Below are 54,557 nucleotides of genomic sequence, written 5' to 3' on the forward strand. Positions count from 1 at the left end.
GGCGGTGTCCTTGTCGTGCAGCCACTCCCACATCCGCTCCGCGCAACCGCAGCACGCCCGACAGCAGTTCGCGGCCGCGCCGAAGGCGCCAGAAGGGCTGTCGCCGCCGGAGGCGGTGTCCTTGTCGTGCAGCCGGTCTTACGTCCGCTCCGCGCAACCGCAGCACGCCTGACAGCAGTTCGCGGCCGCGCCAGGAGGGCTTCGCCGGCGGAGGTGGTGGGCTTTGGGGGCCGGAGGGGGGTCGGTTCTGTGGAGGCGGGGTTAGGCGGGGGCGCCTAGGGTGGCTAGGGCGGTGGCTACTCGGCCGTGGGCGGCTTCGAGGGCGGCTCGGGCTTCGGGGAGGGGGGAGCCGGTGAGGAGGTGGACGAGGGCCGGCTTGAGTTCGCCGTCGGCCTTGGCGAGGGCGGTTTCGCAGGCTTCCTGGTCGGCGCCGGTGGCTTCACCGAGGATGCGGAGCATGCGGCCGCGGAGCTTCTTGTTGGTGGCGACCAGGTCGACCATGAGGTTGGACCAGGTGCGGCCGAGTTTGATCATCAGCGTGGTCGAGAAGGCGTTCAGGATCATCTTCTGCGCCGTGCCGGCCTTGAGCCGGGTGGAGCCGGCGATCACTTCCGGCCCGGTGTCCGCGGCGATCAGGATGTCGGCGAGCGGCGCCAGCGGGGCGGACGGGTTGGAGGTCACCAGGACGGTGGTCGCCCCGGCCGCGCGGGCGGCCTTCAGCGCGCCGGCGACGTACGGCGTACTCCCGGAAGCCGCGAGGCCGATGACGAGGTCCTTACCGGTGACGGTGGCCGCGTCAGCGGCGCCGCCTTCCTCGGAGTCCTCGACGTTCTCGACCGCGCGGAGCAGCGCCTCCATGCCGCCGGCGTGGTGGGCGACCACCAGGCCCTCCGGCGCGTGGAACGTGGGCATCAGCTCAGCCGCGTCCAGCACGGCCAGGCGGCCCGACGTACCGGCGCCGAAATAGTGGACCCGGCCGCCGCCGCGGACCACCTCGACGGCACAGTCCACGGCGCGGGCAAGTTGGGGGATGGCGGCGCCGACGGCACCGGCGACCCGGGCGTCCTCGGCGTTGACCATTCGGAGGATCTCGGTCGTGCCCGCCGCATCGATCGCGAGCGTCCTGGGGTTGCGCTGCTCCGTCGGCGTGGTCACACCCCGATGTTAGTTTCCTACTGAAGAAAATTCAATTCTGTTGATCGTTGACAGCACCGGCTGCCGTCAGACCAACGGAGTCAGTCGGAGCCCTTCAGCCGGTGTCCGCGCACCGACGTGGCGGTTTCCTCCAGCGCCTTCCGGGCGTCCGGCAGGACCTTCTGGGCCACCCCGATGAACAGGCAGTCGATCACGGTCAGTTGCGCGATGCGGCTGGACATGGCGCCGGAGCGGTACGTCGTCTCGCGGGCGGCCGTGGTGAGCACCAGGTCCGCCGTCCGGGCCAGTGGGGAGCGCGGGAAGTTCGTCACCGCGACCGTGGTGGCGCCGTGCTTGGCCGCCTCCTCGAGTGCCTCGACGACCTCGACCGTCGTACCGGTGTGCGAGATGCCGATCGCCACGTCGCCGTCGCCGAGCAGCGCCGCACTCGGCAGCGCCACGTGGACGTCCGACCAGGCGAAAGCGACCCGGCGGATCCGGTGCAGCTTCTGCTGCAGGTCGAGCGCCACGAAGGCGCTCGCCCCGAAGCCGTACAGGTCCACCCGCGGTGCGTTGACGACGGCGTCGACCACCCGGGCCAGGGTGTCGACGTCGACCTGCTGGGCGGTCTCGCGCACCGCCCGCTCGTCGGCGAACGCGACCTTGCCGACCACGTCCGCCAGCGAGTCACCGGGTTCGATGTCACCGCCGACCTCGGGCCGGACGCTCTCCTGCGCCGACTGGGCCGCCAGTTGCAGGCGGAGCTGCGGGTAGCCGGGTACGCCGATCTGCTTGCAGAACCGGATGACCGTGGTCTCCGAGGTGGACGCCACCTCGGCCAGTTCCGAGATCGTCATCGCCGCCACTCCGCCCGGGTCCGCGAGGACCGCGTTCGCCACCCGCTGCTCGGCCGGGGCCAGCGCGGGCATCACCGCGCGGACCCGGACCAGCAGCGGCCCCGTGGGTTCTGGAGAGGAAACAGAGTTCATGACAGCACGGTACGGCGACTATGCACGAAGTGGGGTCACCGACGCGAAAGTCTCCAACCCGTTGCGGTAAATGATTCAGGCGATCGTTCTCCGTCGAGAAGAAGACCACTCTCACTCGTGATCTTCACACCGTCGACGTACACCCCGCGGCCCTGGTACAGCGCGTCGGACGTGTAACGCCATCTGATCGTCTGGTCACCGGCCGCGAGATCGGCGAACACCTGGTGCCAGTGCCGGTCGCCGGAACCGCTGATCGTCCCGTCGGTCTCGATCACGGATCCACGATCCAGCACGGTGAACGGCACCTTCGTCCAGGTCGTCCCGTCCGTGGAGGTCTCCAGGAACAACCGGTCGGTGTCCTCGGTGTCCACGAACAGGTCGAAGGTCAGCTTCGCACCTTCGGCCGGTACGGCGACCCGCGTGGCCAGGGTGGTGGTCGCGCCGTCCGTCGTACCGGAGAACCAGGCGTCCTTGCCGTGCCGCGGACCGACGCCGAGGGCGAGTGCGAGCCCTTGCGCGACAGCACGCCGGGCCGGGTTGTTGCTGCCCCAGTTGCGGCTCGGGTGGACCCGGTTGGTCAGCAGGATCGCGAACGACCGTGAGTCGAAGTCGATGACGAGCGACGTACCGGTGTACCCGGTGTGGCCGGCCGTCCGTGGGCCGGACAGGCCGTTCATGTACCAGCGCTGGTTCAACTCGAAGCCGAGGCCGTGGTCGTTGCCCGGGAAGGCCTGGTTGAAGTTGGTGATCATCGCGGTGACCGAGGACTCCTTCAGGACCCGGGCACCGCGGTAGCTGCCGCCGTTCAGGAAGGTCTGGGCCAGCACCGCCAGGTCGTCCGCGGTGCTGAACACCCCGGCGTGGCCGGCGACACCGTCGAGCGACCAGGCGTTCTCGTCGTGCACCGAGCCCCACACCATCCCGCGGGGCGGAGAGGCCTGGTACTCCGTGGCCGCGATCCGGGACTTCTTGCGGGCGTCCGGGTTGTAGCCGGTGTCCCGCATCTGCAGCGGCTTGGTGATGCCGTCGGCAACCAGTTTGTCCAGCGTCTTGCCGGTGACCCGGTGCGCGACCTCGCCCAGCGCGATCAGGTTCAGGTCGGAGTACAGGTACCTCGTCCCGGCCGGGCTGGTCGGCTTCGCGGTCAGCGCCATGCGCATCCGCGAGGCCGGGTCCGGCTGCGCGCTCCACAGCGGCAGCCAGGCGGGCAGCCCGGTGGTGTGGGTGAGCGCCTGCCGCACGGTGATGGCCTGCTTGCCGTTCTCCGCGAACTCCGGCACATAGGTCGCGATCGGGCTGTCCAGGCCGACCTTGCCCTTCTCGACCTGCTGCATCACCACGATCGAGGTGAACAGCTTGGACACCGACGCCAGGTCGAAGATCGTGTCGGTGCGCATCGGGATCTGCTGGTCGGCGGGCAATTCTTCAGGGCCGGCGCCGACTGAAGACACTGTGTACTTGACTGCCATCCCGGTGGCGGCCTTGGTGACGATCTCGCCGTCGTGGCCGAGCAGCGTGACCGCGCCGGCGTACAGCGGTTTCGCCGTACCGTTCGGGCGGGTCCAGGCGTCCACCTGGGCCAGCGCGGCGTCGATGGGGGCCGGGTCGAGGCCGGCTTTGGCCGGAGTGGATTCACTCAAGAGAGTCGTTTTCGGTGCGTAGCCGTCGTACGGGCGGTCGAACCGGCCTGATCTGTTGCCATTGGCAACTGCCGGGGTGGTCAGGGCGAGCATCACGGTGGAGACTACCGCGATTCCGACGACTCGTCTCACCGGTGCGCTCCCTTGTACAGCAGGTACTGCGCCCGCCGCGCGGTCCACGCGTCGGTCTCGGGCTGCCAGGCCGCGACGATCTCCTCGGCGCTCGCGCCCGCGGTCAGCATGGTGCGGAACCGGTCGGACCCGGTCAGCAGGTCGATCCAGCGGCCGGGCGGGTTCTCGGCCCGCCAGGCGAACTGCGGGTACAGCCTGCGCGCCTCCACGATCATGTGCGTCGCAACGAGGATCGCCTCGAGCTTGTGCGGGTCGATGATGTGCACCTGGACGCCGCCGCAGAGCACGTTGGCGTTCTTGGAGATGAACGGCGTGAAGTACGCCTCCCGGAACTCCACGCCCGGGATGTCCTTGGCCTGCAGCGCCTCGGCCCACCGGTAGTCGATGTACGGCGCGCCGATCAGCTCGAACGGCCGCGTCGTACCGCGTCCCTCGGAGAAGTTGGTCGCCTCGAACAGGCACGTGCCCGGGTAGAGCAGCGCGGTGTCCGGGGTCGGCATGTTCGGGCTCGGCATCACCCAGGTCAGGCCGGTGTCGGCGTACAGCTGGTCGCGCTTCCAGTTCTTCACCTCGATGACCTGGAGCTCCTCGACCCGGGCGCCGTTCGCGTCGAGCGGCAGGTACTCCGCGTTGAACAGCCGGGCCAGCTCGCCGACGGTCATCCCGTGCTGCTGGATGATCTCCTCCTTGCCCACACCCGAGGTGTAACCGGGCCTGAGCATCGGGCCGCGGGCGTAGCCGCCGACCGGGTTCGGGCGGTCCAGTACGACGAACTTCGCGCCGGTGCGGGCGGCCGCGATCATCGCCTCGTACATGGTCCAGATGTAGGTGTAGAACCGGGCCCCGACGTCCTGGATGTCGAAGACGACCGTCTCGACACCGGACTTGGTGTACAGCGAGGCGAGCTTGGTCGCGTTCGCACCGTAGGCGTCGTAGACCATGATCCCGGTGCGCGGGTCGATGTGGTCCTGCTCGGACCCGCCGGCCTGCGCCGAACCGCGGAAGCCGTGTTCGGGGCCGAACACCGCGACCACGTTGACCTTCCCGGACGCGTGCATCGCGTCGACGATGTGGGTGAGGTCGGGCAGGATGCCGGTCGGGTTGCTGATCACACCGACCTTCTGGCCGGCCAGCGCCTGCCAGTCGTCGGCGGCCAGCACTTCCGCGCCCGTCATCGTCTTGCGGTGCGTGACGCCGTGCGCGGCTTGTACGTCGATCAGCGGTGCGGCGGCGAGCGCACCGGCTCCCGCGAGCAGACTGCGGCGCTTCATCAGACTTCTCCTTCAGGCAGGGCGTTACGGGCGGAACAACAGGTCGGCCACCACGGGGCGATGGTCACTGGCCGCTTGCTCGTCGGGAACGGAGGCTCGCCGGACGCGGAACCCCGCGCCGACGGTGACGAAGTCGATCCGTTTGACCGGACCGATCGCCGGATAGGTGTTCGGGTCGCCGGCCGTGGTGGCGGCCGCCGTCCAGGCGTCGGTGAGGCGGGTCCACAGCCCGGCGAGTTCCGGGGCGTTCGCCTCGGCGTTGAGGTCGCCGGTGAGGATCTGCAGATCCTTGCTGCTGTCCTGCGCCAGGATCTTCATCGTGTCGGCCACCTGGGCCTGCCGGACCGACGGGTCGGCGCGGTAGTCCAGGTGCGTGACGTACACGTGCACCCGGCGCCCGCGGACGTCGATCTCGGCTTCCAGGAAGCCGGGCGCCGGGGCCGGCACCGGGTTCGGGTCCTGGGTGGACAGCCGCGTGATCGGGTGGTTCTCGGTCCGGACCAGCGGGAACCGGGACAGTACGCCGACGCCGTACTGCCGGCGTGGTTGACCGGCCGCGGGCGGATCCAGGTCGTAGATCGGCGCGAACCCGGCGAACATGCCCAGCCTGGCGGCGAGTTCTGCGAGTGTGTCCCGCCACTCGCTGCGGGCACCCCAGTGGACGTCGACCTCCTGCAGCCCGATCACGTCGGCGTCGAGCGCCTTCAGGGCCTGGGCGGTCCGCTCCAGATCGAACACGTTGTCCGACCCGGCACCGGCATGAATGTTGTACGAGGCAACGGTCAGCCGGGTGTCGCGGGGGTCGAAGGTGAGCCCGTGGCCGAACGGGTGCAGGGTCTCGGCCGGATCGGGCTGCGCCGGGATGGCGACCGGCAGCTTCCCGGCCGGCGCGATTTCGCCGTACAGAACCTTGGCCAGTGCCTCCATCGACACCGCCGCGTAGCCGTAGGTGGTCAGTGTGGTCTGCGCCGAGGGGAAGTACGCGACGTCGTACGGGTCCCGGACGGCGACCACGATGACGGGCCGGCCGGTGGCGAGCAGGGCGTTGACGAGTTTCTGCTGCTTGCCCTGCTTGTCGGTGACCAGGGTGTCCCACGCCTTCATCGTGAGCACCACCGTCAGATCCGCGTCGGCGGACGCCGCGACGGCTTCGTCGATCCTCGTGTCGCTCGGCGTCGCCCCGGTGTCTTTCACGGTGACGGTCGCGCCCCGGCCCCGCAACGCGGTCCCGAGGGCGGCCGGGCTGTAGCCCGCGACCAGGATCCTCCGCGGCGCCGGGGACAGCGGCAGCATCCCGGCGTCGTTCTTGAGCAGCGTCGTACTGCGGTCGGCGATCCGCTGCGCGGCCGCGTAGTTGGCCGGCGTACCGACCGCGGTCGCGACTCGGTCCAGGTCGACGTACGGGCGATCGACGACACCGGTCTTGACCTTGAGCTTCAGGATGCGCTCGACACTCCGGTCGATCCGGGCCTCGCTGATCCGGCCGCCGCGGACGGCGTTCAGCACCGAGTTGAAGGCCAGGTCCGGGTTGACCGGCATCAGCAGCTGGTCGACACCCGCCTCGATCGCCCGCAGCGGGATCTCGGCGTCGCCGTACTTGTCCCGGACGCCCTTCATCCCGAGCGAGTCGGTGATCACGACACCGTCGAACCGCAGTTGCTCACGCAGGATCCCGGTCATGATCGGCCGGCTCAACGTGGCCGGGTCACCGGACGGGTCGAGCGACGGCACCACGATGTGCGCGGTCATGATCGAGTCGATCCCGGCCCGGATCGCCGCCCGGAACGGCGGCGCGTCGATCGTGTTCCACTCCTCGAGGGTGTGGTTGATCGTCGGCAGCGACGTGTGGCTGTCGTCCCGGGTGTCGCCGTGCCCGGGGAAGTGCTTCGCGGTCGACACGATCCGGCCGTCCCGCTGGTAACCCTTCACCTGCGCCGCGGTCAGGTCGGAGACCACGTCGGGATCGGACGAGAACGAGCGGACGCCGATGACCGGGTTCAGCGGGTTCACGTTGACGTCGGCGACCGGCGCGAAGTCGGTGGTGACACCGACCGCCCGCAGTTCCCGGCCGCCGATACCGGCCGCGAGCCGGGCGAACTGCGCGGACCGGGTCGCACCGAGCGCCATCGCGCCCGGGAACTGGGTCGCCGGAGGTCCGACCCGGAACACCACGCCGTACTCCTGATCGGTGCTGATCTGCAGCGGGATCCCGGTGCCGGCGATCGCCGCGCTCTGCAGTCCGTTCGACAGCCGGGCGATCTGCTGCGGGTCCTTGACCGAATCCGTCCAGGCGAAGTAGATCACGCCGCCGAGGTGGTACTTGCGGACCACCTCGGCCGGTGTGGCCACGCCGTACAGGGTCGTGTTGCGCCGATCGGCTGTGTCCGCCGTCGCCCCGTAGGCGTAGCAGACGAACAACTGGCCGACCTTCTGCTCCAGCGACATCCGGCGCAGCGTGTCGCGGACCCAGCGGTCGGTCCCCGCCTGAGCGGTGGTGCTGCCGGCGATTGTCGTACCGGCGACCGCCGCGGCGGCGAGGCCGAGGGTCTGGCGTCGGGTGAATTCCATCGTCACCAGGTCAATCCGTGGCCGAAGGGATAGAGGGCGGTGTCCGGCCGGCCGGCGACCGGGATGTCGACCGGCAGCTTTCCGGTCGGCTTGATCTCACCGTAGAGGGTCTTGGCCAGTGACTCCATCGACACCGCGGCGTAGCCGTACGTGGCCAGGTACGTCGGTGCCGCGTCGAAGTACGCGATGTCGTACGGGTCGCGCACGGCCACCACGATCACCGGCTTGCCCGTCGCGAGCAGGTCCTTCACCAGCTTCTGCTGCTTGGCCTGCTTGTCGGTGACGGTCGTGTCCCAGGCCTTCTGCGTGAGTACGACGGTGACGTCGTTCTGCTTGGCCTTCGCGACCGCATCCGCGATCGCCGCGTCGGACGGTGTCGCCCCGGTCTGCGCGACCGTGGTGGTGGCGCCGCGCTTGGCCAGGCCGGCGGCCAGCGACTGGGTCGTGCTGACACCCCAGCCGGTGACCAGGATCTTGCGCGGGTCGGCGCTCAGCGGCACGAGGTTCGCGTTGTTCTTGACCAGCGTGACGCTCTTGTCGACGATCGTCTGCGCGGTTGCCAGGCTGGCCGGCGTACCGACCGTGGCGGGGACCTGGGTGGGGTCGACGTACGGGTCGAACAGGATGCCGTTCTTCAGCTTCAGCAGCAGGATGCGCAGCACGCTCTCCTCGATCCGCTTCTCGCTGATCCGGCCGGACCGGACGGCGTCCAGGACGGCCTTGAACTGCACGTCCGGCGCCGGCGGCAGCAGCAACTGGTCCACCCCGGCCTCGATCGCCCGGACCGCCGCCTCGGCGTCGCCGTACTGCTGGCGGACCGCGGCCATCTCCAGCCCGTCGGTGATGATCACGCCCTTGAACCCGAGTTGCTTGCGCAGTACGCCGGTCAGGATCGGCTTGCTCAACGTGGCCGGGTCACCGGACGGGTCGAGGGACGGGACCACGATGTGCGCGGTCATGATCGAGTCGATCCCCGCCTTGATCGCGGCCTTGAACGGCGGCGCGTCGATCGTGTTCCACTCCTCGAGGGTGTGGTTGATCGTCGGCAGCGCGGTGTGGCTGTCGTCGCGGGTGTCACCGTGGCCCGGGAAGTGCTTGGCGGTCGCGATGATGCCGGCGTCGCGCTGGAAGCCCTGGACCTGGGCGGCCGTCATGTCCGCGACCAGCTGCGGGTCGCTGGAGAACGAGCGAACACCGATCACCGGGTTGAGTGCGTTCACGTTCACGTCGGCGACCGGGGCGAAGTCCTGCTGGATGCCCATCGCCTTCAGCTCGCGGCCGGTGATGCCGGCGGCGGTCCGGGCGTCCGCGGTGTCCCGGGTCGCGCCGTGCGCCATGTTGCCGCCGAACTGCGTGGCCGGCGGTCCGATCCGGACCACGACGCCCTGCTCCTGGTCGGTCGAGATCACCAGCGGGACTCGCTGGCCCACACTGGTGGCGGCCGCCTGCAGCTGGTTCGACAACGTCGCGACCTGGGTCGGGTTCTCCACGTTGCCGCGGGCGTTGAAGTAGATCCAGCCGCCCGGCTTGTACTTCGCCACCACCTCGGCCGGTGTGGCGACGCCGTACAGGCGGGTGTTGCGCACGTCGGGCCGGTGTGCGTCGGGCCCGTAGGCGAACAGCACGAACAGCTGCCCGACCTTCTCTTCCAGCGACATGCTCTGGATGGTCCGGCCGATCTGGGCGGCCTGCTCGGCCCCGACGGGTTCTGGCGGTGGAGTACCGGCCGCGGTGGTGACTCCGGCTCCGGCGATCGCGGTAGCAGTGGCGAGGCCGGCGAGCCCCAATCGGCGCAAGGCGGACATGACAGACCCCCAACAGTAAGTGAATTACAGGCGCTCCCCCGCGACGCGAAAGTTACCCACATCACCACATCGGGTCAAGGTCCAACTACCAACTGACGTTGCGTAGCCGGGGCGTCCGAGCATGAAAGTGTGGTTTTCGGCACCATCTACTGCTGCTGAATCCCCGGAACGGAGCGACGCTGTGGAGCGATGGGATCCGAACACACCTGGCGTGCTGCGGCTGCCATCAGGCCGGCTGGTCCGTGGTCGGGCGCTGCGGAAGGGACTCCCGGCCGGGCCGGAGCCGACCTTCGGTATTTACCTCGTGGGCTCGAGGCCCGATCCGGTCGACTGGGAGTCCCGGTGGATCCGCTGGCCGGACTTCCGGCTCCCTGCCGACCGGGAGGAGACCCGGACGATCCTGGCGGAGGCCCTGGACCGGCTGGCCCACGATCGGGTCGAGTTCGCGTGCGGTGGCGGTAAGGGGCGGACCGGCACGGCCCTCGCGTGCCTGGCGGTGCTGGACGGGGTGCCGGCGGATGAAGCGGTGGCGTTCGTCCGCGCGAGCTATCACCGGCACGCCGTGGAGACACCTTGGCAGCGGCGCTTTGTCCGCAACTACTGAGCAACCAGCACGCCGACCACGGCGGCTACGTCACGGAGATGTCGACCGAGGGGCGGAGTTTGGCGGCGGTGGCCAGGGCCTCGTGGGCGGGGTTGGTGAGGAAACGGTCGATGAGCGCGGGGTCCGCCGGGGTGTCGAGGGTGGGAAGAGCGATCTGCTCGTACGCAGCCTGGAAGCGCGGGCCCCAGCGGCGGGTGCCGAGGCGGGCGGTGCGCGAGCAGTTGTCGACCATGTAGGCGACGTCGCGGGCGTGCATGTACGGCAGCAGTGAGTCGACCGCCTCGATGATCGACTCGTTGACGATCTCGGACCAGGGGTGGCCGCGGTCGGCGAACTCGTCCACCTGGGCGACCATGGTGGCGACGAAGAGGCCGGCGGTGAGCGGGTCGACGGCTGCCGGCGCCGTACTGCGGCGGGCCCGCACCGCGGCGCCGTGCGACCACATCGGGCTGCCGCCGATCCGGGACATCGGCCGGGTGGCGAGTCGGTCCTCGGCCAGGATCACGCTGCGCAGTTCGGTCCCGTCGGCGACTTCGTCGTAGATCTCGGCGATGATCTCGCGGGCCGGCCGGTAGGCCGCGGTGTAGGCCCGGTCGAACAGGTCGCGGCCCTCGTCGGTCAGCGCGGCGCGGACCGCGGGCAGGCCCGCCTCGGAGATGATGCGCGCGATCGGCCCGGTGATCGCCTCGGTGGAACGCTCGTACGCCGAGACCGGATCGGCACCCTCGATCCGGAAGTGCCGGTACAGCGCCTCGACCAGCCCGTGGACGGCGCCCAGCAGAATGGCGCGCTCGCCGACGATGTCGGACTTGTACTCGTTCTCGAGCGTGGTGGCGAAGGTGTACGGCGATCCCAGCGCGACCGACCAGGCCAGCGCGCGATCGGTGGCGTGTCCGTCGGGATCGGCGTGGACGGCGATACTCGCGTTGATGCCGGCTCCGTTCACGGTCGCGCCCTGCTCGTAGAGGCGCCGTACCGAGTCGCCCATGCCCTTGGGGCAGACGGCGATCACGGGGTGACCGGCGGGGAAGTCGCGACCGGTTGCCTTCAGGTGACCGAGCAGGAAGCCGTGCGACAGACCGATCGTGGCGCCGGGTTTCAGGACGGCGAAGATCTTCTCGTGGTTGGCGGCCAGCGCGGCGTCGGCGATCAGCAGGATCACCAGGTCGGAGTCCGCGGCGACGGTCAGCCAGTCGCCGAGGGTGCCGGTCTCCTCCGTGAACCCGTGCGCGCGGGCGTCGTCGGCCGAGGACGAGCCGGGACGCAGGCCGACAGCGACGGTCACGTCGGATCCGGCCAGTGAGTCGCGCAGGTTCTGGGCCTGGGCGCGTCCCTGCGGACCCCAGCCGATGACGCCGATCCGTCGTACGCCGTGCAAGGCCTCGGGGAGCAACGGGAACAGGTCCCGGCCGCCGCGCAGGATGGTCTCCGCTCCGCCCGGAACGGTCATGGTCTCGGTGCGGAAGACCGACGAGGTGAAGGTGCTCATGTCCTTCAGTCAAGGTCGTGTGCGAGCATTGCGGCAAGCGCAACATCTGCACCGGGCCGTTGCAGGAGACGAAAGATGGAGCATCGCGAGCTGGAGTTGTTCCTGCACCTGGCGCGGACGCTGAACTACGGACGCACCAGCCTGGAATGCCACGTCAGCGCGGCCACGCTGACCAGGACGATCCAGCGGCTCGAGGCGCGAGCGGGCGCCCGGCTGCTCGACCGAGGTCCGCGCGGCGTCGTACTGACCGCGGAAGGTCAGCGCTTCACGTCGTACGCCGAACAGGCGCTGGCGCTGTGGGACGACTATCGAGCCGGGATCGGTGAGGTGGCCGACCTGGTCGGTGAACTGCGCATCTTCGCGACGGTGACGGCCTGTCAGGCGTTGCTCCCCGGGCTGCTCGCGCCGCTGCGTGCCGCGCATCCGCAGATCCGGCTCGACGTCCGCACCGGCGACGCCGCAGCCGCGTTGGCCCGTCTCGACGAGGGCGAGGTGGACGCGGCCGTCGCAGGCATTCCGAAGCGGCTGCCGCAGACGCTCGTGACTCGCACAGTGGCGGTGACCGACCTCGTGTTGGTGGCGGCCGGCGAATCCACGGCGGACGGGCCGTTCGTCGTACCTGCTCGCGGCCTGGTACGTGAGGCGGCGTTCCGGTGGTTCCGGCGCAGGGGGATCAAGCCGGTGATCGCGGCGGAGCCGGACGGGCACGAAGCGCTTCTCGCCCTGGTGGCACTCGGCTGCGGCACCGGGATCGTGCCGCGCCTGGTCCTCGAGTCCTCGACGACGGCCAACCGTCTGACCGAGCTCCCGGCTGACCTCGAACCGCTCACGATCGGTCTGTGTGCTCGTCGCGCCGACCTCCGCCGGCCGCTGATCGCGGCGCTCTGGGAACTGGCCTGAGTACGCACGGAGAAGCCGCCATCCGGGGCTTCTCCGCGCGTACTGGTTTCCGGGTACCGGATTACCCGGAGATCAGGGCTCCAGGCCGACCGCCTTCAGCGGGTTCGGCCAGGCCTGGAGGACGGCGCGCAACGTCGGGTCCTGGACCGTCGCCAGGGCCTCGGTGTAGGCGTCGGTGATGACGTCGGCGATGCGGACCGGCGTACCCAGGGATGCGGAGCGTACGGCGGCCTCGACCATCGCGACGCTGACGACGTTGGAGTGGACCTCCGACTGGGGAATCGCCGACGATCGGACCGCGTCGACGAACTCGACCAGCGAGCCCGCGATCTGTTCCGGATCGTCGCGCAGCACGGCCGGCAACGCCTCACCCGAGGCGAGTTCGGCGACCGGTGGGTTGTCTCCGTCCCAGGTCGCCGTACCGCCGGACGCGCTGGCCCGCCAGCGGCCGTTCCAGGACGTCTCCAGACCGGGCGCGCACCAACTGCCGGTGAAGGTGAAGCGGGTGCCGTCGGCAAAGGTGAACACGGCGTTGGCCGCCGCGTTGCCGTCGAACCAGCTCCAGTCCGGGTTGTACGACTCGCAGTACACCGAGACGGGTTCGGAGCCGATCAGCTTGCGGGACAGGTCGAACTGGTGGATCGCCATGTCGACGAGCAGCGGTTCGGCCATCCGCTCCCGGAAGCCGCCGAAGTGCGGAGCCTTGAAGAACTCGCACGACAACGAGCCGATCGTGCCGAGCTCGGCGATTTGCCGGGCGAACGCGTTCCCGGCCTGGAAGTAGCGCCGGGACTGCGACACCATCAGCAGCTTGCCGCTGACCTCGGACGCGGCCACCATCGCCAGGCACTCGCGGACCGTCTCGGCCAACGGCTTCTCGCAGAGCACCGGAAGCCCACGCAGCAAGGCGTCCACGCTCACCGTGGGATGCGCGACCGGCACGGTCACGTCGATGACCGCGTCGGCGTTGCCGGCCAGCTCCTCCACCGAGGCTGCCACCGGCACGTCGCCGTACCCGTGCTCGTCGGCCGCCGCGCGGGCGACGTCGAGGTCGAGATCGACCAGGCCGGTCAGGACGACGTCGGGATTGCCGGCGATCGTTCGCAGCCAGGCGCGACCCATGCCGCCCGCGCCGACTTGAACGAGTCTGAGCGGCTCAGGCATCGGCGGGCTCTTCGATGGGGCCGGTGTAGCCGTGACCGTTGAAGAAGTCCTCGGTCTCGTACCGCAGCAGCGTCGGCAGCTTCCGCTCCGGCAGGTCGCTGTTCGCCCACGCGACACCGTTCGCGATCACCTTGCGGACGTCCTTGTGGTGGTAGACCGGGTAGTCCTGGTCGCCCGGCGAGAAGTAGAAGATCTTGCCGTGACCGCGGCGGAACGTGCAGCCGGACCGGAACACCTCGCCGCCGCTGAACGATGAGACGAAGATCAGTTCGTCCGGCACCGGGATGTCGAAGAACTCGCCGTACATCTCCTGCTGCTCGATGATGATCGGGTGCGGCACGCCCTGAGCGATCGGGTGCGTCGGGTTCACCGTCCAGACCAGCTCGCGGTCGCGCTCACTGCGCCAGCGCAGCGTGCAGGTGGTCCCCATCAGCTTGCCGAAGATCTTCGACCAGTGGCCCGAGTGCAGTACGACGAGGCCCATCCCGGACAGCACGTGCTGGTACACCCGCTCGACCACGGTGTCGTCGACCTCGCCGTGCGCCGCGTGACCCCACCACACCAGGACGTCGGTCCGCGCCAGCACCTCCTCGGTCAGGCCGTGCTCGGGTTCGTCGAGGGTCGTCGTACTGACCGACGCCTCGGCGCCGAGGTTGTCGCTGATCCCGGCGGCGATGGTCGAGTGCATGCCGTCGGGGTAGATCTCCGCGACGTGCGGCTCGACCTGCTCGTGCCGGTTCTCGCCCCAGACGAGTACGCGAATCGTCATGTGTTTCAGTCCTTAGGTGAGGAGTCGGGTTACTTGACGGCTCCGCCGATGGCGCCGGCGGCGATGTACTTCTGCGCGACGACCAGCAGCACGATGGCCGGGATCGCCGAGAGCACCGCGGTCGCCATCACCGCGTTCCAGTTCTGCACCTGGGTGCCGAGGTACTGGTAGATCCCGAGCGTCACCGGCCGCACGCCACCCTTGGTGGTCAGCGTGAGCGCGAACAGGAAATCGCTCCAGGAGAAGAGGAAACTGAACAGTCCCGCGGTGATGAGCGAGTTCTTGCTGATCGGCAGCACGATCGAGACGAACGCCCGGAACAGCCCGGCGCCGTCCACCCGCGCGGCCTCCACCAGCGACGGCGGCAGCGAGAGCATGAACGAGCGCAGGATCAGGATCGCGAACGGGATGCCGCTGCTGCAGTTGGCCACGATCAGCCCGGGGATCGAGTTCAGCAGCCCGAGCCGTTCGTACGCCGTGTAGAGCGCGTTGGCGATCACGATGCCCGGGATCATCTGCGAGATCAGGATCGCCAGCAGCCCGATGGAGACCCACCGGGACCGGAACTGCGAGAGCGCGTACGCGCACGGCGTCGCGATCGCCAGGCTGAGTACGACGGTCCCGGCCGCGATGATCATGCTGGTGACCAGGTTGTCGCCCTGTTCGCTGAGCGCCCGCCGGTAGCCGGCGAACGTCGGCTCGAGCGGCAGGAAGCCGGCCGTCAGCGTGTTGCCGGACGGCTGCAGCGACGCGTTCACCATCCAGTACACCGGGAACAGCATCACGGCCAGAATCAGTACGCCGACCACGGTGTAGACCGCGCGCCTGACGGTTGTGTCAGTCATCGTCGTACCTTCCTACTCGTCGACCGCGCGTCGGGTGCTGCGCAGGTAGAAGATCGCGAACACGAAGGAGATCGCGATCAGGATGTTGCTGAGCGCCGCACCCTCGCCGAACTTGAAGTCGATGAACGACCGCTCGTACGACTGGGTCGCCAGCGTCTGGGTGGCGTTGGCCGGGCCGCCGCCGGTGAGGCCGAGGATGATGTCCAGCACCTTGATCGTGTAGACGACGCCGAGCATCAGCAGCACGCTCGCCACCGCCCGCAGGTTCGGCCAGGTGATGTACCAGAACGCACGCCAGCCGGTGGCGCCGTCCAGTTGCCCGGCCTCGTACAACTCGTCCGGGATCTCGGACAGGCCGGCGTACAGCAGCGTCACGTTGAACGGGATGCCGATCCAGATGTTCACGCCGATCACCGCGATCAACGCGACCGACGGCGAGTTCAGCCACGGCACCGGGTCGTCGATGATGCCGATACCGGTCAGCGTGCGGTTCAGGATGCCGCTGTCCTGCTCGAGGATCGACCGCCAGGTCGCGCTGGACACGATCAGCGGCAGCAGCCACGGCAGCAGGAGCAGGGACCGCAGTACGCCGCCGAGCGGGAAGCGCCGGCGGAAGAACACGGCCAGCGCGAGCCCGATGACGAACTGGAACGCGATCGAGCCGATGGTGAACAGTGCCGTGTTCACCATCGCCTGCGAGAACAGGTTGTCGGTCACCACGGTGGCGTAGTTCTTCAGCCCGACCCAGGGTGCGTCCCCGGTGAAGAACGTCCGCAGACCGTAGTCCTGCAGGCTCATCAGCAGGTTCTTCAGCACCGGGTAGCCGAACAGCGCGACCATCGCCAGGGCGGCCGGCAGGACGAACAGGACCTTGGTCAGGTCCTCGCCCCGGTGGCGCCGGCCGCGCTGCCTGCGAGCAGGCTGCGGGCCGGACGCCTCCGTCGTACGCGTGAGCGTCGCATGGGCCATCGCGATCAGCCGCCGGAGGCCTGCTTGAAGGCGTCCTGGGCCGAGGCCTTCCCGGTCAGTGCCAGCTGGATCGCCTGGTAGATCACCTTGGCGGCCTCCGGCCACTTGTCACCCAGCTTGCCGGTCCGGGACCGGGCGTTCTTGACCTGCTCGGTGAAGGCCTTCATCGACGGCACGTCCTTGACGTACTGGTCGAGCAGCGCGGTCCGGGTCGGCACCGTGAACCGGGCCTTCGCCCAGGCCAGTTCGTTCTCGTCCGAGCTCAGGCACTTCACGAAGTCGGCGGCCTTCTGCTGCTTGGCCTGGTCCTTGTTCAGCGGCACCGTCCAGGCCTCACCGCCGAGCGGCGCGACCGGCGTCTGGCCTTCCTTGTTGATCGGGAACTGGACGACGTCCCACTTGACGTTCGGGGTCTTCTGCAACGCCGGGATCTGCCACGGGCCGTTCACCATCATCGCGGCCTTGCCGGCCACGAACTGGTCCTTCGCGTCACCCTGGGTCCAGTTGATGACGCTCTTGCTCGCGGACCCCGACTGCACCAAATCCACCCACAACTGCAGGGCTTCGGCCACCTGCGGGCTGGTCAGGTCGGTCTCGTCACCGCCGTTGGTCCACATCGCCGGCAGGAACTGCCAGGCACCCTCGTACGTCGCGTTGGCGTTGAAGGCGATGCCGTAGCGGCCGGGCCTGGTCAGCTTCTTCGCCGCGGTCCGCAGTTCGTCCCAGGTCTTCGGCGGCTGGACGCCGGCCTCAGCGAGCATCTCGGTGTTGTAGAACAGCGCGATCGTGTTCACCACCGGCGCGAGTCCGTAGAGCTTCCCGTCGTACGACGTCGCGTCGACGATGCCCTGGGCGAAGCCGTCGGCGGTCACACCCATGTCGTTCAGCGGCGCCAGCGCACCGGTGGCGGCGATCTGCTGCACGTCCGGGTTGTCGAGCATCAGGACGTCCGGGAGCGTCTTCGACGAGGCCTGCTGCAGCACCTTCTGGATCAAGGTGTCACCAGGCACCGTCTCCCGCTGGATGGTGATGCCGAGCTTGGTCGCGCAGGAGTCGAGGCCCTTCTGCACCAGCGACTTGTCCGGGTCGTTGTTGTAGTAGTCGAGAACCGTGAGGCTCTTGACAGAGTCACTGGACGACGCCGAGCCGCCTTCGTCGCCGTTGCCACCACAGGCTGCCAGCACGAGCGACAGGGTCGTCGCACCCGCCAGCGCAGCGGTGATCCGCTGACTGATCATGCTTTGCGCTCCTTCGAGGGGATGGGCGGCGGCCGGGGGAGTACGCTGATCAAAGCGCTTAACCACAGGCCACCGAAAGGTGCCGTTCACTTGTCTGCTGGTGGGTAAACCGCTTAACTGAGGTGTCCAAGGACTATGTTCCGCAGGTCACACCGGTGTCAAGAGTTCAGAGGGGGCCGATTGCGATGGTGACCATGCGGGACGTCGCCGAGCGGGCCGGAGTGTCGATCGCGACCGTGTCCTTCCTGCTGAACGACACCAAACCGGTGACGCCGGCCACCCGGGCCAGGATCGAGAAGGCGATGGCCGAGCTCGGGTACCGGCGCAACGTGGTGGCCCGAGCGCTGGCCAGCCGCCGTACCCACATCATCGCGATGGCCTACCCGGCGCTGGAGCACAGGTTCGGGATGTCGACCGCGGAGTTCTTCACCAGCGCGGCCGAGGCGGCCCGCAAGGAGGACTACCACCTGGTGCTGTGGCCGGTCGGCAACGACGGCGTCGAGTTGCGGGAACTGCTCGGGCAGGGCCTGGTCGACGGCGTCGTCCTGATGGAGGTCCAACTCGACGATCCCCGGGTCGGCATCCTGCGGCAGGCGAGGATGCCGTTCGCGATGATCGGCCGGACCGCGCAGCTCGACGGGCTGCCCCATGTCGACATCGACTTCGACACGACGGTCGAGGACGCGGTCCGCTACCTCCACGACCTCGGGCACCGGAAGTTCGTGCTGCTCTCCGGGGATCTCGACGACCCGCGCTTCCACGCCTACGGGCCCTGGGTGCGCACCGAGGACGCGTATCGCCGGGTCGCGGCCGAATACGGCCTGGAGACGGTCGTGCTCGAGTGCACGGACACGACGCAGGCCGGGCAGGAGGCGGCGGAACGCCTGGTCCGCGAGCACCCCGAGACCACGGCGATCCTGGTCCTGAACGAGTACGTCGCCCTCGGTGTCGTCTCCGGCCTGAACCGGATGGGCCGCGACGTACCGGGAGAGTTCTCCGTCCTGCCCCTGCTGATGGTGCCCGAGACCGCAGCACTGACCGACCCCGTGCTCACCTTCATGCGAACCCCCGGCCCCGAGCTCGGCCTACTGGGCACCGAAGCCCTCATTCGCCAACTGGAAGGCGCCGACCCCCTCCCTCCCCAGATCGTCCCCGCCAAGCTCTACCCAGGCGAGTCCACCGCCCCGCCGCGCGCCGGCTGAACCAGACCCCAGAGGCCGCGGACAGCCGAGCAGACCCGTCGGCTGGAGACCAACGATCACGAACCTGCTGGAATCCCTCGTCGGGCCCTGGGCTCGGCGGTGGACTGCGCCAGCCGGATGGTCGGCTTCGGGACCTGGTACGTCGTCACGTCGCCGCCGGACATGACCGCGAGGATCGCCTCGCCGACGATCGCGCCGAGGCCGTGGACGTCGACCGTCACCACACTCAGTGGAGGGTGCGCCAGGCGAGCCACCGCCGTGTCGTCCCAGGCGATCACGGACAGCTGGTCAGGGATCCCGACGCCCAGCTCCTTCGCCGCGGCAAGCCCGCCGATCGCCATCAGGTCGTTGTCATACACAACGGCCGTCGGGACCCGGCTGCCGGTCAGCAACTCCCGGGTCGCGTCCCGCCCCGAGTCCTCGGAGTAGTCCCCTTCGACGACCCGCCCCTGCACGGCCCGCTCCGCGCAGGTCTCCATGAACGCGTCGTCGCGGGCCTGGCAGTGCAGCATGTCTCGCGGGCCGCTCACCCGGGCGATGTCGCGATGACCGAGATCCGCGAGCGCGCGAACCGCCGCGCGGGCACCCTCGGCGTTGTCGACCAGCACGTTGGTGACGGGCACGCGCAGTTCCGGCCCGCCGAGCAGCACCGCCGGCACCCCCAGCCGTTCGAGCTCGGCGAGCCGCGGATCCGTCGACCGGAGGTCGACCATGACGATGCCGTCGACGTGGTCGTTGGCGGCCCAGCGGCGCCAGATCCGGATCTCGTCGGCGATGTTCTCCGTGAACTCGATCAGCAGGCTCACCCGCCGCCCGGCGAAGACCTCCTCGATGCCCTGGACGACGTCGGCCATGAACGGCTCCATCCCGAGCATCCGTCCGGGACGCGCCAGCACGAGTCCTGCGATGCGCTCCCGCGACGTCATGTCGTGCATACACTGCCCTCCAAGGCCACAGTAGCCACTATATTCACCGATCTAACTAACTCAGCAGAAAGCGGATGTTCCGATGCAGCAGCTCGGCGACTCTTCGCGATCCCCGGGTTACGATCCGGCGCCGACGAACAGCCGTGCCCTCATTGTGGACAGCATCCGCTCCGCGGGCACGATCAGCCGGGTGGAACTCACCCAGATCACCGGCCTCACCGCGCCGTCGGTCACCACGCTGGTCCGCCGGCTGATCGACGACGGTCTCGTCGACGAGGCCGGCCGCGGTTCGTCCACCGGGGGCAAGCCGCGCACGCTGCTGCGGGTCCGGGCGGCGGCCCGGTACGTCGTCGGCGTCCATCTCAGCAACGACAGCCTGACGTACGTGCTGGTCGACTACGCCGCCGGCGTCGTGGCCCGCTGGCGGCGGGACGGGCCGGGTGACGGCAGCGACCCGGAGCAGGTCGTGGAACGGATCGCGACCGAGACCGCCGAGCTGATCGAGCGTTCCGGAGTCGACTTCTCCCTGGTTCTCGGACTCGGCTTCGTCTGCCCTGGACCGCTGATCCGCAATCGCGGAGTGACCTCGGCACCGCCGAGCATGGCGCACTGGGTCGGCTACCCGATCCACCGCCGGCTGGAGGAGAGGCTCGGCCTGCCGGCGCTGCTCGAGAACGACGCCACCGCGGCCGCCGCGGGCACCCGGCTCACCACCAGCCACGAGGTCTCCGTGATGGCTGCGCTGTTCATGAGCGAGGGCATCGGCTCGGGCCTGCGACTGAACGGCAAGGTCTACCAGGGCGCCCACGGCAACGCCGGCGAGGTCGGGCACGTGTGTGTCCAGATCGGCGGTCCGCAGTGCTGGTGCGGGAGCACCGGATGCCTCGAGGCAGTCGCCGGACCCGCGACGGTCGTCGCCAAGGCGCGTGCGGCCGGGCTCGATCTCGGGTCACACCGCCGGACCGGAGTCGCGGCCTTCGCCGCGATCGCCCGCCTGGCGCTGACCGGTGATTCCCGGGCCGAGGCCATCATCCGGGACTCCGCCGCGTGGCTCGCACTCGGAGCTCAGACGATCACCAACATGTACGACGTCCAGCTCCTGGTGCTGACCGGGCCGGCCTTCGCCGTCGCCGGGACGCTCTACCTGCCGATCATCCAGGACCGGATCCTGAGCTCCGCCTTCGGGCGCAGCGGGGCCACCGAGGTGGTTCTCGACGAGCGCGGTCACGACGCGGCCGCCATCGGCGCCGCACTGATGATGCTCAAGTCCGAGCACGCCATCTCGGCCTGATCCCGCCGAGACCGCTCCTTCACCGCACGCAGCGCTGTCAAATCGTTACGTGCCCGAACTCTTGCCTTGGTTTGTTAGGCGAACTAAGTTACCGCCCAATTCCTGGCAGGCGCCGGGACTCGGCCGGAAAGGAACCCATCAATGCTCCGGAACTCGACGAACCGTCCGCGGGTACGCCGCCCGCTCGGAGCAGTGGCCGCCGGCACGGCGGCCACGCTTCTGCTCGCCGCTTGCTCCGGCGCCGGCACCGGCACCGGCACCGGCAACCAGACAGCCGCCAAGGACGCCTCCGTGACGGTCGCCGCCGGCGCCATCACCACCAAGAACTTCAACCCGTTCAGCAGCACCGCGCTCCAGCCGACGCTCGGCGTCATCTACGAGCCGCTGTACTGGTACAACTTCGCCAAGAAGTCGGATCCGACTCCGGTGCTCGCCACCGGATACTCGTGGAACCCTGCCGGCACCGAGCTCACCATCAAGCTTCGCCACGACGTGAAGTGGAACGACGGTCAGCCGTTCACGGCGAAGGACGTCGCGTTCACCTTCAACCTCGTCGCGAAGACGCCCGCACTCAACCCGTCGGGCCTCGCCGCCACGGCCAGGGCCACCTCGGACGACACCGCCGTACTGACCTTCACGTCGAAGTCGCTGATGCAGGAGCCGGCCGTCCTCGCCAACCAGGCGATCGTGCCCGAGCACATCTGGAAGGACATCAAGGACCCGACGACGAACCTCAACGAGAATCCTGTCGGCACCGGCCCGTTCAAGCTGAAGTCCTTCACGCCGCAGAGCTTCGTGCTGACCAAGAACGACCAGTACTGGGAAGAGGGCAAACCCGCCATCAAGGAGGTGCGCTACATCCCGATCGAATCGGCCGACGCCGCCAGCGCGGCGCTGCTCGCCGGCAAGGTCGACTGGGCAAGCGCGTACCTGCCGGGGATCGACAACATCATCAAGGCCGGAAAGAACCTCACGTACGTCAACACGCCCGTCATGACGACCGTGATCGTCACGTGCTCCAATGCCGCACTCGGCTGCACCGGGCCGCAGACCGACCCGGCCGTGCGCACAGCGATCCACCTCGCCATGAACCGCGAGCAGCTCGCCAAGCTGGCCGGCGGCGGCGTCGCGGGCGTCGGATCGCCGACCCTGCTGCTCCCCGGCCGCGACGACGACTGGATCGCGGACAAGGGGACGGCGAAACTCAGCCAGGCTGCCGACGCCGCGGAGGCGAACAAACTCCTCGACGCGGCCGGCTGGACCAAGGGCAGTGACGGCGTACGGACGAAGGACGGCAAGCGGCTGTCGCTCACGATCCAGACGGTCACCGGCTGGAGCGACTACATCTCGATCAACGACACCCTCAAGCAGCAACTCGCCGCGGTCGGCATCGAGCTCAAGCCCAGCCAGGTCTCCTGGAACGAGTGGAACGCCGCGCAGACGAACGGGAAGTTCCAGCTGTCGCTCGACTCCGTCGGCCTGGGCGCGTCGACGAACCCGTACTTCACGTACGACGGCAAGCTCGCGACCACCAACACCGCACCGGTGGGGAAGAACGCCACCGCCGGCAACCACTCGCGGTTCTCGGACCCGGCCGTCGACGCGGCGCTGAAGGTCGCCGCCGGTACGACGGACACGGCCGTGCAGAAGGCGGAGTACGCGAAGATCCAGGCCGTGATCGCGGACCAGCTCCCCTACATCCCGATCTACGTGAACTCGATGCTGACCGAGTTCAACACGTCCCGGGCGACCGGCTGGCCGAGCAAGGACAACATGTACGTGCTGCCGGCGGCCTGGAAGGCGTGGGACGCCGGGATCGTCCTCAAGACGATCAAGCCGGCCAGCTGAGCGCGGGCCGACCGTGCGCTACTTGCTGCGAAAGCTGGTCTTCTACGTCGTCGCCCTCTGGGCGGCCCTGACGCTGAACTTCCTGATTCCCCGGCTGATGCCGGGGAATCCGGTCGACCTGATGCTGTCGAAGCTGGCGACCAAGGGACCGGTCACTCCGACGACCCGGGCTGCGGTCCAGGCGCTGCTCGGGACGGAGACGAACGCGTCGCTGTGGGAGCAGTACGGGACGTACCTGCGCCAACTGGTGTCCGGCGACCTCGGCACCTCGATCGCCTACTTCCCGGCTCCGGTTTCCCAGGTCATCGGCCAGACACTGCCCTGGACCGTCGGCCTCATCGGCCTGGCGACGGTGATCTCGTTCGCGATCGGCGTCCTGCTCGGCCGCGCGGCCGGCTGGCGGCGAGGGTCGTGGATCGACAACCTCATCCCCGTCACGACGATGCTGCAATCGGTACCGTACTTCTGGCTCGCGCTGCTGTTGCTGTTCCTGCTCGGCAGCACGTGGCCGATCTTCCCGCTCAACGGCGGATACGACGTGTACTCGGTGACCCCGGGCTGGAACCTGCCGTTCGCGCAGTCGGTCGTGTACCACGGCGCGCTGCCGGCCCTGACCATCGTCATCTCGTCCATCGGCGGCTGGATGCTGGGAATGCGCAACATGATGGTCTCGACCCTGTCGGAGGACTTCGTCGTCACCGCCGAGGCGAAGGGACTGACGCCGCGGCGGATCCGCTCGCGCTACGTCGCGCGCAACGCGATCCTGCCGTCCATCTCGGGTTTCGCGATCTCCCTCGGCTTCGTGGTCGCGGGGTCCATCGTCACCGAGGCGGTGTTCTCGTACCCCGGCATCGGCTCCGCGCTGCTGCTGGCCGTCAACAACAACGACTACGCGCTCATGCAGGGCGTCTTCCTGATCATCACGCTCGCGGTCCTCGGTGCGAACCTGCTCGTCGACCTGTTGTACGGCGTCATCGACCCACGCACCCGTGCACGGTCCTAGAAAGAGGTGAACCATGGCCACCACCACTGAAGGGGCCACACAGGTGGCGACCGGGTCGCCGGTCCCGCAGACCCGGCGCAGGCTGCCGCCGATGACGCTGAAGCTGGGTGTCGGTCTGACCATCGCCGGTCTGTTCTGCCTGTTCGGGCTGATCGGCCCGCTCCTCGTCGGCAATCCCTCGACGGTCCGCGACATCGGGCTCACCGGCCCCGGGAACGGCTTCGTTCTCGGCACCACGCAAAGCGGTCAGGACGTCTTCGCCCAGCTCGCCTACGCGACCCGTGGCTCGCTGGTCATCGGTGTCGTCGTCGGTGCCATCACGCTGCTGCTGTCGTCGTTCTTCGGCATCGTCGGCGCGTTCGTCGGCGGCTGGACCGACGAAGCGTTCTCACTGTTCACCAACATCATGTTGGTGATCCCCGGTCTGCCACTGGTGATCGTGATCTCGAGCTACGTCCCCGACAAGTCCATCTGGCTCGTGGCCGCGGTCCTCGCGATCACCAGCTGGGCCGGGTCCGCCCGCGTACTGCGTGGCTTCACCCTCAGTGTGCGCAGTCGCGACTACGTGCTCGCCGCCCGGATCAGCGGCGAGAAACGCTGGCGCATCCTGCTCGTCGAGATCCTGCCGAACCTGATCCCGCTGCTCGCGTCGCAGGTGGTGTTCGCGGTGATCTTCGCGATCCTCGGCGAGGCGGGCCTGTCGTTCCTGGGGCTCGGCGCCTCCGGATCCTTCACCTGGGGCACGATGCTCTTCTACGCCCAGAACGGGCTGGCGCTCCGGCTCGGCGCCTGGTGGTGGTTCGCTCCCCCGGGCCTGGCGATCGCCCTCTTCGGCGCGGCGCTGTCCCTGATCAACTTCTCGATCGACGAGATCATCAACCCGAAGCTGCGCTCCCAGACCCGTGCCGAACGCAGCAAGTGGGGCATCAGCCGCGAGGTGAAGTCATGACGGACGCGCCTGCGGTTCTCAGCATCGAGAACCTCAGCATCGACTACCTGGCCGAGACGACCGTGCACGCCGTCCGCGACGTCTCGCTCACCCTGGAACGCGGAGAGGTGCTCGGCCTTGCCGGCGAGAGCGGCTGCGGGAAGTCGACGCTGGCGTACGCGATCACCCGGCTGCTCAAGCCACCGGCGGTGATCACCGGTGGCCGCGTCGTGTTCTCGTCCCGTGAGGGGTACGACATCGACCTTTCGAGCCTGGCCGGTGACGACCTGCGCGCGTTCCGCTGGGACAAGATCGCGATGGTCTTCCAGGGCGCGATGAACTCCCTCAACCCGGTCCTGCGGATCTCCGAGCAGCTCGAGGACGTGTTCACGACCCATCGGCCCGAGCTGGGCAAGGCCGAGCGCCGGCAACGCTGTGGCGACCTGCTCGAACGCGTCGGCGTCGACCGCGATCGGCTCCGCGCGTACCCGCACGAGCTGTCCGGCGGCATGCGGCAACGCGTCATGATCGCGATGGCGCTGGCCCTCGAACCGCAGGTGCTGATCATGGACGAGCCGACCACCGCGCTCGATGTCGTCGTCCAGCGCGAGATTCTCCGGGAGATCACCCGACTGCGGTCCGAGCTCGGGTTCGCGGTCATCTTCATCACCCACGACCTGCCGCTGCTGCTCGAGATCAGCGACCGGATCGCGGTGATGCGGGCCGGGCTGATCGTGGAACTGGACGAGGCGTTGACGCTCTACACGCAGCCCAGGCATCCCTACACCCGGCGGCTGCTGTCGTCGTTCCCCAGCCTGACCGGCGAGCGGGGCGACTTCGTGCGGACCGGCGTACTCGGTGACGACGTCGCACTGGACGAGACGGAACAGACGGTCGAGGCCGTGGAGATGGAGAGCCGATGAGCGTCCTGGAGATGCGCGACGTGGTCAAGGAGTACCGCCTGCGCAATGGTCTGCGGACCACGCGGCTGCGCGCCGTCGATCAGGTCAGTTTCGAGCTGACGCCGGGTCGCACCATCGCGCTCGTCGGTCAGTCCGGATCGGGCAAGTCGACGATCGCCAAGCTGCTGATGCAGCTCGAACGGCCGACCTCGGGATCGATCCTGGTGGACGGCGAGCCGATGCGCTACCGCGGGGCTCGGGCCGCGGCGTACCGCAAGGCTGTGCAGATGGTGTTCCAGGACCCGTTCGGGTCGTTGAACCCGTACCACACGATCGGTCATCACCTGGCCCGGCCGGTGAAGCTCCATCACCCGGCCTTCACCCGCGAGCAGGTCGCCGAGCGTGTCCGGGAGCTGCTGCGCCGGGTCAGGCTGGACGAGGACTTCGTGCACCGCAAACCGCACGAGTTGTCCGGCGGCCAGCGACAACGCGTCGCGATCGCCCGGGCACTCGCACCCGAGCCCGCGATCCTGGTCGCCGACGAGCCGGTGTCGATGCTCGACGTCTCGATCCGGCTCGGCGTGCTCAACCTGCTCGCGACGCTGCAGCGCGAGGAGAATCTCGGCGTCCTCTACATCACGCACGATCTGGCGACCGCGCGGCACTTCAGCGACGAGATCATGGTGCTGTACCGCGGTGTCGTGGTCGAGCACGGCCCGGCCGACGACGTGATCCTGAATCCGCAGCACGAGTACACCCAACTGCTCGCCGAGGCCGCACCCGCTCCCGAACGGCGGCTGGCCGAGCTGCGCCCGTAACGGGCCGTGAACACGAGTACGCCGGAGAACCCTGGGGGATCTCCGGCGTACTCGTTCGTTCAGAGCTTCAGTGAGGAAGCGACCACGTCGGCGAGAGAGTGGGCTACTTCGTGGGCGGTGTCGGAGGACTCCGCTTCCACCATGACTCGGACCAACGGCTCCGTGCCTGAGGGGCGCAGGAGGACGCGGCCGGAGTCGCCCAGGCGGGCGGTGGCTTCGGCCACGGCGGACTGGACCGCGGGGTCGGTGCCGGCGCGGGACTTGTCCACGTCCTTGACGTTGACCAGGACCTGCGGGAGGCGGGTCATCACACCGGCCAGGTCGCTCAGCGTCTTGCCGGTCTGGGCCACCCGGGCCAGCAGCATGACCGCGGTCAGCGTGCCGTCGCCGGTGGTGGCGTGGTCGGACAGGATCACGTGCCCGGACTGCTCACCGCCGAGTTTGTGGCCACCGGCCTTCATCGCCTCCAGCACGTACCGGTCGCCGACCTTGGTCTGCTCGACCGCGATCCGCTCCCGGACCATCGCCTGGACGAAGCCGAGGTTGCTCATCACGGTCGCCACCACGGTGTCGTTGGACAACCGGCCGCTGTCGCGCATCGCCAGCGCCAGGATCGCGAGGATCTGGTCCCCGTCCACGAGTTCGCCGTTCGCGTCGACGGCCAGGCAGCGGTCCGCGTCGCCGTCCAGGGCGATCCCCAGGTCGGCGCGGTGACCGAGCACCTCGCGCTGCAGGCCCTCCAGGTGGGTGGAGCCGCAGTCGAGGTTGATGTTCAGTCCGTCCGGTGCGGCGGCGTACGTGATCACCTCGGCACCGAGCCGGCGCAAGGCCTCCGGCGCGGTCTGGGAGGCGGCGCCGTTGGCGCAGTCGATCACGACCTTGAGGCCGTCGAACCGGTTCGGCGCGGACCGGACCAGGTGCGAGACGTAGGTCTCGAAACCCTGCCCGTCGTCGGAGACGCGGCCCACTCCCGAGCCGGTCGGGCGCTGCCACTCCTCGCCCATCCGGGCCTCGATCGCGTCCTCGATCGCGTCGTCCAGCTTGATCCCGCCGCGGGCCAGGAACTTGATGCCGTTGTCCGGCATCGGGTTGTGGCTGGCGGACAGCATCACGCCGAGGTCGGCGCCGGTCGAGCCGGTCAGGTACGCCACGGCCGGGGTCGGCAGCACGCCGAGCCGGACCACGTCGACGCCGGCGCTGGCCAGACCGGCCACCACGGCGGCTTCCAGGAACTCACCACTGGCGCGCGGATCCCGTCCCACAACGGCGCGCGGCCGGTGCCCTTCGAAGGCACCGGCCTCGCCGAGTACGTGAGCTGCCGCGACCGAGAGGTCGAGCGCCAGCTCCGCGGTCAGGTCCACGTTCGCCAGGCCACGGACTCCGTCCGTGCCGAACAAACGGCCCATCAGACAATCAGCGCTTGCTGTACTGCGGCGCCTTGCGGGCCTTCTTGAGACCGGCCTTCTTCCGCTCCTTGATCCGCGCGTCGCGGGTGAGCAGACCGGCCTTCTTCAGACCCGGACGGTTCGCCTCCTGGTCGGCCTCGTTCAGGCACCGGGCGACGCCCAGCTGCAGCGCACCGGCCTGGCCGGTGATGCCGCCGCCGTTGATCCGGGCGATCACGTCGTACGAACCCTCCAGGCCCGCGACGACGAACGGCTCGTTCACGTGCTGCTGGTGGACCTTGTTCGGGAAGTACACGTCGAGCGGCTTGCCGTTGATCTTCCACTGGCCGGTGCCCGGGACGATCCGGACGCGCGCGACCGCTTCCTTGCGGCGGCCGGTGGCGCCGGCCGGGTTGATCACCGCGACGCGACCCGTCTCGGCGCGCTGCTCCGGAGTCGGGTTCGTCTCGGAGGTGTAGGCGACCGGGCCCTCGCTGTCGATGGGGACCTCGGGGTCGAACTCTTCGGTCTCGGTGGTGATGTCGCTCACGCTGGAAATCCTCGTTTACCTGGCTCGTCGATCGCTTACTGGGCGATCTGGGTGATCTCGAACGGCTTCGGCTGCTGGGCGGAGTGCGGGTGCTCCGGGCCGGCGTACACCTTCAGCTTGGTGAGCAGCTTCCGGCTCAGGCGGTTCTTCGGCAGCATGCCCCAGACAGCCTTCTCGACGGCCTTGCGAGGGTCCTTCGCGAGGATCTCGCCGATCGGCGTGGCCGTCAGGCCACCCGGGTGACCCGAGTGGCGGTACGCCAGCTTGTCCGTCCGCTTGGTGCCGGACAGCGCGACCTTGGAGGCGTTGACGACGACGACGAAGTCGCCGCCGTCCACGTGCGGCGCGAACGTCGGCTTGTGCTTGCCGCGCAGCAGGGTGGCGATCTGGACGGCGAGCCGACCGAGCGTGACGTCGGTGGCGTCGATCACGTGCCACTCGCGGGTGACGTCAGCAGGCTTCGGGCTGTACGTGCGCACGGTCGTTGACCTTCGTTTCTCAGAGGTTGACAAAACTGGTACGTCGGCGAGCGGTCCGCCGACGGGCTGGGACCTGGAACGCACAACAGCAGCCCAGAATACCGGCCGTGTCCGTCCCGGGTCAAAGCGAGCGGATCCCACCGGGGACCCCCGGCTTGGAAGGAAACCCCGGCCGCACTAGTTTAGCGGTGAAGATTGCAGTCCGACCCGCGTCCCGCCGGCTGACGATAACCCTCACTCACCAGGCGATGACGCCAGCTTCCGAAGAGGGCATTGTGACCGATCAGTCGCTCACCGTCCGGGACAACCGGACCGGCAAGGACTACGACCTTGCCATCACCGATGGCACCATCCGTGCTGCTGACCTGAAGCAGATCAGTGCATCCGACGGCGACGGTGGCCTGGCCACCTACGACCCCGGGTTCGTGAACACCGCCTCCTGCCGGTCGTCCGTCACCTTCATCGACGGCGACAAGGGCGTGCTGGAATACCGCGGCTACCCGATCGAGCAGCTCGCCGAGCAGTCGAACTACCTCGAGGTCGCCTACCTGCTGGTGAACGGCAAGCTGCCGAACAAGGCGGAGTACGAGGCCTGGGCGCACGACGTGACGTATCACACGTTCGTGCACGAGAACCTGAAGACCTTCATGCAGGGCTTCCGGTACGACGCGCACCCGATGGGCATGCTGCTCGCCTCGGTCGGCGCGCTGTCCACCTTCTACCCCGAGTCGCGCAACATCTTCGACGAGGAGTCCCGGGCGCTGCAGATCCGGCGGCTGATCGCGAAGATGCCGACGCTCGGCGCGTTCGCGTTCCGGCACGCCCAGGGCAAGCCGTACGTGTACCCGGACAACGAGCTCAGCTACACCGCGAACTTCCTGTCCATGCTGTTCAAGATGAGCGAGCCGAAGTACGCCGCCGACGACCGGCTGGTGCGGGCGCTGGAGATCCTGTTCATCCTGCACGCCGACCACGAGCAGAACGCCTCCACCAACGCGGTCCGGGCGATCGGCTCCACCCAGGTCGACCCGTACACCGCGGTGGCCGGCGGCATCGGCGCGCTCTACGGCCCGCTGCACGGCGGCGCCAACGAGGCGGTGCTGAAGATGCTGCGCCGGGTCGGCTCGATCGAGAATGTGCCGTCCTTCATCGAGGGTGTGAAGAACGGCGAAGAGCGGCTGATGGGCTTCGGCCACCGGGTCTACAAGAACTACGACCCGCGGGCCAAGATCATCAAGAAGGCCGCCGACGACGTGTTCGAGGTGACCGGGATCAACCCGCTGCTCAAGATCGCCGTCGAACTGGAGAAGATCGCGCTGGAGGACGAGTACTTCGTCTCCCGCAAGCTCTACCCGAACGTCGACTTCTACTCCGGGCTGATCTACGAGGCGCTGCAGTTCCCGCCGGAGATGTTCACCGTGCTGTTCGCCATCCCGCGCACCTCGGGCTGGCTGGCGCAGTGGCTGGAGATGCTCGGCGACAGCGACCAGAAGATCGCCCGCCCGAAGCAGATCTACACCGGCGAGCGCGGCGTCCAGTACGTCCCGATGGGCGAGCGCTGACCCACCGGCAACCGGCCCTTCGACCAACCCCGGTCGAGGGGCCGTTTCGTCTGTTCGGGCAGGGGCGTTATCAGCTGAGACCGGTTAGCTTCGATGCATGGGGACGCTCGAGGGGAAGGTCGCGCTGGTCACCGGGGCCAGTCGTGGGGTGGGGCAGGGGATCGCTCTCGGGCTCGGTGAGCAGGCAGCGACCGTCTACGTGACCGGGCGGACCGAGGCTGGCGGTCCCCCGACGACGCCGTTCGGCGGCACTGTGCAGGGGACGGCCGAGGAGGTCACGGCCATCGGCGGGCGCGGGGTGGCGATCGTCTGTGACCATCGCGACGACGAGCGGACGAGGCAGGCCGTCGCGCGGGTGGTGGCGGAGACCGGGCGGCTGGACGTGCTGGTGAACAACGTCTGGGGCGGCTACGAGCACTTCTGGGACGGCACGGAGTTCTGGCTCGAGTCCGGCTTCTGGACCGTGCCGATCGAACGCTGGGACGCGATGTTCCAGGCCGGGGTGCGGGCCCACTACGTGACCAGCGTGACGGCCGCACCGACGATGGTCGCCCAGGGATCAGGGCTGATCGTCAATGTCTCCTCGGACGCCGCGACCAGGGACGACGCCGGCGTCACCTACGGGGTCGCGAAGGCCGCGACCGACCGAATGGCCGCCTGCATGGCCCACGATCTCCGCGAGCACGGAGTCACGGCGGTGTCGCTCTACCCAGGCCTGGTCCGCACCGAATCAGTCCTCCGGGCCGCCGAGCACTTCGACCTCTCCGACTCGGAGTCCCCTCAGTTCGTCGGCCGCGCGGTGGCGGCCCTGGCAGCCGACCCGGAAGTCATCCGGTTCACCGGCCAGGTGGTCCGCTCAGCGGGCCTCGGCCAGCACTACAACTTCACCGACATCGACGGCCGCCGCCCCGGCACCGGCGACGCACCGTACCGGCCGGCCACCAGCTGACCCCTCACAGGTGATCCATCCCGATGTGGTTAATGTCTAGCTAATTAACCAACTTAGGGGTATTGACCGGGTCCTGAGGTCAGGTTAATGCTTTCACCATGAGTCGGGAAGGGCGTACGACGCTGCGGGATGTCGCGGAGGCTGCCGGAGTGTCGGTGGCCACGTGTTCGTACGTGCTGAGCGGGCGGGCGGACCGGACCACGCCGCTGCCCGAGCCGACCCGGCGCCGGGTCGAGGAGGCCGCCCGGCGGCTCGGGTACAAGGGCAACACGGCCGCGCGGAGCCTGCGCCGCCAGCGGTCGGAGCTGATCGCATTGGTCTACGCCCCGCCGGTCGGCCCCTGGCTGGACCGGCTGACCATGCAGTGCGAAGACATCGCCGCCGCCCACGGCTATTCGGTGATCGGAGTTCCGGTACGGCGCCTCGACCGGGCCGCCCAGTCCCTCCGTGTCATCACCCGCGGCCACGTGGACGGCGCCATCTTCACGCCCGGTCTGAGCGACGACCTCGATCTCACCGCGGCCCGCCGGTCCACCCGGGCGCTGATGGCCTTCAGCGACCACCTGACGCTCCCCGGCGTGGACGTCGTACGCAACAACGTCCGCCAAGCCGTGGCCGAGGCGACCGCGTATCTGCTCGACGCCGGACGGGAGCGGATCGCGTTCCTGTCGCACGCCACACCGCACGACGACCGGTATCTCGGGTACGTCGACGCCCTGCGAGGACGCGGCCTCGACGTCGACCCCGGCCTGGTCCGGGTCGGAGCGGCCTCGCGGGAGGAGGCGGTCGTCGTGGTCCGCGACCTGCTCGACTCCCCGAACCCGCCGGACGCACTGGTCTCCGAGTCGGACCGTGGCGCGTTCGCCGCACTGCAGGCGGCGGTCGACCGCGGGTTCAAGGTGCCCGACGACCTGGCCGTGATCGGCACCGGCAACACCCTGGAAGCGACCTACTCGTCACCGCCGCTGACCAGCGTCGGCATGTACCAGCTGGACTTCACCGAGATGGTCGAGGCGCTGTTCGCCCGGATCGACGATCCGACACGGCCGGCTCGGGAGCTGTCCATGCCCTGGGTGCTGAACCGCCGCGCCTCCGCCTAGCAACACCCCGCCCCCACTCCTCCACTCCGCCCTTCGAAAGGTTCGTCATGCCCTCTTTCGACCGTCGCTCGTTCCTTCAGCTCGGGCTCGGTGTCACCGTCCTCGGCGCGGTCGGCACCGGCTGCTCGCCGGCCACTCCGTCGGCGAAGAAGCAGGACGCCCGGACGTTCACGATCTACTGGAACGCCGGTCACGGCTACCAGGCCTACAAGGAGGTGATCGACCAGTTCGGCAAGGACCACGACCTGCAGATGAACTGGCAGAAGTTCCAGTGGCCGGACCTGACCACCAAACTGACCGCGGACTTCCGGTCCGGGAACGTGCCGGACCTGGTCGAGGAGGTGTCCGCCGGCACCGGGACGCAGTACGGGCTGGCCGGCAACGTGCTGGCGCTGGACGAGTTCGCCACGGCGGACCAGGCGTTCGGGTTCCCCGGCGACTTCATCGACCAGGCGGTCGTGGCAAGGCAGTACGACGGCAAGACGTACTCGATCCCGCTGCACCTGACCGCGAACGGCCTGCTCTTCTACAACAAGGGCCTGCTGTCGGCCGCGGGTTTCGACAAGCCGCCGGCCACCTGGGACGAGTTCCTCGAAGTCGCCAAGGCGACCACCAAGGACAAGGTGAGTGGCACCGCGCTGAATTCCGACGCCGGCTACGCCGGACCCTTCTACAGCCAGCAGAAGGTCGACTTCAGCGACATCGCGGCGAAGCAGTTCATGGTGCCGCCGGACGCGGCCCGGACGGCGATGCAGTACATGCAGGACCTGATCTTCACCCACAAGGTCTCCCCCGCGCCGGTGGCGACGACGGACTACTCCGGCCCGCAGAAGCTGTTCTCGGCCAAGCGGGCCGCGATGTTCGTGTCCGGGCCGTGGGACATCGGCCCGATCCGGCAGGGCAGCCCGGACATCGACCTCGGTCTCGCCGTACCGCTGACCGGTGCGGTGCAGGCCGCGTCGATGGCCGGCGCCGGCCTGATGATCCCCGCCAAGGCGAAGGACCCGAAGCTGTCCTGGGAGCTGATCACCAAGCTGACCGCGGTGAAGACCGAACTGGCCGCCACCAAGGAGGCCGGTATGTCGATGCCGCGGAAGAGCTGGGCGGCCGACCCGTCGGTGGCGTCCGACCCGAACATGGCGACGATCGCCAAGGCCCTCGCGGTGGTCGCGAAACAGGACGTCGCGCTGTCCGCCAGCGGCAAGGCCGCGCAGATCACCGAGCTGTGGAAGAAGGCCTACCAGCAGATGATCATCCAGCACGCGCCGGTCGAGCAGACGCTGGCCGACTTCCGCAAGCAGGCCGGGGCCGCGCTGTGACCCGCCGGCGTCAGGCGGCGACCGCGTGGCTCTTCCTGACTCCGGCGGTGCTGTTCTTCGCGTCGTTGTTCTTCCTCCCGATCGGCAACCAGTTGCTGACCGCCCTGTACGACGCCGACGGGGTCTCGTTCACCGGCCTGGGCAACTTCACCCGCGCACTGAGCGATCCCGAGGTGGTGCACTCGTTCCTGATCACCCTGGCCTACGCGGCCGGCACGTTGATCGTCGGTACGGCGGTGGGTCTCGGACTGGCCGTGATCCTCAACCAGGCGCTGCCGGGCCGGACGCTGTTCCGTTCGGTGCTGCTGATCCCTTACCTGACGTCGGTCTCGATCGTCGGGCTGCTGTGGCGCAACATCCTCGATCCGCAGGTCGGCATCCTCAACCGGTTGCTCGAGTCCCTCGGCCTGCCGGGGCAGACCTGGCTGAGCACGCACCCGCTGGCGACCATCGTGGGCATCACGGTCTGGTCGGGTGCGGGCTACACGATGGTGCTGTTCCTGGCCGGTCTGCAGGGGATTCCGGGCCTGTACTACGAGGCGGCCCGGATCGACGGTGCCGGGCCGTGGCGGAGGTTCTTCGCGATCACCTTGCCGTTGCTCGCGCCGACCACGCTGTTCGTCTCGATCATCGGGTTGATCAGTACGTTGCAGCAGTTCGCGCTGCCGTACATCGTCACCGGCGGAGGTCCCGGCAACGCGACCTCGCTCTACGCCCACCGGCTGTTCATCGTCGCGTTCAACGACAACGACTTCGGGTACGCGTCGGCGCTGTCGGTCCTGCTGCTGATCGTCGTACTGATCCTGTCGCTGGGACAGTTGCGGATCGGAGACCGGTCCAATGCGTGAACGACTGTTCCCCGGTGACCGGCTGGCGGCGTACGTCGTACTGACGGGCCTCGGTCTGGTCACGGTGCTGCCGCTGCTGTACATGATCGTGCTCGCGTTGCAGAGCGACGCCGAGGTGCAGTCGGGTGACCCGGTGCTGTGGCCCGCTGAGTTGCAGTGGGAGAACTTCACCCGGTTGTTCGAGGCGGCGCCGTTCGGGCGGTTCTTCGTGAACAGCTTCGTGATGGCCGGGGCGATCACGGTCGCGCACCTGGTCTTCGACCCGCTGGTCGGGTACGTGTTCGCCAAGATGGACTTCCCGGGCAAGCGGGTCGCCTTCGTCGCGGCGCTGTCGACGCTGATGGTGCCGTTCTTCGTCCGGATGCTGCCGATCTACGCGATCTTCGCCGACCTGGGCTGGATCGACAGCTACCAGGGGCTGATCGTGCCGTTCCTGATGGATGCCTACGGCATCTTCCTGATGCGGCAGTTCATCCGGCCGCTGCCGGACGAGCTGATCGAGGCGGCCCGGGTCGACGGGGCCGGCGAGTTCCGGATCTACCTGCGGGTGATCCTGCCGCAGTGCCGGCCGGCGCTGGCCGTGCTGGGACTGTTCACCTTCGTCTTCCAGTGGAACGAGTTCCTCTGGCCGCTGATCGCGACCAGCCGGACCGAGATGCGCACGCTGCCGATCGGGCTGACGCTGTTCAACCAGGAGTACTTCACCCAGTGGAACCTGACCGCGGCCGGCGCGCTGTTGCTGTTCGTCCCGACCGCGTTGTTCTTCGTGATCACCCAGAAATTCCTGGTCGAGGGCATCGCGCTCTCCGGCCTGAAGTGAGGACTCGTCGATGCGCCCCAATGTGATCGTCTTCTTCACCGACCAGCAGCGCTGGGACACCGTCGGCGCGGCCGGCTGTCCGCTCGGACTGACTCCCAACCTCGACCTGATGGCCCGGCACGGCACGATGTTCGAGACCGCCTGTACGACGAACCCCGTCTGCGCACCGGCCCGCGCGGCCCTGCAGACCGGCATGTACCCGACCAACACCGGCGTCTTCCGCAACGGCGTACCACTGCGGACCGATGCGCCGACTCTCGGCCGGCTGTTCGGTGCGGCCGGCTACCGGACCGGCTACATCGGCAAGTGGCACCTCGGCACGCAGGACCCGGTGCCCGTCGACGAGCAAGGCGGCTACGACTTCTGGCTGGGCTCGAACCTGCTCGAGTTCACGTCGGACGCTTACCGGACCGTCGTCTACGACCGGGACGGCGAGCCGGTGCGCCTGCCCGGCTACCGGCCGGACGCTCTGACCGACGCGGCGATCCGCTTCGTCACCAGAGCTTCGGACGGCGACCGGCCGTTCATGCTCTTCCTGTCGCTGATCGAACCGCACCACCAGAACGAGCACGACGACTACCCCGCGCCCGCGGTCTATCGCGACACCTACAACGGCGCGTGGCTGCCGCCTGACCTGGCCACACTGCCCGGTACGGCGCACCAGCACGCAGCCGGGTACTACGGCCAGATCAAGCGCGTCGACGAGTGCCTCGGGAGACTCCGAGACGCACTGATCAGCCTGGACCTCGCTGACGACACTCTGCTCGTCTACACGTCGGACCACGGCTCCCACTTCAAGACGCGCAACAGCGAGTACAAGCGCTCGCCACACGACGGGTCGGTCAGGGTCCCGCTGGTCGTGGAGGGCCCCGGCTACCGGGGTGGTACTCGCGTCGGCGTACCGGTGAGCACCGTGGACGTAGTACCGACGGTGCTCGATGCGGCAGGGATCGAGTTGCCGGAGCACCTGGACGGCGTACCGCTCCGGGAGCGTACATCGAGTGACGGCGTGCTGATCCAGGTCAGTGAGTCAGAGGTGGGCCGGGCGCTCCGGACGGACCGGTGGAAGTACTACGTCCACGCGCCGGACGCGGGTGACGAGCCGGCCTCCGATCACTATGTCGAGCGGGCGTTGTACGACCTGACGGCCGACCCGTACGAGTTGGACAACCTGATCGACAGCGCCAACCACCAGGAGATCGCGGCCGGACTGCGGAACGCCCTGATCACCGAGATCGCCCGGATCGAGCGACAGACCGTGACGATCGCCCCCGGTCCGGCGGTCCGCGACCGCGGGCGCTTCCCGGAAACCACCGTACGGCGGTTGAAGCTGGACGGCCGCCGGCTCGAATGACGTACTCCCGCAGGCCTCAGGGTCTCCCTGAGCCGTACCGCGGCTGGGGTAGACGAGGTGCCGTCGTCTGCCCGACGCGGTAGAGGCGCTCCGACGGCGACGCTGTAGTGGTCATCGACTGCGACAGGGAGAATCCATCATGAACGCCTTGCTCTACAAGGGAAACCGCCTCGCCGACCTGCTCGGGCGGCACAGTGTCGACATCCTCCGGGTCAGCCTCGGGCTGGTCTTCCTGGGTTTCGGCGTGCTCAAGTTCTTCCCGGGTGCCAGCCCCGCGGAGGCCTTGGTGATGCGGACCGTCGACGCCCTCACCCTCGGGATCGTCGCGGGCCGGAACGCCGTCCTGCTGACCGCGCTCATGGAGTGCTTCATCGGGCTGACGCTGGTCACCGGGAAGTTCCTCCGCACCGGGCTGCTGGTGCTCGGGGTCTCGCTGGTCGGGATCATGTCGCCGCTGGTGCTGTTCTTCGGCGACCTGTTCCCGGGCACGCCGACGCTGGAGGCGCAGTACGTGCTGAAGGACGTCGTGCTGGCGGCCGCCGGCCTGGTGATCGCCGCGAAGGCGCTGGCGGCTTCACCACTGCGGCTGCGGGCTTGATCACTTGGAGATGGCCCCGGGCGGGCTCAGTCGCCTCGGTCCGGGGCCATCCGGCGCCTCTGCCGTCTACGACGCAGCCGCGGCGCCGGCCGGTTCCCGCAGCGCCTCGATGAGGTTCTCGACGCCGCCGCGGGCCCGGGTCATCGCCACGTGGTCGATGTAGTGGTCGTCCCGGCTGGGCAGCGGCCGGTCGCCGTACGGGTTCATCGGATGCCGTACGTCGGTCTGTTCGGCGTACAACTCCGGGAGTGCGTCGAAGTCGCGGTCGGCGACACCGTGGACGAGCTTCAGGAAGACCTCTTCGGGCGTCATCACAGGACCTTTCGGATAAGCGGAGTAACGACTCCGAATATACGGAGTATCGACTTCGCTTACAACCGACGGCCGGGCCGCGGCGTCTCCTAGGCTGAAGGCCGCGAGGAAAGGGAGCAGGGTGCGAGCAGACGCGCGGGACAACCGGGCCCGGATCATGACCGCGGCGGACGAGGTGTTCGGCCGCTCGCCGAGTGCGTCCACCGACGACGTGGCCAAACTGGCCGGTGTCGGTATCGCGACCGTGTTCCGGCACTTCCCGACCAAGACCGACCTGCTCGAGGCGGTGCTCACGCTGCGGCTGGAACGGCTGCGCGACCGGGCCCTCGAGCTTGCCGAGAGCAACGATCCGGGCGCGGCGTTCTTCGGCTTCTTCAGCCAGGTGGTGTCGGAGTCCGCGTCCAAACTGGCGATCGCCGAGGCGCTCACCGCGGCCGGGTCGGTCGCCGGCGCGGACGCCAAGAAGGCGGGCAGCGGACTGCGGGAAGCCTTCGGCAGTCTCCTCACCCGGGCCCAGGACACCGGCGCCGTACGGCGGGATGCCGGCCCGGCCGAGGTCTACGCGCTGCTGATCGGCGCGTCCCGGGGCGCGACCGCGGTCGGGCTCGAGCCGGACGTCCGCGACCGGATGCTCGGGCTGGTCTTCGACGGTCTGCGTCCGTGAGGCGGCGGTGGAGGTCCTGGTCCCGTCGGCGCCGAGTGCTGCTGGTCGTCACACTCGCCTTCGTGCTGCTGGTGCCGGCGCCGCTGGGGGCGTACGCCGTCTCGTTGCGCGTCCGGTACGTCGGTGAGCCGGCCGCCGGAGCGCGGACGCGGAACAACGACGCACTGTGGCTCGGTCACGCCTGGGTCGACGGACGGAAGACCGAGGCCGACGTGACCGCACTGGCTCGTCAACTCGAAGGCACCGGGATCCGGGACCTGTACGTCCACGCGGGTCCGTTGGAGCATGACGGAACGCTGCCGCTCGCGTCGGTGTCACCCCGGGCGCGTTGGTTCACGTCGGCGATGCGGGCCGCGGCTCCCGCCGTACGCGTGCAGGCCTGGCTGGGCGATCTCGTGCAGCCCGGGAAGAACCCCGGAATGGACTTGGACGACCCCGCCGTACGGAAGCGGGTCGTGGCGTCGTCGGCCGCCGTTCTCGATCAGGGCTTCCACGGCATCCACTTCGACTTCGAGCCGGTGCACTCGGGATCGGCCGGCTTCCTCGCCGTACTCGACGAGACGCATGTGCTGACGTCGGAGCGCGGCGTACCGCTGTCCGTCGCGGCTGCCCAGCTGGAGCCGCTCTGGCGCGTCAACGCTCTCCCACTGGCTCTCACCGGTGAGGGCAAGTGGTGGTCGCAGGACTACTTCGCGGAGGTCGCCCGCCGGGTCGAGCAGATCGCGGTCATGTCCTACGACACCGCGATGCCCCTGGAGTCCTTGTACGGCGGCTACGTCGCCCAGCAAACCCAGCTCGCCCTCGAAGCCACCCCCGCGTCGACAGACCTCCTCATGGGCCTGCCCGCCTACTGGGAGAGCAACCCCTCCCATTGGGGCCACGCGGAGACCGTCACCGCAGCAGTCCGAGGCGCCCGCCTCGCCCTGGGCACCTCGAACCGGCAGAACTTCGGCCTGGCCATGTACGTCGACTTCACCGCAACGCCGGACCACTGGGCGGCATACCGCGAGGGCTGGTGTACCGCTGACGGATAACTGAGTTGTTATCGTCACATCATGGAGTTTCCACTGCTCGGCACCGAGCCGCTCGTGGTCGAGTTCGCCAACACCTGGTACGACGACGGCGCGGTCGACTTCCTGGCGACGCCCGAACTGGTCCGCGACTGGTTCCGCGCCTACGCCGAACTGCACGGGGTGGCCGTGACCCGCGTACCGGCCCGCGACGCGGCGCGGGTCCGCGAGGTGCGCGACCACGTCCACCGCCTGCTGGCCGCGATCGCGGACGGCGACCACCCGGGCGCGGAGACGATCGCGGCCGTCAACGACTGCGCTGCGCTGGCATATTCCTCGGTACGGCTGAACTGGCCGGCAGGCGGGAAGCCGTCGGCCGGGACCGACTCGGCGACATCCGGCACGACCAGGCTGCTGGCCGAGCTGGCGACCGAGGCGATCGAGCTCGCCGCGGGCGAGGCGGGGATCAGCCGCTGCGAAGGACCGGGATGCCGGATGTTGTTCGTCCGGACGCACGGGCGCCGGCGGTTCTGCCATGCCTCGTGCAGCCAGCGGGCACGGCAGGCACGCTATTACCGGCGGACAACTGGGATGCGGAATCGCTGACGGAAGATCTACGATTTTACCGTCACATTATCTGGAGGATCCCATGACGTACCGGTTCCGGCGGGTCACCCGAGACGACTTCGGCCTGCTCGGCCGGTGGCTGGCGAATCCGCACGTGGCGCGCTGGTGGAACCACGAGACCAGCCCCGAGGCCGTCGAACGAGACTTCGGCACCAGCGCGGACGGGCGGGAGCCGAACGAGGACTGGCTGGTACTGCTCGACGGTGAACCCGTCGGGCTGATCCAGCGGAGCCGGCTCGCCGACTATCCGGAGTACCTGACCGAGTTCGAGAAGCTCACCGCCGTACCGGCCGGCGCGCTGACCATCGACTACCTGATCGGCGACGCGAGCCGGACGGGTCAGGGCATCGGCACCGGGATGATCGCGGCCATGGTGGCGGACAGCTGGACGGCGTACCCCGACGCCGAGGCCGTCCTGGTCGCGGTCGTCGCGAGCAACCGGAACTCGTGGCGGTCCCTGGAACGGGCTGGTTTCCGCCGGGTCGCGGAAGGACCGATGGAACCCGACAACCCCATCGACGACCCGCTCCACTACGTGTACCGCGTGGACCGCCCCTGACGTCGGGTCAGCGGGCGCGTTCGACGCGGCCTTCGTCCCAGACCGGTTCGGTGGACTCGTAGACCGAGCCGTCGGCGCCGAAGACCAGATAGCGGTCGAAGCCCCGGGCGAACCACCGGTCGTGGGTGACCGCGAGGACGGTGCCGTCGAACGAGTCGAGACCTTCTTCCAGGGCTTCGGCTGATTCGACGTCGAGGTTATCCGTGGGCTCGTCGAGCAGGAGCAGGGTGGCTCCGGACAGCTCGAGCAGGAGGATTTGGAAGCGGGCCTGCTGGCCGCCGGACAGGCTGTCGAACGTCTGCTCCGCCGCATGCGCCAGCTCGTACCGGTCCAGCTTCCGCGAAGCCAGCTCGCGGCCCATGCCCTCCCGGTGCTCGTCACCCCGGTGCAGGATCTCCAGCAGCGTGCGGCCGACCAGCTCCGGGTGCTCGTGCGTCTGCGCGAACCAGCCCGGTCGTACCCGGGCGCCCAGCTTCGCGTTGCCGCTGTGAGACACCGGAGCGATCTGTACGTCGCCGACCGGCCGGTGCTCCACGTCCGGGTCCGAACCGCCGTTGGCGAGCAGCCGGAGGAAGTGCGACTTGCCGGACCCGTTGGACCCGAGTACGGCGACGCGTTCGCCGTACCAGACCTCCAGGTCGAAGGGCTTCATCAGACCGGTCAGCTCGAGAGCGGTGCACACCACCGCACGCTTGCCGGTGCGGCCGCCGGTCAGCCGCATGCTGACCTTCTGCTCGCGCGGGATGGCCTGCGGCGGACCCGCCTCCTCGAACTTGCGCAACCGGGTCTGCGCGGCCCGGTAGCGCGACGCCATGTCGGAGTTGTACGCCGCCTTCTGCTTGTACATCAGCATCTGCGCACGGAGCTTGGCGTGCTCCTCGTCCCAGCGCTTGCGCAGCTCCTCGAACCGCTCGAACCGGTGCTGCCGGGCCTCGTGGTACGTGCGGAAGCCGCCGCCGTGCGTCCACGCGGTGTTGCCCGCGGCACCGAGTTCGACGGTGATGATTCTGGTTGCGGTGTTGGCCAGCAGCTCCCGGTCGTGGCTGATGTAGAGCACCGTCTTGTCGGTGGTGCGGAGCTGATCCTCCAGCCAGCGCTTCCCGGGTACGTCGAGATAGTTGTCCGGCTCGTCGAGCATCAGGACCTCGTCCGGGCCGCGCAGCAGCGCCTCCAGGACCAGCCGCTTCTGCTCACCGCCCGACAACGTCTTCACCTCGCGCCAGCGACAGCGGTCGAACGGCACCCCGAGTGCGGCCGTCGTACAGACGTCCCAGAGGACCTCCGCGTCGTACCCGCCGACCTCACCCCAGTCCGCCACGGCCTGGGCGTACTTGAGCTGGGTCTTCTCGTCGTCGGCCTCCATCATCGCCAGCTCGGCCCGGTCCAGGTCGGCCGCGGCGGTCCGGATCGCCTCCGGTGCGACCGACAGCAGCAGGTCGCGCACTGTCGAGGAGTCCCGCACCGAGCCGACGAACTGCCGCATCACGCCGAGCCCGCCGGACCGCGAGATGCTGCCGCGGTGCGGTTTCAGGTCACCCGCGATGATCCTGGTCAGCGTGGTCTTGCCCGACCCGTTCGCCCCCACCAGCGCGACCTTGGCCCCGTCCCCGACCCGGAACGTGATGTCATCCAGCAACACCCGCCCATCCGGCAACTCGAACCCGACCCCGCTGACATCCACATGACCCATCCCCCCAGTCTGACCGCCCGTGGCGTTGTCACGCGAACGGATATCGTGATCCCTGACGATGGAGAGCCAGATGAACGACCACCCGGTCGACTACCAGACCGTCGAGGCCGAGCTGCGTCGCCTGCTCGACGACCTCCACGGTGCCGACCCCGCGACGATCCGGCACGAGACCGACCGGCTCCGCGCCCTGGCGGCCCAGGTCGAGGACGATCGAGGTCGTGAACGGGCCCTCTTCCGGGCGGGGCAACTGCCCCGTCTGCTCGCCGGTCCCGCCACGCCCACGAGTGAGGAGTTCCAGCAGGCCCAGGTGCTGTTCGCCGAGGCTGTCGGCGGCGACGGCCCGGCGCGGGCGCGGATTCCACGGATCCAGCAGATCGTCGAGCAGATCGTCGTACTGGCCGACCAGGCGCCGGTCCGCGAGGCCGGGGCGATCCGCCGGCTCACCAGCCCGCTGCTCCGGCTGATCGACCACCTCCGGACCACTGTCGAGTGAGCGCGGGCCACGTCGGCCGACCGGTGCCGCGCGACAGCAACGAATACCGGTTCGTCGCCGGCGTCATCAGCGCGGTGGAGCAGCTCTCCGGCAGACCGTCGCGGTGGAACGGCGAACTCAACGAGGAGCTGCGGCCGGGCACGGTGGGCAGCGCCCTGGACGACGGCGGCATGACCGTGAACGTCGACGAGGTCCTGAAGCCGATCGCACACGCGTACACCGCCGGCCGCCCACTCACCGAGGTCGAACTGCTGCAGGTTCGGGACGCGGTGCTCACCCTCGTCCACGAGGCCAGGCACCTGTCCCACCGGTTCGGCGACGAGCACAGCCCGGGCGGCGTTCCGGCGTACTCGGCCGACGCACTCGTGCTGGAGGAGGGTCTGACGGAGACCTGGGCACACCAGCACGTCGACGCGGTCATCCAGCACCTGGGCATGGACAAGGTACAGCCTGAGCTGCTCGACGCGGAGACCTTCGACAGCTATCCCGCATATACCGCGGCCACCGACGAGGTGGTTCGCGGTACGGCGGAGGTGTGCGGCCTTTCGCCCAGCGCGGTTCGCGAAACGCTCGAGCGGGCCGACCGGACGCAACGCTTGGCGGCTCTCGCCGACCTGGTGATCGATCAGCGGTTGGCCGACGTGATGCCCGCCGAGGAGCGGGACACCGTGAAGGTCCAGCTGGTCCAGCAGCTGCGGCAGCCTCTCGGAGACGTCGTCCCGGTCCAGAAGAGCGAGCTGGTATCGGATGTCGGCAAGACCATCGCCGGGCACCAGTGCGCTCAGCGCGCGGTTACGGCGCTGAGCACGACGACAGCAGAGCTGGAGGATGGCTACCGCGACATGCGGCAACTGCAGAAGTTCTTGGGCGGACAGCCGCCCGCGGGACGCGCCCTGGGCACACAATGCCCGACTCCGGCGGAACCCGGCAAGAGAGTCCTGCGGGAACCGGCCGGTCGCGGTCACGCTGTCGAGTGATCGCCGGATCAGGTCTGTCCGAGTTCACCAGCCTTCGAGGGTGTTGAGGTAGGTGCCTCCGGCTGGGCGTACCGGACCGGTCATGAAGAGCTTCAGTGGGGCGGCGTACAGGCCGTAGGTGTGTGAGCCGGTGAAGAAGCCGGCGGAGTCGCAGCCGTCGTACTGGACCCAGATCTCGCGGATGCCGGCGGACGTGTCGAAGCGGAGCACGATCGCCTCCTTCGGCTGGGCGGTCTGCGGGGCGCACTTGAACACCGGCAGGTCCGGGTTCCGCTCCGGCAGGACCTTGATCTCGTTGACCACCTGCTGCGCCCGGTCGGCGTCGAAGGCCTGCTGACCGAGCAGGGTCGTGGCACCTGGTGTGAGCCCGTAGCGGCACGCCTGCATCCCGTACACCGGCATCTGGACGTCCAGGCCGGTGCCAGGCGGTACGGCGTTGTGCCCGCCCGGTCGCTGGATCGGGTGATCGGCGGGGCACACCGCATCGGCCTTCGGAGGCACCAGCCCGGGTGAGTCGGCACCGGCTCCACCTGCGCTCTCCGCCTGCCTGTCACTGGCGTTCGACGCGATCGGCGCCTGGTCACCGATCGCGTTCCAGACGCCTCCGATCGCCCCGGCCACCACGACCGCGGCCGCGGCCATCGCCATGCCCTGACGCCGCCTGCGGACCCGTCGGCGTGCCTGCGCCGCCATGCCACCACCACTGCGCAGACCGGTGACCGCGTCAGCACGGCGCTGGAACGCGTCCGCGATCTTGGGGCCGAGCTCCTGCTCAGAATCGTGCTCAGGCATCCTCGGCTCCTTCCTTGCTCAGCGTGGTCTTCAGTGCTGCCAGTGCCCGGTGTACGTGCGACCGGGCGGTCGCCTCCGCGCAGTGCAGCAGCTCACCGATCTCGGCGTACGAGAGCTCCTCGTAGAAGCGCAGTACGACGGCCGCCCGCTGCTTGTCCGGCAGCGTCGCGCACAGCGCCCAGACGGCGTCGGACTCGGCCCTGTCCGCGGCGCCGTCCGGAGCCGGCGGGCCGTTCCGCACCGGGTCGGCGAGCGGCGCCTCCCGGCGGCGGAACTTCCGCCACCAGGAGATGTGCGCGTTCACCACCATGCGCTTCACGTACGCCTCGGGGTCGTCGGCACGGCTCACCCGGCTCCAGCGGGCACAGGCGGTCGTCAGGGCGTCCTGCACCGCGTCCTCGGCCAGGTTGGCGTCCCCGGTCAGGACGTAGGCGAAGCGAAGCAGCGCGTCCGCCTTCTCGGTGACCCAGAGCTCGAAGTCGATCGGGCCCGTCCGTGCCTCTGCTGCCGCCAAGGCTGCCTCCATACCCTCAGGACGGCGTTCGGCCCGCGTTCGTTGCACGCAGGACCCGGAACCCCTTGGCGCTGCCGATCCGCTCACAGGGGTAGCCCTGCTCGGTCATCCAGCGCTGCAGCGAGTCGCCGCCGAGGTTCTTGCCGACGACGAACCATGCCACGCCGCCGGGGGCAAGACGGGCCAGCCAGTGCAGCAGCATCTTGTGCAGCTCAGGCTTGCCGATGTGGATCGCCGGGTTCGACCAGATCTGGTCGAACCGCACGTCCTCCGGTACGTCGTCCGGCAGCGCCGGATGCACCCGGTCGGCGACACCGGCCCGCCGGGCGTTCTCCGCGGTCAGCTCGAGCGCCCGGGTGTTCACGTCGACCGCCCACACCTCGGCCTTCGGCGCCTCGACCCCGAGGGCACACGCGATCGGCCCGTAACCGGTGCCGAGGTCGAGGAACGTGCCGGGACTGGCCGGCGGATCCACCTCGCGCAGCAGCACCGCCGTACCGATGTCCAAGCGGTCTCTCGAGAACACACCGGTCGCTGTGGTGAAGGTGTACTCCCGTCCCCAGATCCGGGCCTCGACAGTACGGCGTACGTCCGCGGAACCGGGCTCCGCCGAGAAGTAGTGGTCAGCCACGCTGATGCACCTCTCCCCTGACTTGCCGGGCTCGCTGCGCCCGCGCGGCCAGTTCGTCGTCGGCCGGGTAGCGCACTTCCTCCAGTGTGAGGCCGTGGGCGGGCAGGACCGAGACAGCCGAGTCCCGGACCTTCCCGGCGAGTACGGCGGCCGGCCAGTCGACCTCACGGCGTCCGTCGCCCACCGGGATCATCGAACCGACCAGCGCCCGGACCATCGAGTGGCAGAAGGCATCCGCGATCACAGTGCCCTCCAGCAGCCCCGGAGCCGTCCGCTGCCAGGAGAACTCCAGGAGCGCCCGGACAGTGCTCGCACCCTCGCGCTTCTTGCAGAAGGCCGCGAAGTCGTGTTCACCGATCAGGCCGGCTGCGGCGGCGTTCATGCGGTCCACGTCCAGCGGCCGGCCTACACGCAGTACGTGACGGCGCTGCAGGGGGTCCCAGCCTGCGGGGTCGTCACACAGGCGGTACACGTACCGGCGGGCGAGCGCGGAGAAGCGGGCGTCAAAGCCCTCTGGAGCCGCACTGACGGCTGTGACCGCCACGTCCTCGGGAAGTACGCCGTTCAGGCTTCTGAGCAGCCGCAGGGGCTCCACGGCGCCGTCGAGGTCCACATGGGTGACCTGGCCACGGGCGTGTACGCCGGTATCGGTGCGGCCGGCGCAGGTGACCGTCACAGGCTCCGGCAGGCGCAGTACGACGCGCAGAGTCTCCTCCAGCACGCCCTGAACGGTCCGGAGGCCTTCCTGACGTGCCCAGCCGTGGAAGGCCGTTCCGTCGTACCTGAGGTCAATCCGCCAACGCACACGGCAATCTAACGCAACGGCGCCCCCTCACCGTTCGGTGAGGGGGCGTCATCAGCAACCTGAGGTCTTACTTGTCCTCGGTCTTCGCGTCCTCGGCGACGTCCTGCTTGGTGTCCTCGACGACGTCCTGGACGTCCTCGGCCGGGGTGTCGTCGACCTTGACCTCGTCCTCGGCCTTCTCGTCGGCCTTGTCGGCGGCCTTGTCTTCGGCCGGCGCGGCGGCGGCCTTCTTGGCCGGGGCCTTCTTGGCCGTCTTCTTCGCCTTCGGCGAGTCGGCCAGCGCCTCGACCAGCTCGATCCTCACCATCGGCGCGTTGTCACCCTTGCGCGGGCCGAGCTTGGTGATCCGGGTGTAGCCGCCCGGACGGTCGGCGTACCGCTCGCCGATCTCGGTGAAGAGCACGTGCACGACGCTCTTGTCCTTGATCCGCTTCATCACCTGGCGGCGCGAGCTGAGGTCACCACGCTTCGCCTTGGTGATCATCTGCTCCGCCAGCGGCTGCAGGCGCTTGGCCTTGGCCGCGGTGGTGGTGATGGCGCCGTGCTCGAACAGCGACGTCGCGAGGTTGCTGAGGATCAGCTTCTCGTGCGCCGGGCTGCCGCCCAGCCGGGCACCCTTGGTGGGGGTAGGCATCTCTTGACTCCAGGAATCTCAGGCCGCTCGGGACCCGGGGGTGGTTGACTCAGTACTGCTCGGTCTCGGCGAAGCTCTCGTCCTCGTCCTCGGCCTCGGTGCCGTAGGCCTCGGTGGCCGCACGCAGGTCGAAGCCGGGAGGCGAGTCCTTCAGCGACAGGCCCATCTCGGCCAGCTTCAGCTTGACCTCGTCGATCGACTTGGAGCCGAAGTTGCGGATGTCCAGCAGGTCCTGCTCGCTGCGCGAGATCAGCTCACCCACGGTGTGGATGCCCTCACGCTTGAGGCAGTTGTACGACCGGACGGTCAGCTGCAGGTCCTCGACCGGCAGCGCCAGGTCGGCCGCCATCTGCTCGTCCACCGGCGACGGGCCGATGTCGATGCCCTCGGCCTCGACGTTCAGCTCGCGGGCCAGGCCGAACAGCTCGACCAGCGTCTTGCCGGCCGACGCGACGGCGTCGCGCGGCAGCATCGACGGCTTGGTCTCGACGTCGACGACCAGCCGGTCGAAGTCCGTGCGCTGCTCGACACGGGTGGCCTCGACCTTGTAGGTGACCTTGAGGACCGGCGAGTAGATCGAGTCGACCGGCATCCGGCCGATCTCGGCGTCGGCGGACTTGTTCTGGATCGCCGAGACGTAGCCGCGGCCCCGCTCGACGACCAGCTCCATCTCGAGCCGGCCCTTCTCGTTCAGGGTGGCGATCTTCAGGTCCGGGTTGTGCACCTCGACACCGGCCGGCGGCGCGATGTCGGCGGCGGTGACGTCACCGGGGCCCTGCTTGCGCAGGTACATGGTGACCGGCTCGTCGTGCTCGGAGGAGACGACCAGGTCCTTCAGATTCAGGATCAGCTGGGTGGCGTCCTCCTTCACACCCGCCACGGTGGAGAACTCGTGCAGGACACCGTCGACCTTGATGCTGGTCACGGCGGCCCCCGGGATGGAGGACAGCAGGGTCCGGCGCAGGGAGTTGCCGAGGGTGTATCCGAAGCCCGGCTCGAGCGGCTCGATCACGAACCGCGAACGGTGCTCGTCGACGACCTCTTCGGTCAGGGTGGGGCGCTGGGCAATAAGCACTTCGTGTTCCTTGTCTCTCGCGACGACCACTATTTGAGGTCGCGAAGGGCCGAAGTTCAGACCCGTCCGGCCGGCGGCCCGGGGGCCGCCGGCCGGAGTGGATCAGTTCTTCGAGTAGAGCTCGACGATCAGGTGCTCGGCGACCTGGGTGTCGATCTGCTGCCGGGTCGGCAGCTGGTGGACGAGGATGCGCAGCCGCTCGGGCAGCACCTCGAGCCAGGCCGGGACGACGCGCTCGGAGTGCGTCTCCCGGGCGATGATGAACGGGGTCGTCTCGGCCGACTTCGGCTTGACATCGATGATGTCGTGCGCAGCCACCCGGTACGACGGGATGTTCACCTTGACGCCGTTCACGGTGAAGTGACCGTGTACGACGAGCTGACGTGCCTGCCGCCGGGTCCGGGCCAGGCCGGCGCGGTACACGACGTTGTCCAGCCGGGACTCCAGGATCTGCAGCAGGTTGTCACCGGTCTTGCCGGAGCGCCGCGAGGCCTCCTCGTAGTACCGGCGGAACTGCTTCTCCAGTACGCCGTACGAGTAGCGGGCCTTCTGCTTCTCGCGCAGCTGGAGCAGGTACTCGCTCTCCTTGGGACGGCCGCGGCCGTGCATACCCGGCGGGTACGGACGGCGCTCGAACGCCTTGTCGCCACCGACGAGGTCGACCCCGAGACGGCGCGACTTCTTGGTCATCGGTCCGGTGTAACGGGCCATGGTTGTTCTCGCTCCTCTCGAAGATCAGACCCGGCGCCGCTTCGGCGGGCGGCAGCCGTTGTGGGCGGTCGGGGTGACGTCCTGGATGGTGCCGACCTCGAGGCCGACGGCACCCAGCGAACGGATCGCGGTCTCACGGCCGGAGCCGGGACCCTTCACGAACACGTCGATCTTGCGCATGCCGTGCTCCATCGCCCGGCGCCCGGCGGCCTCGGCGGCCATCTGCGCGGCGAACGGAGTGGACTTGCGCGACCCCTTGAAGCCGACGGTGCCCGCGGAAGCCCACGAGATGACCGCGCCGGTCGGGTCGGTGATCGTCACGATCGTGTTGTTGAACGTGCTCTTGATGTGCGCGTGGCCGGCGGCCACGTTCTTCTTCTCCTTGCGGCGCACCTTCTTCGCGCCGGCCGCTGTGCGGCTCTTGGGAGGCATAGGTCAGTTGCTCCTGGGGTGGTCGCTGGACAGATCTGCAGTCATCCGGGTCATCACTTCTTCTTCTTGCCGGCGATCGCCTTGCGACGACCCTTGCGGCTGCGGGCGTTGGTCCGCGTACGCTGACCCCGCACCGGCAGGCCGCTGCGGTGCCGGCGACCCTGGTACGACCCGATCTCGATCTTGCGGCGGATGTCCGCGGTCACCTCGCGACGGAGGTCACCTTCGATCTTGTAGTTGCCTTCGATCCAGTCCCGGAGCTTCACCAGCTCTTCGTCGCCCAGCTCGTGGACGCGCTTGTCACCGGAGATCCCGGTGCTCTTCAGCGTCTCCAGGGCGCGAGTACGACCGACCCCGAAGATGTAGGTGAGAGCGACCTCGATGCGCTTGTCGCGCGGCAGGTCGACCCCTACGAGGCGTGCCATGTGGCGGTGTTCCTTTCGTCGGCAGAGGTGTGGTGGCGCGCCGCGTCCCCGCCCGCCTCGGTGAGTTTCTGTTTCACCGGCGGGGCCCCGGCCTCTGTTCCGGGGGCAGCAGCTGAGTCGAACGACCAGCTGAGCGTGCGCGCTGTGGTGCGAAAGTGCCGTGCTGCTCGAGTGGGCTTCGTCAGCCCTGCCGCTGCTTGTGCCGCGGGTTCTCGCAGATCACCATGACCCGGCCGTGACGGCGGATCACCTTGCACTTGTCGCAGATCTTCTTGACGCTCGGATTGACCTTCATCGAGCTTCTTTCTTCGACAGGTGTGGGTGTGGTGCTCTTACTTGTACCGGTAGACGATGCGACCCCGGGTGAGGTCGTACGGCGACAGCTCCACGACGACCCGGTCCTCGGGGAGGATCCGGATGTAGTGCTGCCTCATCTTGCCGCTGATGTGCGCGAGCACCTTGTGCCCGTTGGACAGCTCAACACGGAACATCGCGTTCGGCAGGGCCTCGACGATGGTGCCCTCGAGTTCGATGACTCCCTCTTTTTTGGGCATGTCCTCGCACTTCTGTAGATCGACGTACTGAATGATGGGATACCGCGGCTCCAGCCCCGGGCTCGCGGGCCCTCCTGACCGAGGTCAGGCAGCCGCGGGCAGCACGAGACAGAGGCTACAAAGAGCCAAGGAAAGAGTGTACGCCACCTACCCAGGCGAAACCCAATCGAGACCAGTCAGCCGGCTCGCGAGGCCTCCAGTTCGGCCATGTGCTCGGCTCCCCAGGCGTCCAGGTCTGCAAGTGCGACGTTGAGTGACTGTCCGAGCTCCGTGAGCGAGTACTCCACCCGGGGTGGCACCTGGTGAAAGACCTCACGATGCACGATGCCACGGGACTCCAGCTCGCGCAGCTGCTGGATCAGCATCTTCTCGGTCACCCCGCTGATCTCCCGGCGCAACTCCCCGAACCGCATCGGCCCGTGGTGCAGCGCCCACAGGATCCGAGGCTTCCACTTCCCGCCGATCACGTCGGCGGCGGCGTCCAGCCCGCAGGTGTACGGCAGCATCACTTACCTTTCGGTGAGTACCTGACAAAATAGTGGGTACTTGTCCATCCTAAAGCGTTGCGGTCAGGGTAGACGCCATGAAGACACCTGTCACCGTTCTCGGCCTCGGCGCGATGGGGACCGCCCTCGCCCGGGCCTTCCTGGCCGCCGGCCACCCGACCACCGTCTGGAACCGCACTCCCGGCCGCTCCCCCGAACTCGACTCCCTCGGCGTCATCCGCGCCGGCACCGCCGCCGAAGCCGTCGCCGCGAGCCCGCTGGTCGTGGTCTGCCTGCTCGTCGACGCGACCGTCCGCAGCACCCTCGACGGCCTCGACCTGACCGGCAAGACCGTCGCCAACCTGACGAACGGCACACCTGACCAGGCCCGTGACACCGCCACCTGGGCCGCCGGAGCCGGAGCGGAGTACCTGGACGGCGGAATCATGGCCGTGCCCGCGATGATCGGCGGGCCCGCCGCCTTCATCTTCTACAGCGGTTCCCCGGTCGCCTTCGAGCGGCACCGGACCGACCTCGCGGCGATGGCCCGGCCCGAGTACGTCGGCAGCGACCCGGGCCTGGCGGCGTTGCACGACATCGCCCTGCTCAGCGCGATGTACGGAATGTTCGGCGGCGCCCAGCACGCCCTGGCCCTGGCCGGCAGCGAGAAGGTCGCCGCGGTGCCGTTCACCGAGAAGTTCCTGCTGCCCTGGCTGACGGCCATGCTCGGCCTGCTGCCGCAGATCGCCAAGGATCTCGACGAAGGACCCGAGCCGGGTGCGGCGGGATCGAACCTCGCCATGCAGTCGGCGGCTTTCGACAACCTGATCGACACGGCGACCGGCCAGGGCGTCGATCCGGCCCTGCTGGCGCCGATGGGCGAACTGCTCCGGAAGGCCGTCGCCGAAGGCCACGGCGACGAGGACCTGGCCGCACTCGTCCCGTTGCTCAGGACGATCGGGTAGCGGCCCACTGTTCGCCTTCGCGCCAGATCTGCTCGGGCATCAGGTCGAGCAGATCGCACGCGGCGTCCAGTTGCGCGAGGGCGGTGGCGGAGTCGCGGTACGCCGGCAGGATCGCCACGAAGCGCCGCCCCTCGCAACTGAATCCGAACGGCGGTACGCCGGCCAGCGCCTCGACCGCACGGGGATGCAGCACCGCCTCGGCATGGTCCTCGCGGCCGTTGAACAGGCAGTACCGCCCCGGCAGGCCCTCGACGGTCAGCCGGATCGGCAGCAGACTCGCCGCCGCCACCGGAGCCAACGCGGCCGGCAGCACCTGCAACGGCGGCAGCGGCCGGTCGACCTGCAGCTCGAGGAAGTCGAAGCCGAGATCACGGCGGCCCACCCTGTGCCGGAACCGCCCGGTGATGAACTCGCGGCCGCGATGCCGGCCCGTGGTCACATCGACGACCTCTGCATGAGGGTCCACCGAGAAGGGCGGGAACGGCCAACGCTGCCGCAACTCCGGCCGGCTGCCACTGACCCGCCAGCCCAGCTGCTCGACGACGTCGCCCCAGGCCTTGCGCTTCCGGCTGTCCGCGACCTTCAGGGCGATCGTGGACACCACGAGAACGAGGAACCAGGCCAGCACCATCCAACCGACCCAGCGGGGCTCGAGCAGCAGCCCGGCGATCGCCAGCGGTACGGCGACCGCGAACCAGACCACGTAGACGACAGCGGACCCCTGCCGCAGCTGCCATCCCCAGTCCGGCCGCAACCGCGGGCCGGCGACGCGACGGGTGACCGGCGCCGCTGTCAACGTCGCTTTCCGAGGTTGCTCAGGGCGAACAGGGTCCACGGGATCAGCAGCCAGACCGGCCAGAAGTGCGGCCAGTTCCCACCGTTCGCGACGCCGATGACGAACCAGATCACCACGTTGATCACGACGACGCCGGTGAAGCCGCCGCCGAGTGCCGCCAGCCCGTTGCGCTGCGGGTGCCCGTCCCGCTTCCGCTCCGGGAACTCTCCCGGCGCCGGAGCCGGTTTGCTGTCCTGCACCATCGCCGGCGTCTGATACGTCCGGACCGGTGGCAGGTCACGCACCAGCGGTTCCAGTTCGCCGTACGTCTGGACGGAGTAGAGCCGGTCGAGACGGGAGTTGAACTCGGGCTGGTCCAGCCGGCCGTCCGCGAACGCGTCCCGCAGCCGGCCGGCGATCTTGTCCCGGTCGGCTTCGGTGAAGCGTTGGTGCGGCTGGTACTGAGGCATGGTTCAAGTGTGCCTCAGCAGCAGGCCCTCCGGGGTCCCCCGACGGGTGGACGCCAGTCGTCCACCGGTACGGCGAGTCAGCGGACGTCGCCGTACGTCACGACCTCAGTCGGCGAGCGCGCCGCACTTGATGCCGAGCTCGGACAGCTTGGCCTCGCCGCCGTCCAGAGCGGTCAGCACCCACGGGCCCTGCGGGGTGAGGGTGAAGGTGTGCTCGGTGTGCGCGGCGGCCTTGCCGTCGTTGGTGACGACGGTCCAGTCGTCCTCGAGCGTGTGGTTGTCCTGCCGGCCCAGCGTGAGCATCGGCTCGACCGCCAGCGCCAGGCCCTCGACCAGCTTCGGGCCGCGGCCGGGACGGCCGAAGTTCGGCACGTTCGGCGGCTGGTGCATCGCCGAACCGATCCCGTGGCCGACGAAGTCCTCGACGATCCCGTACGACGAGTTGGCCCGGACGTGGGCCTCGATCGCCGCCGAGATGTCGGTCAGCCGGCCGCCGAGCCGGGCCGCGGCGAACCCGCGCCACATCGACTCCTCGCAGATCCGGGCCAGTTCGCGCAGTTCCGGCGCCACCTCGCCGACCGCGACCGTGATCGCGGCGTCGCCGTGCCAGCCGTCCACGATCGCGCCGCAGTCGATCGAGATCAGGTCGCCGTCGGCCAGCACCCGGTCGCCGGGGATGCCGTGCACGATCTCGTCGTTCACCGACGCACAGATCGAGCCGGGGAAGCCGTGGTAGCCCTTGAACGAGGGCGTGGCGCCGGCGGAACGGATGCTGTCCTCGGCGATCGCGTCCAGCTCACCGGTGGTCACACCGGCCCGGACCTCGCCGCGGAGCAGTTCCAGCGTGCGGCCGACCACCAGGCCGGCCGCACGCATGGACAGGATCTGCTCGCGGGTCTTGATCTCGATCCCGCGGTCCTTGAACATCACCGGACGTCTTTCGCCGGGATCACTCGGTGACCGTCTTGAGGGCGGCGAGCACCCGCTCGCTGACCTCGTCGATCTCGCCGACCCCGTCCACCTCGACCAGCAGGCCGCGCTGGGCGTACACCCGCAGCAGCGGCTTGGTCTCGGCGGTGTAGACGTCCTGCCGGTGCCGGATGACCTCCTCGGAGTCGTCCGACCGGCCCTCGGTCCGGGCCCGCTTGAGCATCCGCTCCACCAGTACGTCGGTGTCGGCGACCAGCGCCACCACCGCGTCCAGCTTGTGGCCGTGCTCGGCCAGGATCTCGTCCAGCGTGCCGACCTGGGCCAGCGTGCGCGGGTAGCCGTCCAGCAGGAAGCCGTCACCGGCGTCCGCCTCGGACAGCCGGTCCCGCACCATTGCGTTGGTGACCTCGTCCGGCACGTAGTCACCGGCGTCCATGTACCGCTTCGCCTCGAGCCCGAGCGGCGTCTCGTCCTTGACGTTCGCACGGAAGATGTCGCCGGTGGACACGGCCGGGATATTCAGGCGTTCCGCAAGCACCTTTGCCTGCGTGCCCTTGCCCGCCCCGGGCGGACCCATCAGCAACATTCTCATCAGCGCAAGAACCCTTCGTAGTTACGCTGCTGCAAC

General features: G+C 68.9%; 59 protein-coding genes (1 of these 59 running past the window's edge). 24 read left to right on the top strand and 35 right to left on the bottom strand.

What is annotated here, in order from left to right; translation table 11 throughout:
- Positions 1-261: 261 nt before the first annotated feature.
- The 6 genes from murQ to ACYVOK_RS01425 all read right to left on the bottom strand — a co-directional run bounded on the left by murQ (position 262) and on the right by ACYVOK_RS01425 (position 9,539).
- A complete protein-coding gene (gene murQ, locus ACYVOK_RS01400) occupies positions 262-1,155 on the bottom strand; it encodes an N-acetylmuramic acid 6-phosphate etherase (RefSeq protein WP_460660365.1) in 894 nt (297 codons plus the stop codon).
- 80 nt (positions 1,156-1,235) lie between these two features.
- Entirely contained in the window at positions 1,236-2,123 is an 888-nt protein-coding gene (locus tag ACYVOK_RS01405; protein ID WP_460660366.1) for a MurR/RpiR family transcriptional regulator, read from the bottom strand.
- A gap of 35 nt (positions 2,124-2,158) precedes the next feature.
- The gene (locus tag ACYVOK_RS01410; protein ID WP_460660367.1) at positions 2,159-3,895 is read right to left on the bottom strand and encodes a serine hydrolase domain-containing protein; all 1,737 of its coding nucleotides are present in this window, start codon (positions 3,893-3,895) and stop codon (positions 2,159-2,161) included.
- The gene (locus tag ACYVOK_RS01415; protein WP_460660368.1) at positions 3,892-5,166 is read right to left on the bottom strand and encodes an exo-beta-N-acetylmuramidase NamZ family protein; all 1,275 of its coding nucleotides are present in this window, start codon (positions 5,164-5,166) and stop codon (positions 3,892-3,894) included. Before ACYVOK_RS01415 ends, ACYVOK_RS01410 begins: the two co-directional genes overlap by 4 nt.
- 24 nt (positions 5,167-5,190) lie before the next feature.
- Positions 5,191-7,734: a glycoside hydrolase family 3 N-terminal domain-containing protein gene (locus ACYVOK_RS01420; protein ID WP_460660772.1), complete on the bottom strand. Its 2,544-nt coding sequence runs from the start codon at positions 7,732-7,734 to the stop codon at positions 5,191-5,193.
- Positions 7,735-7,736: 2 nt separating this feature from the next.
- Positions 7,737-9,539, bottom strand: a complete 1,803-nt coding sequence (locus ACYVOK_RS01425) for a glycoside hydrolase family 3 protein (RefSeq protein ID WP_460660369.1) — start codon at positions 9,537-9,539, stop codon at positions 7,737-7,739.
- A gap of 181 nt (positions 9,540-9,720) precedes the next feature.
- On the opposite strand from ACYVOK_RS01425, the gene ACYVOK_RS01430 reads away from it, so the two are divergent.
- On the top strand, positions 9,721-10,143 hold the full coding sequence (locus ACYVOK_RS01430; RefSeq protein WP_460660370.1) for a protein-tyrosine phosphatase family protein: 423 nt from the start codon (positions 9,721-9,723) through the stop codon (positions 10,141-10,143).
- 25 nt (positions 10,144-10,168) lie between these two features.
- On the opposite strand, the gene ACYVOK_RS01435 is transcribed toward ACYVOK_RS01430, so the two are convergent.
- Positions 10,169-11,632, bottom strand: coding sequence for a ketol-acid reductoisomerase (locus tag ACYVOK_RS01435; protein WP_460660371.1), 1,464 nt, complete (start codon positions 11,630-11,632; stop codon positions 10,169-10,171).
- 75 nt (positions 11,633-11,707) lie between these two features.
- On the opposite strand from ACYVOK_RS01435, the gene ilvY reads away from it, so the two are divergent.
- Positions 11,708-12,532: an HTH-type transcriptional activator IlvY gene (ilvY, locus tag ACYVOK_RS01440; protein ID WP_460660372.1), complete on the top strand. Its 825-nt coding sequence runs from the start codon at positions 11,708-11,710 to the stop codon at positions 12,530-12,532.
- A 72-nt stretch (positions 12,533-12,604) separates the two neighbouring features.
- Here the strand turns inward: ilvY and ACYVOK_RS01445 are convergent, their stop codons facing one another.
- From ACYVOK_RS01445 to ACYVOK_RS01465, 5 genes are read right to left on the bottom strand one after another with little or no spacing between them, the layout of a single operon-like run.
- Entirely contained in the window at positions 12,605-13,696 is a 1,092-nt protein-coding gene (locus tag ACYVOK_RS01445) for a Gfo/Idh/MocA family protein (protein WP_460660373.1), read from the bottom strand.
- Positions 13,689-14,465, bottom strand: coding sequence for a ThuA domain-containing protein (locus ACYVOK_RS01450; RefSeq protein ID WP_460660374.1), 777 nt, complete (start codon positions 14,463-14,465; stop codon positions 13,689-13,691). The genes ACYVOK_RS01445 and ACYVOK_RS01450 overlap by 8 nt, the downstream gene beginning before the upstream one ends.
- A 29-nt stretch (positions 14,466-14,494) precedes the next feature.
- Positions 14,495-15,310: a carbohydrate ABC transporter permease gene (locus ACYVOK_RS01455; protein WP_460660375.1), complete on the bottom strand. Its 816-nt coding sequence runs from the start codon at positions 15,308-15,310 to the stop codon at positions 14,495-14,497.
- A 12-nt stretch (positions 15,311-15,322) separates the two neighbouring features.
- Positions 15,323-16,279, bottom strand: coding sequence for a carbohydrate ABC transporter permease (locus ACYVOK_RS01460; protein WP_460660376.1), 957 nt, complete (start codon positions 16,277-16,279; stop codon positions 15,323-15,325).
- A gap of 5 nt (positions 16,280-16,284) precedes the next feature.
- The gene (locus tag ACYVOK_RS01465) at positions 16,285-17,517 is read right to left on the bottom strand and encodes a sugar ABC transporter substrate-binding protein (RefSeq protein ID WP_460660377.1); all 1,233 of its coding nucleotides are present in this window, start codon (positions 17,515-17,517) and stop codon (positions 16,285-16,287) included.
- A 185-nt stretch (positions 17,518-17,702) separates the two neighbouring features.
- On the opposite strand from ACYVOK_RS01465, the gene ACYVOK_RS01470 reads away from it, so the two are divergent.
- On the top strand, positions 17,703-18,719 hold the full coding sequence (locus ACYVOK_RS01470) for a LacI family DNA-binding transcriptional regulator (RefSeq protein ID WP_460660378.1): 1,017 nt from the start codon (positions 17,703-17,705) through the stop codon (positions 18,717-18,719).
- A 56-nt stretch (positions 18,720-18,775) separates the two neighbouring features.
- On the opposite strand, the gene ACYVOK_RS01475 is transcribed toward ACYVOK_RS01470, so the two are convergent.
- The gene (locus ACYVOK_RS01475; RefSeq protein ID WP_460660379.1) at positions 18,776-19,654 is read right to left on the bottom strand and encodes a LacI family DNA-binding transcriptional regulator; all 879 of its coding nucleotides are present in this window, start codon (positions 19,652-19,654) and stop codon (positions 18,776-18,778) included.
- A gap of 73 nt (positions 19,655-19,727) precedes the next feature.
- Between ACYVOK_RS01475 and ACYVOK_RS01480 the strand changes: the two genes are divergently transcribed.
- The 6 genes from ACYVOK_RS01480 (at position 19,728) to ACYVOK_RS01505 (ending at position 26,435) form a co-directional block, all read left to right on the top strand.
- Entirely contained in the window at positions 19,728-20,936 is a 1,209-nt protein-coding gene (locus tag ACYVOK_RS01480; protein ID WP_460660380.1) for an ROK family transcriptional regulator, read from the top strand.
- 141 nt (positions 20,937-21,077) lie between these two features.
- Entirely contained in the window at positions 21,078-22,784 is a 1,707-nt protein-coding gene (locus tag ACYVOK_RS01485) for an ABC transporter substrate-binding protein (RefSeq protein ID WP_460660381.1), read from the top strand.
- 13 nt (positions 22,785-22,797) lie between these two features.
- Positions 22,798-23,787 carry an ABC transporter permease gene (locus ACYVOK_RS01490; protein WP_460660382.1) on the top strand — a complete coding sequence of 330 codons (990 nt, stop codon included), beginning with the start codon at positions 22,798-22,800 and terminating at the stop codon, positions 23,785-23,787.
- Positions 23,788-23,800: 13 nt separating this feature from the next.
- Positions 23,801-24,736 (top strand): ABC transporter permease, encoded by a 936-nt coding sequence (locus tag ACYVOK_RS01495; protein WP_460660383.1) that lies wholly within the window; start codon positions 23,801-23,803, stop codon positions 24,734-24,736.
- Positions 24,733-25,638 carry an ABC transporter ATP-binding protein gene (locus ACYVOK_RS01500; protein WP_460660384.1) on the top strand — a complete coding sequence of 302 codons (906 nt, stop codon included), beginning with the start codon at positions 24,733-24,735 and terminating at the stop codon, positions 25,636-25,638. Before ACYVOK_RS01495 ends, ACYVOK_RS01500 begins: the two co-directional genes overlap by 4 nt.
- Entirely contained in the window at positions 25,635-26,435 is an 801-nt protein-coding gene (locus ACYVOK_RS01505; RefSeq protein WP_460660385.1) for an ABC transporter ATP-binding protein, read from the top strand. The genes ACYVOK_RS01500 and ACYVOK_RS01505 overlap by 4 nt, the downstream gene beginning before the upstream one ends.
- A 59-nt stretch (positions 26,436-26,494) precedes the next feature.
- On the opposite strand, the gene glmM is transcribed toward ACYVOK_RS01505, so the two are convergent.
- Genes glmM through rplM form a run of 3 tightly spaced genes read right to left on the bottom strand, consistent with a single transcriptional unit; the run spans position 26,495 to position 28,849 of the window.
- Positions 26,495-27,841, bottom strand: a complete 1,347-nt coding sequence (glmM, locus tag ACYVOK_RS01510; RefSeq protein WP_460660386.1) for a phosphoglucosamine mutase — start codon at positions 27,839-27,841, stop codon at positions 26,495-26,497.
- A gap of 7 nt (positions 27,842-27,848) precedes the next feature.
- Positions 27,849-28,370 carry a 30S ribosomal protein S9 gene (gene rpsI / locus ACYVOK_RS01515; protein WP_460660387.1) on the bottom strand — a complete coding sequence of 174 codons (522 nt, stop codon included), beginning with the start codon at positions 28,368-28,370 and terminating at the stop codon, positions 27,849-27,851.
- A gap of 35 nt (positions 28,371-28,405) precedes the next feature.
- Positions 28,406-28,849 carry a 50S ribosomal protein L13 gene (gene rplM, locus ACYVOK_RS01520; protein ID WP_460660388.1) on the bottom strand — a complete coding sequence of 148 codons (444 nt, stop codon included), beginning with the start codon at positions 28,847-28,849 and terminating at the stop codon, positions 28,406-28,408.
- 275 nt (positions 28,850-29,124) lie between these two features.
- Between rplM and ACYVOK_RS01525 the strand changes: the two genes are divergently transcribed.
- The 8 genes from ACYVOK_RS01525 (at position 29,125) to ACYVOK_RS01560 (ending at position 37,399) form a co-directional block, all read left to right on the top strand.
- Positions 29,125-30,411: a citrate synthase gene (locus ACYVOK_RS01525; protein ID WP_460660389.1), complete on the top strand. Its 1,287-nt coding sequence runs from the start codon at positions 29,125-29,127 to the stop codon at positions 30,409-30,411.
- Positions 30,412-30,508: 97 nt separating this feature from the next.
- Entirely contained in the window at positions 30,509-31,360 is an 852-nt protein-coding gene (locus ACYVOK_RS01530; RefSeq protein WP_460660390.1) for an SDR family NAD(P)-dependent oxidoreductase, read from the top strand.
- Positions 31,361-31,458: 98 nt separating this feature from the next.
- Positions 31,459-32,460 (top strand): LacI family DNA-binding transcriptional regulator, encoded by a 1,002-nt coding sequence (locus ACYVOK_RS01535; RefSeq protein WP_460660391.1) that lies wholly within the window; start codon positions 31,459-31,461, stop codon positions 32,458-32,460.
- 47 nt (positions 32,461-32,507) lie between these two features.
- Positions 32,508-33,779, top strand: coding sequence for an extracellular solute-binding protein (locus tag ACYVOK_RS01540; protein WP_460660392.1), 1,272 nt, complete (start codon positions 32,508-32,510; stop codon positions 33,777-33,779).
- The gene (locus ACYVOK_RS01545; protein WP_460660393.1) at positions 33,776-34,627 is read left to right on the top strand and encodes a carbohydrate ABC transporter permease; all 852 of its coding nucleotides are present in this window, start codon (positions 33,776-33,778) and stop codon (positions 34,625-34,627) included. The genes ACYVOK_RS01540 and ACYVOK_RS01545 overlap by 4 nt, the downstream gene beginning before the upstream one ends.
- Positions 34,620-35,447, top strand: a complete 828-nt coding sequence (locus tag ACYVOK_RS01550) for a carbohydrate ABC transporter permease (protein ID WP_460660394.1) — start codon at positions 34,620-34,622, stop codon at positions 35,445-35,447. The genes ACYVOK_RS01545 and ACYVOK_RS01550 overlap by 8 nt, the downstream gene beginning before the upstream one ends.
- 10 nt (positions 35,448-35,457) lie before the next feature.
- Positions 35,458-36,801, top strand: a complete 1,344-nt coding sequence (locus ACYVOK_RS01555) for a sulfatase-like hydrolase/transferase (RefSeq protein WP_460660395.1) — start codon at positions 35,458-35,460, stop codon at positions 36,799-36,801.
- Positions 36,802-36,940: 139 nt separating this feature from the next.
- Positions 36,941-37,399, top strand: a complete 459-nt coding sequence (locus tag ACYVOK_RS01560; protein WP_460660396.1) for a DoxX family protein — start codon at positions 36,941-36,943, stop codon at positions 37,397-37,399.
- Positions 37,400-37,465: 66 nt separating this feature from the next.
- Here ACYVOK_RS01560 and ACYVOK_RS01565 read toward each other — a convergent pair whose 3' ends face one another.
- Positions 37,466-37,711 carry a hypothetical protein gene (locus ACYVOK_RS01565; protein ID WP_460660397.1) on the bottom strand — a complete coding sequence of 82 codons (246 nt, stop codon included), beginning with the start codon at positions 37,709-37,711 and terminating at the stop codon, positions 37,466-37,468.
- A 121-nt stretch (positions 37,712-37,832) separates the two neighbouring features.
- On the opposite strand from ACYVOK_RS01565, the gene ACYVOK_RS01570 reads away from it, so the two are divergent.
- The 4 genes from ACYVOK_RS01570 (at position 37,833) to ACYVOK_RS01585 (ending at position 40,571) form a co-directional block, all read left to right on the top strand.
- Positions 37,833-38,375 (top strand): TetR/AcrR family transcriptional regulator, encoded by a 543-nt coding sequence (locus tag ACYVOK_RS01570; protein WP_460660398.1) that lies wholly within the window; start codon positions 37,833-37,835, stop codon positions 38,373-38,375.
- Between the two features lie 62 nt (positions 38,376-38,437).
- Positions 38,438-39,409, top strand: a complete 972-nt coding sequence (locus ACYVOK_RS01575) for a glycoside hydrolase family 18 protein (RefSeq protein ID WP_460660399.1) — start codon at positions 38,438-38,440, stop codon at positions 39,407-39,409.
- Between the two features lie 21 nt (positions 39,410-39,430).
- A complete protein-coding gene (locus ACYVOK_RS01580) occupies positions 39,431-39,991 on the top strand; it encodes an ABATE domain-containing protein (protein WP_460660400.1) in 561 nt (186 codons plus the stop codon).
- A gap of 43 nt (positions 39,992-40,034) precedes the next feature.
- Positions 40,035-40,571, top strand: a complete 537-nt coding sequence (locus ACYVOK_RS01585) for a GNAT family N-acetyltransferase (RefSeq protein WP_460660401.1) — start codon at positions 40,035-40,037, stop codon at positions 40,569-40,571.
- 7 nt (positions 40,572-40,578) lie between these two features.
- On the opposite strand, the gene ACYVOK_RS01590 is transcribed toward ACYVOK_RS01585, so the two are convergent.
- The gene (locus ACYVOK_RS01590; protein ID WP_460660402.1) at positions 40,579-42,261 is read right to left on the bottom strand and encodes an ABC-F family ATP-binding cassette domain-containing protein; all 1,683 of its coding nucleotides are present in this window, start codon (positions 42,259-42,261) and stop codon (positions 40,579-40,581) included.
- A 70-nt stretch (positions 42,262-42,331) separates the two neighbouring features.
- On the opposite strand from ACYVOK_RS01590, the gene ACYVOK_RS01595 reads away from it, so the two are divergent.
- Both ACYVOK_RS01595 and ACYVOK_RS01600 read left to right on the top strand, forming a co-directional pair.
- Positions 42,332-42,754 carry a hypothetical protein gene (locus tag ACYVOK_RS01595; protein WP_460660403.1) on the top strand — a complete coding sequence of 141 codons (423 nt, stop codon included), beginning with the start codon at positions 42,332-42,334 and terminating at the stop codon, positions 42,752-42,754.
- Positions 42,751-43,731 carry a hypothetical protein gene (locus ACYVOK_RS01600; protein WP_460660404.1) on the top strand — a complete coding sequence of 327 codons (981 nt, stop codon included), beginning with the start codon at positions 42,751-42,753 and terminating at the stop codon, positions 43,729-43,731. Before ACYVOK_RS01595 ends, ACYVOK_RS01600 begins: the two co-directional genes overlap by 4 nt.
- 24 nt (positions 43,732-43,755) lie before the next feature.
- Here ACYVOK_RS01600 and ACYVOK_RS01605 read toward each other — a convergent pair whose 3' ends face one another.
- The 12 genes from ACYVOK_RS01605 to ACYVOK_RS01660 all read right to left on the bottom strand — a co-directional run bounded on the left by ACYVOK_RS01605 (position 43,756) and on the right by ACYVOK_RS01660 (position 50,810).
- Positions 43,756-44,523 carry a hypothetical protein gene (locus ACYVOK_RS01605; protein ID WP_460660405.1) on the bottom strand — a complete coding sequence of 256 codons (768 nt, stop codon included), beginning with the start codon at positions 44,521-44,523 and terminating at the stop codon, positions 43,756-43,758.
- A complete protein-coding gene (locus ACYVOK_RS01610; protein ID WP_460660406.1) occupies positions 44,516-45,037 on the bottom strand; it encodes a SigE family RNA polymerase sigma factor in 522 nt (173 codons plus the stop codon). Before ACYVOK_RS01610 ends, ACYVOK_RS01605 begins: the two co-directional genes overlap by 8 nt.
- Positions 45,038-45,053: 16 nt before the next feature.
- Positions 45,054-45,668 (bottom strand): class I SAM-dependent methyltransferase, encoded by a 615-nt coding sequence (locus ACYVOK_RS01615; protein WP_460660407.1) that lies wholly within the window; start codon positions 45,666-45,668, stop codon positions 45,054-45,056.
- A complete protein-coding gene (gene truA, locus ACYVOK_RS01620; RefSeq protein WP_460660408.1) occupies positions 45,661-46,473 on the bottom strand; it encodes a tRNA pseudouridine(38-40) synthase TruA in 813 nt (270 codons plus the stop codon). Before truA ends, ACYVOK_RS01615 begins: the two co-directional genes overlap by 8 nt.
- A gap of 67 nt (positions 46,474-46,540) precedes the next feature.
- Positions 46,541-47,107, bottom strand: a complete 567-nt coding sequence (gene rplQ, locus ACYVOK_RS01625) for a 50S ribosomal protein L17 (protein WP_460660409.1) — start codon at positions 47,105-47,107, stop codon at positions 46,541-46,543.
- Positions 47,108-47,156: 49 nt separating this feature from the next.
- Positions 47,157-48,182, bottom strand: a complete 1,026-nt coding sequence (locus ACYVOK_RS01630; RefSeq protein WP_460660410.1) for a DNA-directed RNA polymerase subunit alpha — start codon at positions 48,180-48,182, stop codon at positions 47,157-47,159.
- Positions 48,183-48,284: 102 nt separating this feature from the next.
- The gene (gene rpsD / locus ACYVOK_RS01635; RefSeq protein ID WP_460660411.1) at positions 48,285-48,893 is read right to left on the bottom strand and encodes a 30S ribosomal protein S4; all 609 of its coding nucleotides are present in this window, start codon (positions 48,891-48,893) and stop codon (positions 48,285-48,287) included.
- 24 nt (positions 48,894-48,917) lie between these two features.
- A complete protein-coding gene (rpsK, locus tag ACYVOK_RS01640; protein WP_012923659.1) occupies positions 48,918-49,325 on the bottom strand; it encodes a 30S ribosomal protein S11 in 408 nt (135 codons plus the stop codon).
- Positions 49,326-49,378: 53 nt separating this feature from the next.
- On the bottom strand, positions 49,379-49,750 hold the full coding sequence (gene rpsM / locus ACYVOK_RS01645) for a 30S ribosomal protein S13 (RefSeq protein ID WP_360527791.1): 372 nt from the start codon (positions 49,748-49,750) through the stop codon (positions 49,379-49,381).
- 181 nt (positions 49,751-49,931) lie between these two features.
- A complete protein-coding gene (gene rpmJ, locus ACYVOK_RS01650) occupies positions 49,932-50,045 on the bottom strand; it encodes a 50S ribosomal protein L36 (RefSeq protein ID WP_008361054.1) in 114 nt (37 codons plus the stop codon).
- A 37-nt stretch (positions 50,046-50,082) separates the two neighbouring features.
- Positions 50,083-50,304 carry a translation initiation factor IF-1 gene (gene infA, locus ACYVOK_RS01655; RefSeq protein WP_012923661.1) on the bottom strand — a complete coding sequence of 74 codons (222 nt, stop codon included), beginning with the start codon at positions 50,302-50,304 and terminating at the stop codon, positions 50,083-50,085.
- A 176-nt stretch (positions 50,305-50,480) separates the two neighbouring features.
- A complete protein-coding gene (locus ACYVOK_RS01660; protein ID WP_460660412.1) occupies positions 50,481-50,810 on the bottom strand; it encodes a winged helix-turn-helix transcriptional regulator in 330 nt (109 codons plus the stop codon).
- 77 nt (positions 50,811-50,887) lie between these two features.
- On the opposite strand from ACYVOK_RS01660, the gene ACYVOK_RS01665 reads away from it, so the two are divergent.
- On the top strand, positions 50,888-51,754 hold the full coding sequence (locus tag ACYVOK_RS01665) for an NAD(P)-dependent oxidoreductase (RefSeq protein ID WP_460660413.1): 867 nt from the start codon (positions 50,888-50,890) through the stop codon (positions 51,752-51,754).
- On the opposite strand, the gene ACYVOK_RS01670 is transcribed toward ACYVOK_RS01665, so the two are convergent.
- The 5 genes from ACYVOK_RS01670 to secY form a co-directional block, all read right to left on the bottom strand.
- Complete coding sequence (locus ACYVOK_RS01670) at positions 51,738-52,550, bottom strand: hypothetical protein (RefSeq protein ID WP_460660414.1); 813 nt, start codon at positions 52,548-52,550, stop codon at positions 51,738-51,740. The two genes, ACYVOK_RS01665 and ACYVOK_RS01670, sit on opposite strands and share 17 nt — an antisense overlap.
- On the bottom strand, positions 52,547-52,999 hold the full coding sequence (locus tag ACYVOK_RS01675; protein WP_460660415.1) for a DUF1707 SHOCT-like domain-containing protein: 453 nt from the start codon (positions 52,997-52,999) through the stop codon (positions 52,547-52,549). The genes ACYVOK_RS01670 and ACYVOK_RS01675 overlap by 4 nt, the downstream gene beginning before the upstream one ends.
- Before the next feature lie 105 nt (positions 53,000-53,104).
- On the bottom strand, positions 53,105-53,926 hold the full coding sequence (gene map / locus ACYVOK_RS01680) for a type I methionyl aminopeptidase (protein ID WP_460660416.1): 822 nt from the start codon (positions 53,924-53,926) through the stop codon (positions 53,105-53,107).
- 22 nt (positions 53,927-53,948) lie between these two features.
- Complete coding sequence (locus ACYVOK_RS01685) at positions 53,949-54,521, bottom strand: adenylate kinase (RefSeq protein ID WP_460660417.1); 573 nt, start codon at positions 54,519-54,521, stop codon at positions 53,949-53,951.
- A protein-coding gene (gene secY, locus ACYVOK_RS01690; protein WP_460660418.1) for a preprotein translocase subunit SecY crosses the window boundary here: on the bottom strand, positions 54,521-54,557 show its end. It continues 1,265 nt past the right edge of the window; the window shows 37 of its 1,302 coding nt (coding positions 1,266-1,302); its start codon lies beyond the right edge, outside the window — the gene reads right to left on this strand; the stop codon is at positions 54,521-54,523. Before secY ends, ACYVOK_RS01685 begins: the two co-directional genes overlap by 1 nt.

Source organism: Kribbella swartbergensis (assembly GCF_054784135.1).

What these genes read in the sequence shown, in the direction of transcription:
- ACYVOK_RS01405 (WP_460660366.1), bottom strand. Translation starts at nt 2,123, where the DNA reads ATGAACTCTGTTTCCTCTCCAGAACCCACGGGGCCGCTGCTGGTCCGG.
- ACYVOK_RS01415 (WP_460660368.1), bottom strand. Translation starts at nt 5,166, where the DNA reads ATGAAGCGCCGCAGTCTGCTCGCGGGAGCCGGTGCGCTCGCCGCCGCA.
- ACYVOK_RS01420 (WP_460660772.1), bottom strand. Translation starts at nt 7,734, where the DNA reads ATGGAATTCACCCGACGCCAGACCCTCGGCCTCGCCGCCGCGGCGGTC.
- ACYVOK_RS01425 (WP_460660369.1), bottom strand. Translation starts at nt 9,539, where the DNA reads ATGTCCGCCTTGCGCCGATTGGGGCTCGCCGGCCTCGCCACTGCTACC.
- ACYVOK_RS01435 (WP_460660371.1), bottom strand. Translation starts at nt 11,632, where the DNA reads ATGAGCACCTTCACCTCGTCGGTCTTCCGCACCGAGACCATGACCGTT.
- ilvY (WP_460660372.1), top strand. Translation starts at nt 11,708, where the DNA reads ATGGAGCATCGCGAGCTGGAGTTGTTCCTGCACCTGGCGCGGACGCTG.
- ACYVOK_RS01445 (WP_460660373.1), bottom strand. Translation starts at nt 13,696, where the DNA reads ATGCCTGAGCCGCTCAGACTCGTTCAAGTCGGCGCGGGCGGCATGGGT.
- ACYVOK_RS01450 (WP_460660374.1), bottom strand. Translation starts at nt 14,465, where the DNA reads ATGACGATTCGCGTACTCGTCTGGGGCGAGAACCGGCACGAGCAGGTC.
- ACYVOK_RS01455 (WP_460660375.1), bottom strand. Translation starts at nt 15,310, where the DNA reads ATGACTGACACAACCGTCAGGCGCGCGGTCTACACCGTGGTCGGCGTA.
- ACYVOK_RS01460 (WP_460660376.1), bottom strand. Translation starts at nt 16,279, where the DNA reads ATGGCCCATGCGACGCTCACGCGTACGACGGAGGCGTCCGGCCCGCAG.
- ACYVOK_RS01465 (WP_460660377.1), bottom strand. Translation starts at nt 17,517, where the DNA reads ATGATCAGTCAGCGGATCACCGCTGCGCTGGCGGGTGCGACGACCCTG.
- ACYVOK_RS01470 (WP_460660378.1), top strand. Translation starts at nt 17,703, where the DNA reads ATGGTGACCATGCGGGACGTCGCCGAGCGGGCCGGAGTGTCGATCGCG.
- ACYVOK_RS01475 (WP_460660379.1), bottom strand. Translation starts at nt 19,654, where the DNA reads ATGCACGACATGACGTCGCGGGAGCGCATCGCAGGACTCGTGCTGGCG.
- ACYVOK_RS01480 (WP_460660380.1), top strand. Translation starts at nt 19,728, where the DNA reads ATGCAGCAGCTCGGCGACTCTTCGCGATCCCCGGGTTACGATCCGGCG.
- ACYVOK_RS01485 (WP_460660381.1), top strand. Translation starts at nt 21,078, where the DNA reads ATGCTCCGGAACTCGACGAACCGTCCGCGGGTACGCCGCCCGCTCGGA.
- ACYVOK_RS01495 (WP_460660383.1), top strand. Translation starts at nt 23,801, where the DNA reads ATGGCCACCACCACTGAAGGGGCCACACAGGTGGCGACCGGGTCGCCG.
- ACYVOK_RS01500 (WP_460660384.1), top strand. Translation starts at nt 24,733, where the DNA reads ATGACGGACGCGCCTGCGGTTCTCAGCATCGAGAACCTCAGCATCGAC.
- ACYVOK_RS01505 (WP_460660385.1), top strand. Translation starts at nt 25,635, where the DNA reads ATGAGCGTCCTGGAGATGCGCGACGTGGTCAAGGAGTACCGCCTGCGC.
- glmM (WP_460660386.1), bottom strand. Translation starts at nt 27,841, where the DNA reads ATGGGCCGTTTGTTCGGCACGGACGGAGTCCGTGGCCTGGCGAACGTG.
- ACYVOK_RS01530 (WP_460660390.1), top strand. Translation starts at nt 30,509, where the DNA reads ATGGGGACGCTCGAGGGGAAGGTCGCGCTGGTCACCGGGGCCAGTCGT.
- ACYVOK_RS01535 (WP_460660391.1), top strand. Translation starts at nt 31,459, where the DNA reads ATGAGTCGGGAAGGGCGTACGACGCTGCGGGATGTCGCGGAGGCTGCC.
- ACYVOK_RS01540 (WP_460660392.1), top strand. Translation starts at nt 32,508, where the DNA reads ATGCCCTCTTTCGACCGTCGCTCGTTCCTTCAGCTCGGGCTCGGTGTC.
- ACYVOK_RS01550 (WP_460660394.1), top strand. Translation starts at nt 34,620, where the DNA reads ATGCGTGAACGACTGTTCCCCGGTGACCGGCTGGCGGCGTACGTCGTA.
- ACYVOK_RS01555 (WP_460660395.1), top strand. Translation starts at nt 35,458, where the DNA reads ATGCGCCCCAATGTGATCGTCTTCTTCACCGACCAGCAGCGCTGGGAC.
- ACYVOK_RS01560 (WP_460660396.1), top strand. Translation starts at nt 36,941, where the DNA reads ATGAACGCCTTGCTCTACAAGGGAAACCGCCTCGCCGACCTGCTCGGG.
- ACYVOK_RS01565 (WP_460660397.1), bottom strand. Translation starts at nt 37,711, where the DNA reads ATGACGCCCGAAGAGGTCTTCCTGAAGCTCGTCCACGGTGTCGCCGAC.
- ACYVOK_RS01580 (WP_460660400.1), top strand. Translation starts at nt 39,431, where the DNA reads ATGGAGTTTCCACTGCTCGGCACCGAGCCGCTCGTGGTCGAGTTCGCC.
- ACYVOK_RS01585 (WP_460660401.1), top strand. Translation starts at nt 40,035, where the DNA reads ATGACGTACCGGTTCCGGCGGGTCACCCGAGACGACTTCGGCCTGCTC.
- ACYVOK_RS01590 (WP_460660402.1), bottom strand. Translation starts at nt 42,261, where the DNA reads ATGGGTCATGTGGATGTCAGCGGGGTCGGGTTCGAGTTGCCGGATGGG.
- ACYVOK_RS01595 (WP_460660403.1), top strand. Translation starts at nt 42,332, where the DNA reads ATGAACGACCACCCGGTCGACTACCAGACCGTCGAGGCCGAGCTGCGT.
- ACYVOK_RS01605 (WP_460660405.1), bottom strand. Translation starts at nt 44,523, where the DNA reads ATGCCTGAGCACGATTCTGAGCAGGAGCTCGGCCCCAAGATCGCGGAC.
- rplQ (WP_460660409.1), bottom strand. Translation starts at nt 47,107, where the DNA reads ATGCCTACCCCCACCAAGGGTGCCCGGCTGGGCGGCAGCCCGGCGCAC.
- rpsD (WP_460660411.1), bottom strand. Translation starts at nt 48,893, where the DNA reads ATGGCCCGTTACACCGGACCGATGACCAAGAAGTCGCGCCGTCTCGGG.
- rpsK (WP_012923659.1), bottom strand. Translation starts at nt 49,325, where the DNA reads ATGCCTCCCAAGAGCCGCACAGCGGCCGGCGCGAAGAAGGTGCGCCGC.
- rpsM (WP_360527791.1), bottom strand. Translation starts at nt 49,750, where the DNA reads ATGGCACGCCTCGTAGGGGTCGACCTGCCGCGCGACAAGCGCATCGAG.
- rpmJ (WP_008361054.1), bottom strand. Translation starts at nt 50,045, where the DNA reads ATGAAGGTCAATCCGAGCGTCAAGAAGATCTGCGACAAGTGCAAGGTG.
- infA (WP_012923661.1), bottom strand. Translation starts at nt 50,304, where the DNA reads ATGCCCAAAAAAGAGGGAGTCATCGAACTCGAGGGCACCATCGTCGAG.
- ACYVOK_RS01660 (WP_460660412.1), bottom strand. Translation starts at nt 50,810, where the DNA reads ATGCTGCCGTACACCTGCGGGCTGGACGCCGCCGCCGACGTGATCGGC.
- ACYVOK_RS01665 (WP_460660413.1), top strand. Translation starts at nt 50,888, where the DNA reads ATGAAGACACCTGTCACCGTTCTCGGCCTCGGCGCGATGGGGACCGCC.
- ACYVOK_RS01675 (WP_460660415.1), bottom strand. Translation starts at nt 52,999, where the DNA reads ATGCCTCAGTACCAGCCGCACCAACGCTTCACCGAAGCCGACCGGGAC.
- map (WP_460660416.1), bottom strand. Translation starts at nt 53,926, where the DNA reads ATGTTCAAGGACCGCGGGATCGAGATCAAGACCCGCGAGCAGATCCTG.
- ACYVOK_RS01685 (WP_460660417.1), bottom strand. Translation starts at nt 54,521, where the DNA reads ATGAGAATGTTGCTGATGGGTCCGCCCGGGGCGGGCAAGGGCACGCAG.